Source organism: Roseateles sp. FW301-B2 (assembly GCF_058788955.1).
The window spans coordinates 1-48,117 of sequence record NZ_JBYTBE010000014.1 but is presented as its reverse complement, the minus strand read 5'-3'; the positions used below and the strand labels follow the sequence as shown (position 1 = coordinate 48,117).

43 protein-coding genes and 1 pseudogene are annotated in these 48,117 nt (G+C 70.6%); 19 read left to right on the top strand and 25 right to left on the bottom strand.

The annotated features are described in order from the left end of the window. The 6 genes and pseudogenes from AC3WQY_RS11635 to dgoD form a co-directional block, all read right to left on the bottom strand. Window positions 1–981: pseudogene (locus tag AC3WQY_RS11635) on the bottom strand (ATP-binding cassette domain-containing protein); the annotation flags it as partial. A 5-nt stretch (window positions 982–986) separates the two neighbouring features. Next, entirely contained in the window at window positions 987–1,970 is a 984-nt protein-coding gene (locus tag AC3WQY_RS11630; RefSeq protein ID WP_492708488.1) for an arabinose ABC transporter substrate-binding protein, read from the bottom strand. Further along, window positions 1,967–2,908 carry an SMP-30/gluconolactonase/LRE family protein gene (locus tag AC3WQY_RS11625; RefSeq protein WP_492708486.1) on the bottom strand — a complete coding sequence of 314 codons (942 nt, stop codon included), beginning with the start codon at window positions 2,906–2,908 and terminating at the stop codon, window positions 1,967–1,969. The genes AC3WQY_RS11630 and AC3WQY_RS11625 overlap by 4 nt, the downstream gene beginning before the upstream one ends. Window positions 2,909–2,989: 81 nt before the next feature. Beyond that, entirely contained in the window at window positions 2,990–3,622 is a 633-nt protein-coding gene (locus AC3WQY_RS11620) for a 2-dehydro-3-deoxy-6-phosphogalactonate aldolase (RefSeq protein WP_492708484.1), read from the bottom strand. A 10-nt stretch (window positions 3,623–3,632) separates the two neighbouring features. Next, on the bottom strand, window positions 3,633–4,556 hold the full coding sequence (locus AC3WQY_RS11615) for a 2-dehydro-3-deoxygalactonokinase (RefSeq protein ID WP_492708482.1): 924 nt from the start codon (window positions 4,554–4,556) through the stop codon (window positions 3,633–3,635). 136 nt (window positions 4,557–4,692) lie between these two features. Further along, window positions 4,693–5,841 carry a galactonate dehydratase gene (dgoD, locus tag AC3WQY_RS11610; RefSeq protein WP_492708480.1) on the bottom strand — a complete coding sequence of 383 codons (1,149 nt, stop codon included), beginning with the start codon at window positions 5,839–5,841 and terminating at the stop codon, window positions 4,693–4,695. Between the two features lie 151 nt (window positions 5,842–5,992). On the opposite strand from dgoD, the gene AC3WQY_RS11605 reads away from it, so the two are divergent. Then, window positions 5,993–6,385 carry a hypothetical protein gene (locus AC3WQY_RS11605; protein WP_492708478.1) on the top strand — a complete coding sequence of 131 codons (393 nt, stop codon included), beginning with the start codon at window positions 5,993–5,995 and terminating at the stop codon, window positions 6,383–6,385. Between the two features lie 5 nt (window positions 6,386–6,390). Here the strand turns inward: AC3WQY_RS11605 and AC3WQY_RS11600 are convergent, their stop codons facing one another. After that, on the bottom strand, window positions 6,391–6,825 hold the full coding sequence (locus AC3WQY_RS11600; RefSeq protein WP_492708476.1) for a hypothetical protein: 435 nt from the start codon (window positions 6,823–6,825) through the stop codon (window positions 6,391–6,393). Between the two features lie 143 nt (window positions 6,826–6,968). On the opposite strand from AC3WQY_RS11600, the gene AC3WQY_RS11595 reads away from it, so the two are divergent. The 3 genes from AC3WQY_RS11595 to AC3WQY_RS11585 are packed head-to-tail and all read left to right on the top strand — an operon-like array spanning window position 6,969 to window position 10,588. Then, window positions 6,969–7,775 (top strand): helix-turn-helix transcriptional regulator, encoded by an 807-nt coding sequence (locus AC3WQY_RS11595; protein WP_492708474.1) that lies wholly within the window; start codon window positions 6,969–6,971, stop codon window positions 7,773–7,775. Between the two features lie 10 nt (window positions 7,776–7,785). Next, window positions 7,786–9,828: a S9 family peptidase gene (locus tag AC3WQY_RS11590; RefSeq protein ID WP_492708472.1), complete on the top strand. Its 2,043-nt coding sequence runs from the start codon at window positions 7,786–7,788 to the stop codon at window positions 9,826–9,828. A 52-nt stretch (window positions 9,829–9,880) separates the two neighbouring features. Then, window positions 9,881–10,588 carry a glutathione S-transferase family protein gene (locus tag AC3WQY_RS11585; protein WP_492708470.1) on the top strand — a complete coding sequence of 236 codons (708 nt, stop codon included), beginning with the start codon at window positions 9,881–9,883 and terminating at the stop codon, window positions 10,586–10,588. 26 nt (window positions 10,589–10,614) lie between these two features. On the opposite strand, the gene AC3WQY_RS11580 is transcribed toward AC3WQY_RS11585, so the two are convergent. From AC3WQY_RS11580 to AC3WQY_RS11555, 6 genes are all read right to left on the bottom strand, one after another. Further along, window positions 10,615–11,250 (bottom strand): response regulator, encoded by a 636-nt coding sequence (locus AC3WQY_RS11580; protein ID WP_492708468.1) that lies wholly within the window; start codon window positions 11,248–11,250, stop codon window positions 10,615–10,617. Continuing rightward, a complete protein-coding gene (locus AC3WQY_RS11575; RefSeq protein ID WP_492708466.1) occupies window positions 11,247–12,296 on the bottom strand; it encodes a PAS domain-containing sensor histidine kinase in 1,050 nt (349 codons plus the stop codon). The genes AC3WQY_RS11580 and AC3WQY_RS11575 overlap by 4 nt, the downstream gene beginning before the upstream one ends. Before the next feature lie 2 nt (window positions 12,297–12,298). Continuing rightward, a complete protein-coding gene (locus AC3WQY_RS11570) occupies window positions 12,299–13,333 on the bottom strand; it encodes a PAS domain-containing sensor histidine kinase (RefSeq protein ID WP_492708464.1) in 1,035 nt (344 codons plus the stop codon). 9 nt (window positions 13,334–13,342) lie between these two features. Continuing rightward, the gene (gene glpK / locus AC3WQY_RS11565) at window positions 13,343–14,839 is read right to left on the bottom strand and encodes a glycerol kinase GlpK (protein ID WP_492708462.1); all 1,497 of its coding nucleotides are present in this window, start codon (window positions 14,837–14,839) and stop codon (window positions 13,343–13,345) included. A gap of 10 nt (window positions 14,840–14,849) precedes the next feature. Continuing rightward, window positions 14,850–15,818, bottom strand: coding sequence for a porin (locus AC3WQY_RS11560; protein WP_492708460.1), 969 nt, complete (start codon window positions 15,816–15,818; stop codon window positions 14,850–14,852). A gap of 140 nt (window positions 15,819–15,958) precedes the next feature. Next, window positions 15,959–17,623, bottom strand: a complete 1,665-nt coding sequence (locus tag AC3WQY_RS11555) for a fatty acid--CoA ligase (RefSeq protein ID WP_492708458.1) — start codon at window positions 17,621–17,623, stop codon at window positions 15,959–15,961. Window positions 17,624–17,850: 227 nt separating this feature from the next. Here AC3WQY_RS11555 and AC3WQY_RS11550 point away from each other — a divergent pair, with 227 nt between their 5' ends. The 10 genes from AC3WQY_RS11550 (at window position 17,851) to AC3WQY_RS11505 (ending at window position 29,610) form a co-directional block, all read left to right on the top strand. Continuing rightward, complete coding sequence (locus AC3WQY_RS11550) at window positions 17,851–18,714, top strand: alpha/beta fold hydrolase (RefSeq protein WP_492708456.1); 864 nt, start codon at window positions 17,851–17,853, stop codon at window positions 18,712–18,714. 115 nt (window positions 18,715–18,829) lie between these two features. Continuing rightward, entirely contained in the window at window positions 18,830–19,909 is a 1,080-nt protein-coding gene (locus tag AC3WQY_RS11545) for an ABC transporter substrate-binding protein (protein WP_492708454.1), read from the top strand. A 17-nt stretch (window positions 19,910–19,926) separates the two neighbouring features. After that, a complete protein-coding gene (locus AC3WQY_RS11540) occupies window positions 19,927–21,489 on the top strand; it encodes a sugar ABC transporter ATP-binding protein (protein WP_492708452.1) in 1,563 nt (520 codons plus the stop codon). Window position 21,490: 1 nt separating this feature from the next. After that, window positions 21,491–22,411, top strand: a complete 921-nt coding sequence (locus AC3WQY_RS11535) for an ABC transporter permease (RefSeq protein ID WP_492708450.1) — start codon at window positions 21,491–21,493, stop codon at window positions 22,409–22,411. Between the two features lie 2 nt (window positions 22,412–22,413). After that, window positions 22,414–23,367, top strand: coding sequence for an ABC transporter permease (locus tag AC3WQY_RS11530; protein WP_492708448.1), 954 nt, complete (start codon window positions 22,414–22,416; stop codon window positions 23,365–23,367). 13 nt (window positions 23,368–23,380) lie between these two features. Then, window positions 23,381–24,976, top strand: coding sequence for a glycerol-3-phosphate dehydrogenase (gene glpD / locus AC3WQY_RS11525; RefSeq protein ID WP_492708446.1), 1,596 nt, complete (start codon window positions 23,381–23,383; stop codon window positions 24,974–24,976). Beyond that, window positions 24,973–26,577, top strand: a complete 1,605-nt coding sequence (locus AC3WQY_RS11520; RefSeq protein ID WP_492708444.1) for a methyl-accepting chemotaxis protein — start codon at window positions 24,973–24,975, stop codon at window positions 26,575–26,577. Before glpD ends, AC3WQY_RS11520 begins: the two co-directional genes overlap by 4 nt. After that, window positions 26,574–27,398 (top strand): SDR family oxidoreductase, encoded by an 825-nt coding sequence (locus AC3WQY_RS11515; protein WP_492708442.1) that lies wholly within the window; start codon window positions 26,574–26,576, stop codon window positions 27,396–27,398. Before AC3WQY_RS11520 ends, AC3WQY_RS11515 begins: the two co-directional genes overlap by 4 nt. Before the next feature lie 14 nt (window positions 27,399–27,412). Further along, the gene (locus AC3WQY_RS11510) at window positions 27,413–29,098 is read left to right on the top strand and encodes an acyl-CoA dehydrogenase family protein (RefSeq protein WP_492708440.1); all 1,686 of its coding nucleotides are present in this window, start codon (window positions 27,413–27,415) and stop codon (window positions 29,096–29,098) included. A 209-nt stretch (window positions 29,099–29,307) separates the two neighbouring features. Further along, on the top strand, window positions 29,308–29,610 hold the full coding sequence (locus AC3WQY_RS11505; protein ID WP_492708438.1) for an antibiotic biosynthesis monooxygenase: 303 nt from the start codon (window positions 29,308–29,310) through the stop codon (window positions 29,608–29,610). On the opposite strand, the gene AC3WQY_RS11500 is transcribed toward AC3WQY_RS11505, so the two are convergent. The 3 genes from AC3WQY_RS11500 to AC3WQY_RS11490 all read right to left on the bottom strand — a co-directional run bounded on the left by AC3WQY_RS11500 (window position 29,575) and on the right by AC3WQY_RS11490 (window position 34,850). Further along, window positions 29,575–31,038 (bottom strand): amidase, encoded by a 1,464-nt coding sequence (locus AC3WQY_RS11500; RefSeq protein WP_492708436.1) that lies wholly within the window; start codon window positions 31,036–31,038, stop codon window positions 29,575–29,577. The two genes, AC3WQY_RS11505 and AC3WQY_RS11500, sit on opposite strands and share 36 nt — an antisense overlap. Window positions 31,039–31,051: 13 nt before the next feature. Continuing rightward, the gene (locus tag AC3WQY_RS11495) at window positions 31,052–33,514 is read right to left on the bottom strand and encodes a tetratricopeptide repeat protein (protein ID WP_492708434.1); all 2,463 of its coding nucleotides are present in this window, start codon (window positions 33,512–33,514) and stop codon (window positions 31,052–31,054) included. Between the two features lie 73 nt (window positions 33,515–33,587). Further along, window positions 33,588–34,850, bottom strand: coding sequence for a nitronate monooxygenase (locus AC3WQY_RS11490; protein ID WP_492708617.1), 1,263 nt, complete (start codon window positions 34,848–34,850; stop codon window positions 33,588–33,590). A 316-nt stretch (window positions 34,851–35,166) separates the two neighbouring features. On the opposite strand from AC3WQY_RS11490, the gene AC3WQY_RS11485 reads away from it, so the two are divergent. The 3 genes from AC3WQY_RS11485 (at window position 35,167) to AC3WQY_RS11475 (ending at window position 40,607) form a co-directional block, all read left to right on the top strand. Next, entirely contained in the window at window positions 35,167–37,434 is a 2,268-nt protein-coding gene (locus AC3WQY_RS11485; RefSeq protein WP_492708432.1) for an Ig-like domain-containing protein, read from the top strand. A gap of 112 nt (window positions 37,435–37,546) precedes the next feature. Beyond that, window positions 37,547–39,253, top strand: coding sequence for a type I secretion system permease/ATPase (locus tag AC3WQY_RS11480; protein ID WP_492708430.1), 1,707 nt, complete (start codon window positions 37,547–37,549; stop codon window positions 39,251–39,253). Between the two features lie 19 nt (window positions 39,254–39,272). Then, window positions 39,273–40,607, top strand: a complete 1,335-nt coding sequence (locus AC3WQY_RS11475; protein WP_492708428.1) for an HlyD family type I secretion periplasmic adaptor subunit — start codon at window positions 39,273–39,275, stop codon at window positions 40,605–40,607. 11 nt (window positions 40,608–40,618) lie between these two features. Here the strand turns inward: AC3WQY_RS11475 and AC3WQY_RS11470 are convergent, their stop codons facing one another. Then, a complete protein-coding gene (locus AC3WQY_RS11470) occupies window positions 40,619–40,996 on the bottom strand; it encodes a hypothetical protein (protein ID WP_492708426.1) in 378 nt (125 codons plus the stop codon). Window positions 40,997–41,093: 97 nt separating this feature from the next. On the opposite strand from AC3WQY_RS11470, the gene AC3WQY_RS11465 reads away from it, so the two are divergent. Beyond that, window positions 41,094–41,711 (top strand): ABC transporter ATP-binding protein, encoded by a 618-nt coding sequence (locus AC3WQY_RS11465; RefSeq protein WP_492708424.1) that lies wholly within the window; start codon window positions 41,094–41,096, stop codon window positions 41,709–41,711. Here the strand turns inward: AC3WQY_RS11465 and AC3WQY_RS11460 are convergent, their stop codons facing one another. Genes AC3WQY_RS11460 through AC3WQY_RS11445 form a run of 4 tightly spaced genes read right to left on the bottom strand, consistent with a single transcriptional unit; the run spans window position 41,712 to window position 45,131 of the window. Continuing rightward, window positions 41,712–42,797: an MBL fold metallo-hydrolase gene (locus tag AC3WQY_RS11460; RefSeq protein WP_285235579.1), complete on the bottom strand. Its 1,086-nt coding sequence runs from the start codon at window positions 42,795–42,797 to the stop codon at window positions 41,712–41,714. A gap of 13 nt (window positions 42,798–42,810) precedes the next feature. Then, on the bottom strand, window positions 42,811–43,227 hold the full coding sequence (locus tag AC3WQY_RS11455) for a DUF6691 family protein (RefSeq protein WP_492708422.1): 417 nt from the start codon (window positions 43,225–43,227) through the stop codon (window positions 42,811–42,813). Between the two features lie 10 nt (window positions 43,228–43,237). Next, complete coding sequence (locus tag AC3WQY_RS11450; protein WP_285235400.1) at window positions 43,238–43,681, bottom strand: YeeE/YedE family protein; 444 nt, start codon at window positions 43,679–43,681, stop codon at window positions 43,238–43,240. Window positions 43,682–43,715: 34 nt separating this feature from the next. After that, window positions 43,716–45,131 carry an MFS transporter gene (locus AC3WQY_RS11445; RefSeq protein ID WP_492708419.1) on the bottom strand — a complete coding sequence of 472 codons (1,416 nt, stop codon included), beginning with the start codon at window positions 45,129–45,131 and terminating at the stop codon, window positions 43,716–43,718. A 120-nt stretch (window positions 45,132–45,251) separates the two neighbouring features. Here AC3WQY_RS11445 and AC3WQY_RS11440 point away from each other — a divergent pair, with 120 nt between their 5' ends. Continuing rightward, on the top strand, window positions 45,252–46,160 hold the full coding sequence (locus tag AC3WQY_RS11440) for a LysR family transcriptional regulator (RefSeq protein ID WP_285235402.1): 909 nt from the start codon (window positions 45,252–45,254) through the stop codon (window positions 46,158–46,160). On the opposite strand, the gene AC3WQY_RS11435 is transcribed toward AC3WQY_RS11440, so the two are convergent. From AC3WQY_RS11435 to AC3WQY_RS11420, 4 genes are all read right to left on the bottom strand, one after another. Continuing rightward, entirely contained in the window at window positions 46,157–46,453 is a 297-nt protein-coding gene (locus tag AC3WQY_RS11435) for a hypothetical protein (protein ID WP_285235403.1), read from the bottom strand. The genes AC3WQY_RS11440 and AC3WQY_RS11435 overlap by 4 nt on opposite strands. Next, window positions 46,450–46,860, bottom strand: coding sequence for a hypothetical protein (locus AC3WQY_RS11430; RefSeq protein WP_285235404.1), 411 nt, complete (start codon window positions 46,858–46,860; stop codon window positions 46,450–46,452). The genes AC3WQY_RS11435 and AC3WQY_RS11430 overlap by 4 nt, the downstream gene beginning before the upstream one ends. 80 nt (window positions 46,861–46,940) lie before the next feature. Next, window positions 46,941–47,354, bottom strand: coding sequence for a cupin domain-containing protein (locus AC3WQY_RS11425; protein WP_285235405.1), 414 nt, complete (start codon window positions 47,352–47,354; stop codon window positions 46,941–46,943). A 69-nt stretch (window positions 47,355–47,423) separates the two neighbouring features. After that, on the bottom strand, window positions 47,424–47,930 hold the full coding sequence (locus tag AC3WQY_RS11420) for a 2-thiouracil desulfurase family protein (RefSeq protein WP_285235406.1): 507 nt from the start codon (window positions 47,928–47,930) through the stop codon (window positions 47,424–47,426). Between the last annotated feature and the right edge of the window lie 187 nt (window positions 47,931–48,117).

Genomic DNA, 48,117 nt, shown 5'->3' with positions numbered 1-48,117 from the left:
CCCCCCCCCCCCGGGCCCGGCGGCGCTGACCGGCGCGCCGTCCAGCAAGACCTGACCCCCACGGCGCCGGTCAGCGCCATAGAGCAGGCGCATCAGCTCGCTGCGGCCGGCGCCCACCAGGCCGAAGAAGCCCAGCACCTCGCCGCCGCGCACCTCGAAGGAGAGGCCATGCGGCAGCGCCTGGCTGCGCAGCTCCTGCACCTGCAGGCGCCGTTGCCCGGCCGGGCGCGGGCGGTAGTCGTAGATGTCGCTGAGCTCGCGGCCCACCATGTCGCTGATGAGGCGCTCGCGCCGCACCTCGGCCATCACCGCATGGCTGGCCACCTTGCGGCCGTCGCGGAAGATGGTGCAGCTGTCGCAGAGCGCGTACAGCTCCTCGAGGCGGTGCGAGATATAGATCAGGGTGCGACCCTCGGCGCGCAGCGCGTGCACGAGGCGGAACAGGATCTCGCTCTCGCGGTGCGAGAGGCTGCTGGTCGGCTCGTCGAAGGCGATGACCTGCGCGTCCTGCGCGACGGCCTTGCAGATCTCGACCATCTGGCGCTGGGCGATCGAGAGCTCGCCGAGCCGGGCGGCCGGGTCCAGCTCGATGCCGATGGCGGCCAGCTGCGCGGCCACGCGGCGCTGCGCCTCGGCGTGGTCGACCAGGCCGAAGCGCGTGGGCAGGCGGCCCAGCAGCACGTTCTCGGCCACGCTCAGCTCGGCCACGTACTGCAGCTCCTGGTGGATCACCGCGATGCCGGCGGCGATGGCGTCGCCGGCGCTGTGGAAATCGCAGGGCCGGCCGTTCAGCAGCAGGCGGCCGCCATCGGGGCGGTACTGGCCGCCCAGCATCTTCAGCAGCGTGCTCTTGCCCGCGCCGTTCTCGCCCAGCAGGCCATGCACGCGGCCGGCATGGGCCTCGAAGCTGACCCCGTCGAGCGCCTTGACGCCGGGGAACTGCTTGCTGACGTTCTCGAAGCGCAGCACGGCCGTGGACATGGCGATCACAAGCCCATCTGCCGACGCACGTCGGCCTGGTTCTTGCGCGTCATCAGCGTGCCGCTGGTGAGCGTCAGCGGCGGTGGCGCCTGCTGCTCGGCCACCCATTGCGCCACCAGCGCGGCGGTCTCGTAGCCATGGCGGCGTGGGCTGATCAGCACGGTGCCGAAGAAGGCGGTGGCGGCGGGCTTGGCGAACTCATTGAGCGCGGTCTGGCTGCCGCCGATGCCGATGCCCAGCAGCGCGTCCTGCCTGAGGCCGCGGCCCTCGCCGGCGCGCACGGCGCCCAGCACCGCCTCGTCGTTCATGCCGAACACCACCCAGCGCTTGAAGCCGGGATGCTTGGTGAAGGCGATGTTGGCGGCGTTGAAGGCGTTCTCGGTATCGGTCTTGGCCTGCGGCGCGTCCACCAGATTGGCCGCCGGCAGGCCGGCGGCCTTGAGCGCGTCCAGCGCCCCCTGGGTGCGTTCGCGCGCGGTGGGCAGCTGGTCGAAGGCCACCCGCAGCGCGCCCACCTCGGCCGCGCGCCAGCCGCGCGCCCGCATCTCCTCGGCCAGGCCCTGGCCCACCTGCCTGCCGATCTCGTAGGCCGAGATACCCATGTGCGGGATGCTGGCGATGGGCTTGCCGGCGCCGTCCACCAGCTGGTCGTCCACCGACATCACCTTGAGGCCATGGCGCTTGGCGGCGCGTTCCACCGCCATGCCCAGCTTCACGTCCGGCGCGCAGATCACGAAGCCCCGGGCCTTCTGGGCCGCCAGGTTGTCGATCGCGGCCATCATCTTCTCGCCGTTGGGGATGCCGATCTTCACCAGGCTGAAGCCCTTGTCCTTGGCCGCCTGTTCGGCGAAACGCCATTCGTCCTGGAACCAGGGCTCCTCGGCCTGCTTGACCAAGAAGCCGATCTTGAGCGGCTCGGCGGCGCGGGTTGGGGCGGCCAGCAGCCAGGCGGCGCCCGCCGTCAGGGTCTGGCGTCTTGTCGGGCTCATGTCTTGTCTCCGTGATGCGTGTCGTCAAACAGCGTTTCGGCCACCGCCAGCGGCCGCGCCAGGCTCAGGCCGAACAGGCTGCCCGCGAGCGGCATCGCCTGCAGCGCCTCGCGGGTCAGGCCCTGGCGCGCCGTGCTCGCCAGCAGCTGGTCGCCGGCCGGGCCGCCCAGCGCCGGGCAGCTAGGGTTGGCCACCGGCACGCGATGGCGTTCCAGCAGGCTGCCGTCGGGTGCATAACGGCAAATCTGGCCGGCACCCCATTGCGCGTTCCACAGGCAGCCCTCGGCATCGATCACCGAGCCATCGGGCCAGGCCTCCGCGTCGTCCATGGTGGTGAAGCGGCGCACATTGGCGACCCGGGCCGTCTCGGCCTCGTAGTCGCATTGCATGATGGTCTGCGTCAGCGTGTCGCAGAAGTACATGCGGTGGCCGTCCAGGCTGAAGCAGATGCTGTTGGCGATGGCCACCGCCGGCAGCGCCAGGCGGCGCAGGCCGTGCTGCAGCGAGTACTGATAGAAGCTGCCGATGGTGTCGACGGGGCGGCGCTCGCGCGCCTCGTTCATGGTGCCGAACACGAAGTAGCCGCGGCGGTCGCAGCGGCCGTCGTTGACGCGGGTGCGCGGCTCCAGCGCGTCCACCGCCAGCAGCGGCGTGAGCTGGGCCGGCTGCGGGCCGGCGGCCTGCCGGTCTGCCAGCGTGGCCAGGCACAGGCGCTTGGCCAGGCCCAGCAGCAGGCGGCCCGAGCGCGCATGGGCAAAGCAGCCGAGCCGGTCCGGCAGGCGGCAGCTCAGCAGCGCGCCGCTGGCGGGCGTCCAGGCATGCAGGGCGCTGGCCTCGATGTCGGTCCACCACCAGCGCTGGCTGCCGGCATGCCATTGCAGGCCTTCGCCGAGCATGGCGGTCTGAGCCAGGCTCAGCGCAAGGGGCTTGGATGACAAGCGAATATCTCCGATATATTTATATTTGCAGCCAGCTTAACCAGGCCATGCATATCCGTCCTATAGATATTTCCCCTCTACCTATCTTGAATTCGCATAGCTGCTGACGAAGCCGCGCGCCCGCTCGGCAACCTCGGCGGCTGTCATGCCCGGCGCGTAGAGCGCGCCGCCGAGGCCGAAGCCGGCGGCGCCGGCGGCGCGGTAGGCCGCCATCGCCGCCGGCGTGATGCCGCCCACCGGCAGCAGGCGCAGGCCGGGCGGCAGCACCGCGCGCATCGCCTTCACCACCGCGGGCGTGAGCAGCTCGGCCGGGAACAGCTTCACCGCATCGGCGCCCGCTTCCACGCAGGCCAGCGCCTCGGTGGGCGTGGCGGCGCCAGGCACGCAGCTGAGGCCCTGCGCCTTCACATGGGCGATCACGCGCGTGTCGGCATGCGGCATCACGATCAGCTCGCCGCCGGCCTCGCGCACGCGGTCGGCTGCACCGGGGCTCAGCACCGTGCCGGCACCCAGCAGCGCGTCCGCGGGCAGGCAGCGCGCCAGCCGGGCGATCGAGTCCAGCGCCTGCGGCGAATTGAGCGGCACCTCGATGAGGCGAAAGCCCTGCTCGTACAGGCGCAGCGCGATGGCCTCGACCTCGTCGGGGCGGATGCCGCGCAGGATCGCCACCAGGGGCAGGGCGGCGAAGGCCGCGTCGAATTTGCTGCTCGGCATGCGGGCGTCCTTAGCAAGTTTGGCTCAGCCGCCACAGGCCCAGCGCGGCGGTATTGGGCAGCAGGCGCGGCGCGGCGCGGTCGAACAGCGCCAACGCGCTGGCATAGCGCTGGCACAGCGCCGGCTCGCCCACCAGCACCAGCGGCGCATCGGCATCGCGAGCCGCCAGGCCGGCGCGCAGCTCATGGCCGATCAAGAGGCCGGAAAGATAGTCGGGCAGGGCGCTGCCGGCCAGGTGCCCGCCGAGGCCCAGGGTGCGCACCGCAAACAGCTGATGCGAAAGGCCTTCCTCGCCGCGCTCGCGTGCCGCGCGCACGCCCGCGGCAAATGCGCTTGGATCGCTGCAGTCCTCGCTGGGCATCAGGCGTGCGAGCACCGAATGCTGGCGCAGCAGCGCGTAGAGCTCGCCGGTCAGATGGGTGGCAAAGCCGAGCAGCCGGCCATCGACGACGCGGGCCCATTTGCTGTGCGTGCCGGGCATGACGACGCAGCTGCGCGCGCCCAGCTCGGGCGCCAGCGTCAGCGCGCCCAGCAGCTGGGTCTCCTCGCCGCGCATCAGGTCGGGCACGCCCGCGGCGCTCTCGCAGCGCAGGCCCGGCAGCAGGCGCAGCGCATGGCCGCGCCAAGGCACCGCCAGCGCGCCAGCGGCAAGTGCCTGGGCATCGGCGGGGCAGTCGGCGTACGGCACTTCGCGCCAGCCATGCTGGCTGCCCACCATGCCGCAGGCCAGCATCGGCAGGCCCAGCGGCGACCAGTCGGCGATCAGCTCGTCCAGCGCCGCCGCAAAGGCGGCCGGACCGGCCGGGCCGCCCGCCAGCGTCGAGGCGCCCCGCGCCGACCGCCGCTCGCTCAAGACCTGACCCCGGGCATCGATGAGCATCGCGCGCAGGCTGGTGCTGCCCCAGTCCAGCCCGATCAGTTCCGCCTTGCTCATGACGATGCATCCTGGACGGAGCATGGCTTGCAGGCGAGCGCTCGTGCCCAGCGGAGCGCGCGGATCCGGCTCTGCCGGGCCGCCGGGCTTGCCCCCTTGAGGGGGAGGTGCGAAGCGCCTCGGGGGTGGGCCATCCTCACCATTCGGCCACGCTGCCATCGGCGTGGCGCCACAGCGGGTTGCGCCAATCGGGCGCGCTGCGGCTGGCCGCGATGACGCGCTCCTCGTCCACCTCCACGCCCAGGCCGGGCCCGGGCAGCGGGCGGATATAGCCGCCCTCGATATGGAAGTCGGCGCGGTTCTTCACATAGTCCAGCAGCTCGCCGCCCTGGTTGTAGTGGATGCCCATGCTCTGCTCCTGCAGCACGGCGTTGTGCGAGACGAAGTCCACCGCCAGGCAGGCGGCCAGCGCCACCGGGCCCAGCGGGCAATGCGGCGCGAAGGCGATGTCGTGGGCCTCGGCCATGCCGGCGATCTTCAGGCATTCACTGATGCCGCCGGCATGCGAGAGATCGGGCTGCGCGATGGCCAGGCCGCCGGCGGCGAACACGCGCTTGAACTCGAAGCGCGAGTACATGCGCTCGCCGGCGGCCAGCGGGATGCTGGTGTGCTGGGCCAGGCGCGCATAACTCTCGTCCTGCTCGGCCAGCACCGGCTCCTCGACGAACAGCGGGCGGTAGGGCTCCAGCTCGCGCAGCATCACCTTGGCCATGGGCGCGCCGATGCGGCCGTGGAAATCGATGCCGAACTCGATGGTCTGGCCGAAGGCGGCGCGGATCTCGGCGATGCGGGCCACCGCGGCATCGACCTTGGCGGCGCTGTCGATCAGCCCCATCTCCTCGCTGCCGTTGAGCTTGAAGGTATCGAAGCCGCCTTCGCGCAGGCGCCGGATGCCGGCGATCACATCGGCCGGGCGGTCGCCGCCGACCCAGGAATAGGTCTTCATGCGATCGCGCACCAGGCCGCCCAGCAGTTCGTAGACCGGCACGCCCAGGGCCTTGCCCTTGATGTCCCACAGCGCCTGGTCGATGCCGGCAATGGCGCTCATCAGGATGGCGCCGCCGCGGTAGAAGCCGCCGCGGTACATGGTCTGCCAAAGGTCGTTGATGCGCGCCGGGTCGCGGCCGATCAGATAGGGCTCGAACTCGTGCACGGCGGCCTCCACCGTGCGGGCCTTGCCCTCGATCACGGGCTCGCCCCAACCTGCGACGCCGGCGTCGGTCTCGATCTTCAGGAACAGCCAGCGCGGGGCCAGGCGATAGGTGGTGAGCTTGGTGATCTTCATGGGCATGGTCGATTTGCCCGGCGAGCTTAGGGGTGCGCCCTACATGGGAAATATGCTTTGTTGAGGCCCAGCTATGTCAACTTCGGATAGGCCCGCATGGCAAGATGGACGGCCTCGTTCTTCATCTTGTGCATTCACGCAGGGAGCCCGCATGCGCCAGCGTTACCGCCGCCGCCCCGACCAGGCCGTCACCGCCGTGCGCCTGGCGCTGGATTTCGACGGCTTTCTGGCCTACCGCAAATGGGGCCATGAGCAGCGCGCGCAGGCGGGCGACTGGCTGGTGGACAACGGCGGCGAGGTCTACACCGTGGCGGCCGACTCCTTTGCCCGGAGCTACCGCGAGCTCAGCCCCGGGCGCTGGATCAAGGCGGCGCCGGTGTGGGCCGAGCGCGCTGCCCGCGCCGGCAGCGTGGCCACCAAGGAGGGCCTGACCGCCTACCAGGCCGGCGACTGGCTGGTCTCCAACGGCGCCGATGGCAGCGATGCCTATGCCATCGCTGCGGCGCGCTTCGAGCAGCTCTACGAGCCCGATCCCGAGGCCTGAGCCTCTCAGGCCTGGTGCAGCGTGTGCGCGCCGGCCGGCGCCGCCGCGGCCGGCGCGGAGCCGCGCAGGCCCAGCAGCTGCAGCGTGGCCAGGCCGGTCACGCCCAGCGCATGCATGAGCAGGAAGCCCAGGCCCCAGGCGCTGGGCGCCACCAGGCCGGACAGCGCCAGCGCCAGGCAGCCGAGCGCCCAGCCGAGGTTGCCGAAGGCCACCAGCTTCACCAGCCCGCGCGCCAGCGCCGGGCGGCTCAGCATCCAGGCCAGCAGCAGGCCATAGCCCAGCATGAAGAGGCCGCTTTCCACCAGCAGCGGCTGCGGCAGCGCCAGCAGCGCACCGAGCGGGCGCGCCAGCAGCAGCTGCAGCGCGGCCAGGCCGCCGCTGATGACGATGTCGGCCAGCAGGGCGGCCTTCAGCAGACGCGAGGGACGGATATGGAACATGGCTGACTCCTTCGAGGTGGTTGTGAATCGGTGCCTGCAGTATTTCCAGGCCGGGCGGGCGCGTCGATTACCTGGCAGGTAAGCGGCGCGAGCTTGGCGACAATGGCGGCCGGCCGCAGCATCCGCGGCAGGCGGGAGAAGGCATGCAGACACAGCAGCAGGCACAACAGCTTGTCGAGCCGAGCGCGCTCTTGCGCAGCTGGCGCAGCAAGCGCAGGCTCAGCCAGATGGAGCTGGCGCTCGAGGTGGGCGTCTCGCCCCGCCATCTGAGCTTTGTCGAGACCGGCCGCGCGCGCCCCAGCGCCGAGCTGCTGCTGGCCCTGGCGGCGCGCCTGGACATGCCGCTGCGCGAGCGCAACCACCTGCTGCTGGCCCATGGCCATGCGCCGCGCTACTCGCAGCAGCCGCTGCAGGCGCAGGACATGCAACCGGTGCGCGCCGCCCTGCAACGCCTGCTGGACGCCCACCAGCCCTATCCCGGCCTGGTGCTGGACCGGCACTGGAACGTGGTGCTGGCCAACCGGGCCGCGCTGGATCTCACCGCGCTGCTGCCGCCCGAGTTGCGCGCCGCACCGCCGCAGCCGCTCAACATCATGCGTGCCAGCCTGCATCCGCAGGGCATGGCGCGCTTCACCAGCAATTTCGCCGACTGGGGCGGCTATCTGGTCGAGGCCTTGCACCGCGCCGTGCTGGAAAGCGGCGATGCCGAGCTGCTGGCGCTGGAGCGCGAGGTCAGCGCCTACCCGAATGTGCAGGCGCTGCCCGCGGCCGCGGCGCCCGCCGCACCGGCCCTGCTGGTGCCCTGCCAACTGGAGCTGCCGATCGGCCGGCTCTCGCTCTTCACCACCCTCACCAGCTTCGGCACGCCGCGCGACGTGACGCTGCAGGAGCTGTGCGTGGAACTGTTCTATCCCGCCGATGGCGAGACCGAGCGCCTGCTGCGCGGCTAGGATGCAGCGCATGCAAAGCCAGAAAAAACCCGCCGCCCAGCGCTGCCTCGATGCCGAGGATCTCTGGTCCATGGACCGCATCGGCCAGCTGGCCCTGGCCCCCGACGGCCGGCGCGCCGTGTGCACGCTCACGCGCAGCAGCATGGCCGAGAACCGCTCGCGCTCCAGCCTCTGGCTGCTGCCCACCGAGCGCGCCGCGCCGCTGCAGCTGACCCAGTGCGGCGACAAGGACGGCCAGCCCGCCTGGTCGCCGCAGGGTGATCGCATCGCCTTCCTGGCCAGGCGCGAGCAAGGCGAAGGCGCCCGGGACGAGACGCCCCAGCTCTACCTGATCTCGCCCGATGGCGGCGAGGCGCGGCGCGTGAGCCAGTTTGCGCCCGGCATCGAATCCTTCAAATGGCTGGCCGACGGCAAGCGCATCCTGTTCGCCGCCTGGGTCTGGCCCGGGCTCAAGGGCGCGGCCGCGCAGGCGCGCCAGTACCGCGAGTTCAGCCAGCGCAAGGAAAGCGGCTACGCCACCAGCGAGGCCTATTACCGCTACTGGGACCACAACATCCCGCAGGGCCGCGTGCTGCATCTGCTGCTGCTGGAGCTGGCCACCGGCCGGGTGCGCGATCTGTTCGAGGGCACGGCCTACGAGCTGCCGCGCGACGCCGCCGGCAACGAGGTCTACGACCCGAGCCCGGATGGCCGCCGCGTGGCCTTCCAGCATGACCCGGCACGCCCGCCCCTGCCCGGCAACCGTCTGGCGCTGGCCGAGATCGATCTCGGCACGCGCCGCATCAAGCCGCTGGCCGACGACGCGCAATGGGATTTCGGCGCACCGCGCTACCGGCCCGATGGCAAGGCCCTGGCCTGCACCGCCGCCCAGGTCGGCCATCGCCACACCGCCCTCAACCAGCTCGCCCTGGTGGGCCCGGGCCGCGGCTGGCGCCTGTTGGCCGAGCATGCCGACCTGCATGTGCAGGCGCCGCTGCGCTGGGCCGCCGATGCCTCGGCCCTCTTCTTCACAGCCGAGCAGCGCGGCCGCTGCCATCTGTGGCGGCATGGCCTGGCCGCGCAGGACCTCGCCATCGCGCATCAGGGCGGCTGGGTGCAGGGCTTCGACATCGCGGGCGAGGTGCTCGTCACCGCCAGCGACAGCGCCCTGCATCCGGTGCGCGTGCAGGCAAGGCGCGCCGGCATGGATGAACCCATGCGCCTGGAAAGCTTCAACGACGGCCTGCTGGCGCAGCGCCAGCTCGGCGAGCTACGCGAGGTAAGCGTCACCGGCGCCCTCGGCGAGCCGGTGCAGCTGTGGCTGACCTTGCCGCCCGGCTTCGACGCCAAGGCCAAGGCCAGCAAGAAGTATCCGGTGATGCAGGTCATCCACGGCGGCCCCTTTGCCGCCGCCGGCGACACCTTCAGCTACCGCTGGAACCCCCATGTGCTGGCCGGCCGCGGCCATGTGATCGCGCAAGTGAACTACCACGGCTCCAGCGGTTTCGGGTTCGCCTTCCGCGACAGCATCATGGGTCGTCAGGGCCAGCTCGAGCTGGAGGACATCGAGGCCGCGAGCGACTGGCTGCGCAAGCAGCCCTGGGCCGACAAGCAGCGCCTCAGCGCCACCGGCGGCAGCTATGGCGGCTTCCTGGTCGCCTGGATGAACGGCCACGTCAAGCCCGGCCGCTACCGCAGCTATGTCTGCCACGCCGGCGTGTTCGACCGCGTCGCCACCTTCAGCGCCGACTCCTATATGGACCGGCCGCGCGACCTGGGCGCGCGCTACTGGGACGACGGCCCGAAGGTGCTGGCCCAGAGCCCGCACAGCGCCGCCGCGCAGATGCACACGCCCACCCTGGTGATCCATGGCGCGCTGGACTACCGCGTGCCCGACTGCAACGGCCTGGCCTACTACAACACCCTCAAGGCCCGCGGCGTCGATGCCCGCCTGCTCTGGTTCCCCGACGAGAACCACTGGGTGCTGAAGCCGCAGAACTCGCGGCTCTGGTACCGGGAGTTCCTGGACTGGATCGTGGCGCACGATGCGCCGGCAGGTGCAAGACGGGCTTGATCTGGTCAAATTCGGCGGCTGCGTCTTGTATCAACCCTGAGCACCATCGGCCATGCAAGCACTGAAACTCCGACTCTTCGATTGGGGCCCGTCGCCCTTCTGCATGAAGCTGCGCTCGGTGCTGAGCTACAAGGGGCTGCCGTACGAGCGCGTGCCCGTGCTGGGCCCGTCGCTGATGGAGCTGCTGCGGCGCAGCGAGGTGCGCAAGGTGCCCGCGCTGGACATCGACGGGCGGCTGCTGATCGACTCGACCGATATCGCGCACGAGCTCGAACGCCTGTTCCCGATGCCGCCGATCCTGCCTGCGGATCCGCGCCTGCAGGGTCTCTCGCATGCGCTCGAGGACTGGGCCGACGAGGCGCTGTATTTCCTGGGCCTGTACTTCCAGTGGCTGGAGCCGCGCGGCAAGCCGATGGTGCGCAAGGCCTTCGGCGCCACGCCGCTGGGCATCGGCGCGCGCCTGTTCTATCAGCGCCGCATCGCGGCGCAGCTGCGCGGGCAGGGCACGGGCCGCAAGTCGGCCGGCCACATTGCCAGCGACCTGCGGCGCGAGCTCGCGGCCCTGACGGGCATGCTGGCCGGCCAGCCCTTTCTGCTGGGCGCGCAGCCCTATCTGTGCGACTTTGCCGTCAATGCCCAGCTGGTCTACATGTCCCGCCCGCCCGGCAGTGCCGAGATCCTGGGCGAGTACCCCGTGCTGGCGGCCTATATGGAGCGCATGAAGTCCCTGCGCGCAACGCCTGGGCAGGCGGGCGGCTGAGCGCCGGAGCGCGGGCCGGCCCGCGCTCAGCAGGGCACAACCTTGTGCCGCACCGCATACATCACCAGCTCGGCATTGCTTTCCACGCCCAGCTTGCGCAGGATGCGGGTGCGGTAGGTGCTCACCGTCTTGACGCTGATGAACATCTTGGCGCCGATGTCGGTGAGCGAGATGCCCTGCACGATCATTAGCATGATCTGGTGCTCGCGGCTGGAGAGCTTCAGGTGTGGCGCCTCGTCGCCGCCACCTCCGGGCTGCAGCAGCAGGCGCTGGGTGGCGGCGCTGGTGAGGTAGCGGTTGCCGCGCACCACCTCGTGGATGGCGCGCACCAGCTCCTCGGATTCCACGTCCTTGGTCAGGTAGCCATTCGCGCCGGCGCGCAGCGCCACCAGGGCGTATTGCTCGGCCGGGTACATGGAGAGCAGCAGCACCGGCAGGCGCGGGAACTCGGCGCGTATCGACTGCATCGCTTCCAGGCCGCTGCGGCCCGCCATGTTCACGTCCAGCAGCACCACGTCGAAGGCGCCGCCGCGCAGCTTGCCGAACATCTCGGCCACGTCCTTGGCCTCGTCGGTGACGCGGATGTCGGCCTCATCGGAGAGCAGGCGGCGCAGTCCGGTGCGGAAGATGGTGTGGTCGTCGACCAGCAGGGCTCGGATCATGGCGCGCTCGGTATCAAGAGGTGCAGGCGGGTGCCGCCCGCGGGCAGGGCCAGCAGCTCGAGGCTGCCGCCCAGTTCACGGGCGCGCTCCCGCATGCCCAGGATGCCACGCGCGTCCAGGCGCGGCACGTTGCCGGCCAGGCCCATGCCATCGTCGCGCAGCTCGAGGCTGAAGCTACCGCCGGCCTCGGCCAGGCGCAGCGCCACATGGCGTGCCTGGGCATGCTTGGCGATGTTGTTGAGCCCCTCCTGCACGATGCGGTAGACGCTGGTGGCGCGGTCGGCGCGCAAGGCCGGCAGGGCCTCGGTGCAGGCGAACTCGCATTCGATCTCGTAGCGCGTACCGAAGCGCAGCAGCTCGCGGCGCAGGGTTTCCTGCAAACCCAGGTGGTCCAGGCCGCTGGGGCGCAGTTCCTCGGACATGTCGCGCACCGTCTGGATTGCTTCCTGCGTCACCTCCAGCAGGCCGGCGATGATGGTCTTGAGTTCGGCGTCGGCCACACGCCGGTCGATGCGCCGCACGTCCATCTTGATTGAGGCCAGCAGGCCACCCAGCACATCGTGCAGCTCGCGTGCGAACTGGCCGCGCTGGGCCTCGCGGTCGCGGTTGATCTGGGCCGCCAACTCCTGCAGGTCGCGGCGCGCCTGGCGCAGCTCTTCGTCGCGCCGCACGTTCTCGGTGACGTCGATGCCCACCCCTACCACCGCGGGCCGGCCGCGGTAGTCCAGCCGCGAGGCATGCACCTCCACGTAGACGCGCCGGCCGTCCTTGTGCAGGCCCGGTGAGACATAGCGCGTGCCGCCCAGCTCGCCGCTGATGCGGCGCCGGAAGATGCTCAGCGACTCCTCGAGGAAGTCGGGCGGGATCAGCTCGTGCAAGGTGAGCCCGGTCATCTCGGCGCGCGTGTAGCCCAGAAAACCGGCCCAGGTTTCGTTGCAATAGACGAAGCGCTGGTCCTGGATCACGTAGACGCCGGCAATCGACTGCTCGACGATGGACTGGAAGGAGGGATCCTCCAGCGCCAGCTTATGGTCTGTGGTGCTCATGGTCATGCCGATACCGGTACCTGCAGGCGCAGGCAGCTGCCGCCCTCCGCCAGGGCCTGGGCCTCCAGTGCGCCGCCGAGTTCGCGCGCGCGCTCCTTCATGCCCAGCAGATCGCGCGCCGCGCCGGCCAGGCCGGGCCCGTCGCTGCGCAGCTCCAGCAGCAGTTCGCTGTCGTGCTGCTGCAGGCGCACGGCGAGGCGGCGCGCGGGTGCGCCGCGCAGCAGCAAGAGCTGCAGGCCCTCCTGCAGCACACGGTAGATGCTGGTGGCGCGCTCGCTGGCCAGCGCAAAGCTCAGTTCGGCGCAGTCCAGGCTGCAGTCGATGGCATGGCGCGCGCCAAAGCGTGCCAGCTCGCGTTCCATGGTGGGGCGCAGGCCCAGATGGTCCAGGCCGCTGGGGCGCAGCTCCTCGGACATCTCGCGCACCGTCTGGATCGCCTCCTGCGTCACCGCGGTGAGGCCGGCCACCATCCGCAGCAGCTCGGGGTCCTGCACGCGGCGGTTGATGCGCTTGATGTCCATCTTGATGGAAGCCAGCAGGCCGCCCAGCACGTCGTGGATCTCGCGCGCGAAGCGGGCGCGCTGGGCCTCGCGGTCGCGGTTGATGTGGGCGGTGAGCTCCTGCAGGTCGTGGCGCGCGCGGCGCAGCTCTTCGTCGCGCGCCACGCGTTCGCTCACGTCGATGCCCACGCCCACCACCGCGGGCCGGCCGTGATAGGCCAGGCGCGTGCCATGCACCTCCAGGTGCACGCGGTGGCCGGCCTTGTGCAGGGCCGGGGTCACATAGCGCACGCTGGGAATCTCGCCCGAGATGCGGCGCCGGTAGATGCTCAGCGACTGGTCGATGAAATCCGCCGGCACCACGTCGCGCAACGTAAGGCCGATCATCTCTTGCCGCGTCATGCCCATGAAGCCGGCCCAGGTGTCGTTGCAATAGACGAAGCGCTCGTCCTGCAGCACATAAACGCCCGCGATCGACTGCTCGATGATGGCCTGGAAGGAGGGATCCTCCATGGTGCTGGCGTTGCTAGTGCTCATGGTCGCAGTCTAGTGCGCCATCGCCTGCCGCACCGCCGCTTCCCAGCGCGCCATCAGCTCGCCGGCGCGCTGACGCGACAGCGTCGGGTGGAAATAGCGCTCGGGCCGCCAACGCTGCTCCAACTCGCCGAGCCCGGCATAGACGCCGGTGGCCAGGCCGGCCAGATAGGCCGCGCCCAGGGCGGTGGTCTCCACCACCCGGGGGCGCACGACCGGGATGCCCAGCAGATCGGCCTGGAACTGCATCAGCAGATTGTTGACGCTGGCGCCGCCGTCCACGCGCAGCTCATTGATCGAGGCGCCGCCGCCGGCTTGGGCATCGCGGTCCATGGCCTGCAGCAGCGCCGCGCTCTGGAAAGCGATGCTCTCCAGCGCGGCGCGCGCGATATGGGCCACGGTGCTGCCGCGTGTCAGCCCGACGATGGCGCCGCGCGCCTCGGCACTCCAGTAGGGTGCACCCAGGCCGGTGAAGGCGGGCACGAACATCACGCCGCCGGCATCGGGCACGCTCTCGGCCAGGGCCTGCACCTCGCTGCTGCCCTGGATCGCGCGCAAGCCGTCGCGCAGCCATTGCACCACCGCGCCGCCCACGAACACGCTGCCTTCCAGCGCGTATTGGGCCGCGCCGCCCGGCTGGGCCGCGCGCGTGCTCACCAGGCCGTTGGCCGAACTGCGCGCCTCGGTGCCGGTGTGCATCAGCATGAAGCAGCCGGTGCCATAGGTGCTCTTGGCCAGACCGGGCCGGAAGCAGGCCTGACCGAACAGGGCGGCCTGCTGGTCGCCGGCGATGGCGCAGATCGGGATGGGCCCGCCCAGCAACTCGGCCGCGCTCTCGCCGAAGCAGTGGCTGGAGGGATGCACCGCCGGCAGCAGCGCCGCGGGCACGCGCAGCTGCTGCAGCAGGGCCTCGTCCCAGGCCCCGCGGTGGATGTTGAAGAGCAGGGTGCGCGAGGCATTGCTGACGTCGGTGGCATGCACGCGGCCGCCGGTGAGCTGCCACAGCAGCCAGCTGTCCACCGTGCCGAAGGCCAGCTCGCCCTGCTCGGCGCGCGCGCGTGCGTCCGGCAGCTGGTCCAGCAGCCAGGCGATCTTGGTGGCCGAGAAATAGGGGTCCAGCTGCAGGCCGGTGCTGGCGCGCACCTGCTGGGCAAGACCCGGCACCGCGGCCAGCGCTGCGCAATCAGCCTCGGTGCGGCGGTCCTGCCAGACGATGGCGTGGTGCAGGGGCTGGCCCGTGCGGCGGTCCCACAGCAGGGTGGTCTCGCGCTGGTTGGTGATGCCGATGGCGGCGATGTCGCGCGCCGCCAGGCCGGCGCGGGCCAGGGCCTCGCGCGCGGTGGCCAACTGTGCCTCCCAGATCTCGGCCGGGTCGTGCTCGACCCAGCCGGGCCGGGGGTAACGCTGGCGCAGTTCGCGCTGCGCCAGCGCCAGCACCTGCCCGTCCTGATCGAACACGATGCTGCGCGAGCTGGAAGTGCCCTGATCAAGCGCGAGAAGGTACTTCATGGCGGCTGCCTCAGAACAGGTGCTGCAGGCCGAACTCGTAGCCCGACTTCTCGCTCAGCGCCTTGCGCTCGTTGGCGAAGTTGGTATAGACCGCGGTGCGCTTGGAGAGCGAGTAGTAGTAGCCCAGCGAGAGTTTTTGCGAGCCCACCGTGCCGGCGTTCTTGTACTCGCCATAGCTGGCGCGTATCTGGCCGGCGCCCAGCGGCACCACCGTGGAAACCGCCCAGGTCTTGACCTTGTTGCCGCCGATGTCGGTGCCGTCGCCCAGCATGGCGTTGAGCGTGAGCGCGTCGAAGGCATAGGCGCCGAACAGGCTCAGCAGCTTGGAGCGGCCGTCGGCCGGCTTCTCGTAGCCCAGACGCAGCTGCCAGGGGCCGGGGGCATAGCCCAGGGCGAAGGAGTAGGGGCTCTTGTTGGCCACGCCGCTCCAGCCTGGATTGCCCTCCTTGGCGGCCACCTGGGCCGAAAGCGAGAAGGCGCCGGCGCTGTAGTCATAGGTGACCGCGTTGTTGTACCAGAGGTTGCCGATATAGCCGGTATCGGCGATGAAGCCGTTGGTGGCGTTGTCCCAGAACCAGGGATCGACGAGGATCTGCGGCAGCAGCGCCGCCGTCATTTGCCGGCCCAGCGTGAGTGAACCCCACTTGCCGCTCAGGCCCACGTAGGAGGCCTGTGACCAGAAGGTGCCGATCGGGTTGTTGAGGAAGGCGCCGGGGTTGTTGGTCGTGCCATCGTCGGCGTTGAGGCGGTGGTCCAGCATGAAGAAGGCCTTCATGCCATCGCCCAGCTCCTCGCTGCCGCTGAAGGCCAGATGGCTCATGGCGCCGGTGCCCATGCGCTTGACCGAGGAGCCGATGTCCTTGCCCACGTTCAGGTCGATGCGGCCCGAGACGCTGACGCTGGATTGCGCGCTGGCACTGGCGGCCAGGGCGAGCAGGGTGGCCGCCAGGGCGGCGGGCTTGAGGATGTGCTTGCTCATATCTCTTGTCTCCTACGGCGGGGCGCTGAGAGCCCCTGGTTGTGGGTTTGGTGTGCCTGCTGCTTGCCATGCGGGCATGGCGCTGCCGCGACGACGGCGCAGGCGACCGTCGACGGGTTGGGGATTGGGGGTGCGAGGGCTCAGCCGCCGGGGCTGCCATACTTGCGGCGCAGCGCCTTCTTGTCGAACTTGCCGACGCTGGTCTTGTCGATGCCGGGCACGAACAGCACCTGGTCGGGTACGGCGTAACGCGGCACCACGCCCTGTTCGGCCAGCTGGGCCACCAACTGCTTGAGCTCCTCCTCGGTGAGGGTGTCGGCAAAGGCCGGCTTGGGCGTGACGATGGCCAGGGGCCGCTCGCCCCATTTCGCGCTCGCCACGCCGATCACCGCCACCTCGGCCACGCCGGGATGGCTGGCGATCAGATGTTCGAGATCCAGCGAGGAGATCCACTCGCCGCCGGTCTTGATGACGTCCTTGAGGCGGTCCACCAGGCGCAGGCAGCCGCTCGCGTCGATGCGGCCGATGTCGTTGGTGTGCAGATAGCCGCCCTGCCACAGCACCTCGGAGGCGGCCGGGTTGCTCAGATAGCCCTGGGTCAGCCAGGGCGCGCGCACCACCACCTCGCCCAGCGCCTCGTCGTCATGCGGCACCTCGCGCAGCTGGTCGTCGACGATGCGCAGGTCCACCAGCGGGATGGCCCAGCCGGCGCGCATGCGGAAGTCGGCATCGCTGCTGCTGGCGTCCGCCGCGGCAGGGCGCTGTGCTAGCGTCAGGATGGGGCAGGACTCCGACATGCCATAGCCGGTGAAGATGTCGATGCCATGCGCCAGCGCCTGCTGGCACAGGCCCGGTGGCAGCACCGAGCCGCCGGCCACGATCTTCCAGCCCTCGAAGCGCTGGCCCTGGGCCGCGTTGATGACCATCTGCAGCACCGTGGGCACGCCGTGCGAGAAGCTCACGCGCTCGCGCCGCACCAGCTCGACGATGCGCTCGGGCACGTAGCGGCCGGGATAGACCTGCTTCACCCCCAGCAGGGTGGCCACGAAGGGCAGGCCCCAGGCATGCACGTGGAACATCGGCGTTAGCGGCATGTAGACGTCGCCGCGGTGAAAGCGCTGCTGCTCCGGGCTGGCCGCCAGGCCCGCGGCGGTGGCCAGGGTGTGCAGCACGATCTGGCGATGGCTGAAGTACACCGCCTTGGGCAGGCCGGTGGTGCCGGTGGTGTAGAAGGTGGTGGCGCGCGTGTCCTCGTCCAGCTCGGGGAAGGCGTAGTCGCTGCTGGCCGCGCCCATCAAGGCCTCGTACTCGCCGTCCACGCCTTCGCTGTCGGCGCTGCCGCCGGCCTCGTCGCGCAGCGCGATCACGCGCTTGAGCTCGGGCAGGCGCGGTCGCAGTGCCGCGATGGTGGCCAGAAAATCCTCGTTCACCAGCAGGGTGCTGGCACCGCAGTGGTCCAGGGTGTAGGCGATCTGCTCGTTGGACAGGCGCACATTCACCATCATCAGCACCGCACCCATCATCGGGATGGCGAAGTAGGCCTCCAGATAGCGGTGGCTGTCCCAGTCCATCACCGCCACCGTGTCGCCGGGGCGGACGCCCTGGGCGCGCAAGGTATTGGCCAGCCGCGCCACGCGCTTCGCAAACTCGCGGTAGCTGTAGCGCGATTGATCGCGGTAGACGATTTCCTGCTCGGCGGCATTCGCCAACGGGGTGTGCAGCAGCTGCTTGATCAGCAGCGGGTAGGCATAGGCCGATGCGGTGCGCACGATGGTCTCGGGCTGGGGCTCGGGCTGGGTGGCCATGCGGGTCTCCTGAGGGTTCTTGATCTGTGCGGCAAGCGTAGGCAGACGCGCCGTGCCTGGCCGTCAGAAATTTCTGCCACGGGGCTAGGAAGGTTCTGAAACGCGGCTCGTCAGAACATTCCTACGCAGGGTGTGGAAGCTTCCGACGGACAGGCGCCGAGGCGCTGCCTAGGATTGCTTCAAACAGGGGCGAGACCCCATCCCCGGACCAGCAGGAGACAAGCCAGATGAACGAACAGCACTTCGCCATTCGCGCCGACGATGGCCACGAGATCGAGACCTTTGCCTGGAGTGGCGATGCCAAGCCGCGTGCCGTGGTGCAGATCGTGCACGGCATGGCCGAGCATGTGCGCCGCTATCGCCATGTGGCCCAGGCCCTGGTGGATGCCGGCTACACGGTCTATGGCAGCGAGCACCGCGGCCACGGCGAATGGGCCCAGGCCCAGGGCAGCCTGGGCGATTTCGGCCCGCGCGGCTTTGCCGCCGCCATCGCCGACATGGCCAGCGTCTCGCGCGAGCTGCGCGCCCGCCATCCGGGCCAGCCGCTGGTGATGCTGGCCCACAGCATGGGTTCGTTCGCGGCCCAGATCTACCTGCTCGAGCACAGCGCCCTGGTGGACGCAGTGGCGCTCTCCGGCACCGCGGCGCTGGACCTGCTGGACCCGCGCATCTCGGGCTGGACCGTGGAGGGCGCCAACGCCGCCGTACCGCAGCCGCAGACGCCGGCCGATTGGCTCAGCCGCGACCCCGCCGTGCCCGCCGCCTACATCGCCGATCCGCTGTGCGGCTTCGCGCTCACCGAGGCCTCGCTGTTCTCGGTCTTCGATCTTGGCAACAAAGCTACCGCCGACGTGGCGCAGCTGCGCCGCATCCGCGCCGAGCTGCCGCTGTATCTGTTCACCGGCGACCAGGACCCGGTGAACGGCTACCTGGCCTGGTACGAGCCGCTGCTGGCGCGCCTGCGCGAGGCCGGCATGCGCGACCTCAGCAGCCATGTCTATGGCGGCGCGCGCCATGAGGTGCTCAACGAGACCAACCGCGCCGAGGTGATTGCCCAGCTACGTGCCTGGCTGGATCGCGTCACCGCCTGAACCTCACCGCTATCCCTCAGCCGCCACAAGCCCCGCATCGGCCGGGGCGGGGGATGGCTTTGCCCTCGGAGCGTGGGGAACACGCTCGCCACTACGAAAAACGGAGACAAGCAAGATGAACCGCAACGCAATCAAGCATGGCCTGCGCGCCACCGCCCTGGCCGCCACCCTGGCCCTCGGGCTGGGCGCGGCGCAGGCCGCCGAGGTGGAGCTGCTGCCCGGCGGCCAGCTCTCGCCCACCAGCAGCGAGAAGACCAAGCCTGGCCAGTTCAAGAAGGCCGCGCCCTGGCGCATCGGCGTCAGCTGGGCCGGCATGGGCAACAGCTGGATCGTGCAGATGATCTCCGAGATGCGCCACACCGCGGGCCTGGACAAGAACATCGGTGGCTTCATCGTCACCGAGGCGAACTGGAACCCTGCCAAGCAGGTGGCCGATGTGGAAGACCTGCTGGCCAAGAAGGTCGACGTGCTCATCATCGGCCCGATCTCGCAGGCGGTCGGCGCGCCGCTGATCGAGAAGGCTGCCAAGCTGGGCATCCCGGTGGTGACCTTCGGCGCCTACGGCCCGGCCACCATGAGCACGGTGGAGGTGATGGCCGGCGGCAAGGTGTTCGGCCAGCAGGGCGGCGAGTTCCTGCGCAGGGAGCTCAAGGGCAAGGGCAATCTCTGGGTGTTCCGCGGCGTGGCCGGGGTGGACGAGGAGCAGCTGCGCTATGACGGCTTCCGCATGGCCATCGAGGGCTCGGAGCTGAAGATCACGCAGGAGGTGTTCGGCGACTGGAACTACGCCAAGGGCAAGCAGCTGTGCGAGAACCTGGTGCTCTCGGGCCAGCAGGTCGATGGCATCTGGTTCTCGGGCTCGGAGATGACGCGCGCCTGCCTGGACGTCTTCAAGGAAGCCGGCAAGGCCCTGGTGCCGATGACGGGCGAGGCCAACAACGGCTTCCTGCGCATCTGGAAGGAGAGCGGCCTGAAGAGCGTGGCGCCGCTGATGACCCCCGGCCTGGGTGCCGCGGTGGTGCGCGCCGCCACCGGCCTGCTGGAGGGCAAGCCGCTCTACCGCAGCTACTTCTCCACCATGGCGCCGATCGCGCGCGAGCAGCTCGACAAGTTCTACCGCCCCGACCTGAACGACGCCTTCTGGCTGCCCAGCGGCCTGCCCGAGGACAAGCTGCACCAGCAGTTCCGCCGCTGAAGCCGAGGGCTCACACCATGGACCATCCCCAGGCAGGGCAGGCAGCGCCACGCGTGCTGCTGCGCCAGGTGTCCAAGCGCTTCGGCTCCACCGCGGCGCTGCAGCAGGTCTCGTTGGCGGGCGCGGCCGGTTCCATCCACGCCGTCACCGGCGAGAACGGCGCCGGCAAGTCCACGCTGATGAAGCTGCTCGCCGGCGTGCATGCGCCGGACGAGGGCGAGATCTTCATCGACGGCGTCGCCGTGCGCCTGGCCAGCCCGGCCGCAGCACGCCGCCTGGGGGTGTCCACGGTGTTCCAGGAGCTCACCGTGCTGCCCAATCTCAGCGTGGCCGAGAACCTCTGCCTGGGGCGCGAGCCACTCAGCGCCCGCATGCTGGACCGCGGTGCGATGCGGCGTCAGGCCGAGGCGGTGCTGGCGCGCGCCGGCATCAGCCTGGCCCCGCACCGTGCCTGCCGCGAGCTCAGCATCGGCGAGCAGCAGATGCTGGAGATCGCCAAGGGCCTGGCCGCCGAGGCGCGCATCTTCATCTTCGACGAACCCACCGCACCGCTGAACCGCGCCGAGGTGGACCGCCTCGAGCGCCTGCTGCTGGCGCTCAAGGCCCAGGGCAAGCTGATCTTCTACATTAGCCACCGGCTGGAGGAAATCTTCCGCTTCTGCGACACCGTCTCGGTGTTGAAGGACGGCCAGCATGTCTGCACCCAGGCGAGCGCGGCGCTGAACCCCGACCGCCTCGTCAGCCTGATGGTGGGGCGCGAGCTGCAGCAGCTGTTCCCGCCGCGCGCCGCCGAGCGCCCCGGCGCCACCCTGCTGCACGCCCGCGGCCTGCAGGTGGGCGAGGCGCGTGCCGGGCAAGACCTGACCCTGCGTGCCGGCGAGATCGTCGGCATGGCCGGCCTGGAGGGCCAGGGCCAGCGCGAGCTGTTGCGTGCGCTGGCGGGGCTGGCGCGGCCGCGTGCCGGCAGCATCGAGCTGATCGACGAGCTGGGCCGTGCGCATGCCGTGCAGCACCGCCACGGCGCAGCGCAGGCGGTACGCCAGGGCGTGGCGCTGATGCCTGAAGACCGCAAGGCCGAGGGCCTCTACCTTGACCTGCCGATCCAGGACAACATCTGGCTGGGCCGCCTGCGCGGCACACGGCTGTGGCAGCGCGCCCGCCGCGACCCGGCCCTCATCACCCGCCTGGCCGAGCGCATGCAGATGCGCAGCGCCCCCGCGCTGGCGGTGGGCGCGCTGTCCGGCGGCAACCAGCAGAAGGTGATGCTGGGGCGCTGGCTGGCCTCGGGCGTGCGCGTGCTGCTGGTCGAGCAACCCACGCGCGGCGTGGACGTGGGCGCCAAGGCCGAGATCTACGGCCTGCTGCGCCAGTTCGTCGCCGAGGGCGGCACGGTGCTGGCGGTGTCGGGCGATCTGCCCGAACTGATCGGCCTGTGCGACCGCATCCTGGTGCTGCGCCAGGGCGCCATCGTCGGCACCATGGCGGGTGCTGCGGCCAGCGAGGAGGGCCTGCTGGCCCTGGCCCTGCAGGAAAGCCCCGCCCAGGCCGGCATCCCGTCAAGCCAGGTGCAGGAGGCCTGAGATGAGCACCACCATCCGTTCCGGCCTGAGCCGCTACACCCTGGGCCTGCCCCTGCTGCTGGTGCTGGGCCTGCTGGCCAGCAATGCGGACTTCCGCCAGCCCCAGAATCTGCTGAACTTCGGCGGCCAGATCGCCGCCCTGCTGATCGCGGCGCTGGGCCAGCTCTTCGTCACCCTGCTGGGCGGCATCGACCTCTCGGTAGGGGCGGTGATGAGCCTCAGCAGCTGCCTGCTGGCGGTGCAGCCAGACCCGCTATGGGGCGTGCTGTTCGCGCTGGGCCTGGGCCTGGCGGTAGGCCTGCTCAATGGCGTGGGCGTGGCGCTGGCGGGCGTGCATCCGCTCGTGATGACGCTCAGCACCGCCACCTTTCTGCAGGGCCTGGCCCATGTGGTGCTGCCCATTCCCGGCGGCCGCATCGCGCCGGCGCTCACCCATGCGGCCTCCGGTACTTGGCTGGGACTGCCGCACTCGCTGCTGTGGTGCGGCGCGGCGGTGGCGGGCGTGGCCTGGCTGCTGAACCGCAGCCGCCTGGGCCTGCATTTCTATGCGGTGGGTGGCCAGGCGCGCAGCGCCTACCTGAACGGCGTGAATGCGCGCGCCCTGGTGGTGCTGGCCTATATGGCCTGCAGCCTGCTGGCGGCCGTGGCGGGCATCTACCTGACCGGCCGCGTCGCCGCCGGTGATCCGGCACTGGGCTCGGCGTTTGCGCTCGAGTCGGTGGCGGCAGTGGCGCTCGGCGGGGTGCAGCTCACCGGCGGCGCCGGCAGCGTCACCGGCGTGGTGGCGGGGGCCCTGAGCCTGGGTCTGCTCACCAATGGCCTGAACCTGTTTGGCGTCTCGCCCTTCATGCGGGCGGTGCTCACCGGTTGCCTGCTGCTGGCGGCGGTGAGTGTGCAGCGCCGTCGAATCGTGGGAATGTAGTGATGAGCAAGCTGTCTTCTTTTCTCATCCGCGCGCTGGCCCTGCCGCCGGCCTATACCGGCACGGCCTTGCTGCTGCTGGCCGCGGCCTGGTTGCGCCCCAATCTGCTCTCGCCGATGTTGCTGCTGCTGATCTTGCGCCAGGCTGCACCGCTGGGCATCGCGGCGATGGGTCAGTCGCTGGTGATGCGCGGGCGTTCGCTGGATCTCTCGGCCGGCGGGGTGATCGCGGCGGTGGCCTATCTGCTCACCAGCGGCGCGCTGCCGCTGAGCGAGCCGCTGGCCCTGCTGGTGTGCCTGCTGCTGGGTGCGGCGGTGGGCGCCTTCAACGGCCTGCTGGTGGTGGGCGTGCGCGCCTCCGCGGTGATCGTGACGCTGTCGGTCTCGATGATTCTCTCGGGCATCGTGATCGCGCTGAGCCAGTTCCATGCGCCCGGCGATGCGCCGCAGTTGCTGCGCGAACTGGCGCGCACGCGCTGGCTGGGCCTGCCGCTGCCGGTGCTGGGCTGGGCCGCGCTGCTGCTGCCGGCGGCCTGGCTGATGCGACGCAGCGTCTACGGCCGCGCGATGGACGCGATCGGCGCCAACCCGCGTGCGGCCGAACTCTCCGGCCTGCCGCATCTGCGCGTGGTCTTCATCGCCCATCTGGCCTCGGGCCTGCTGTCGGCACTGAGCGGCTTTGTGCTGCTGGGCTTTGTGGGCGTGGGCAGCGTCAATCTGGGCGCCGAGCTGGCGCTCAACTCGCTGGCCGCGGCCATCCTGGGCGGCGTCAACTTCGGCAGCGGGCGCGGCGGCATGCTGGGCCCGGCGGTGGCCGCCTTCATGCTGGCCCTGCTCTTCAATTTCCTCACCAGCCTGGGCCTGGGCGAGGCCAGCCGGCTCATGCTGCAGGGTGCCATTATCGGTGCCGCGGCCTGGGCCTATGCCTGGCGCCATCGCGGCTCGGGCCAGCACTGATGCAGCCATGCCCATGAACCACTCCGCATTCCCCGCCGCGAGCGATTTCGACTGCGACGTGCTGATCGTCGGCGGCGGCATCAACGGCGCCGGCATCGCGCGCGACCTGGCCGGGCGCGGCTGGCGCGTCGTGCTGGCCGAGCGCGACGACCTCGCGGCGCACACCTCCTCGGCCTCCACCAAGCTGATCCATGGCGGCCTGCGCTATCTGGAGCATTACGAGTTCGGCCTGGTGCGCAAGGCCTTGCAGGAGCGCGAGCTGCTGCTGAAGAGTGCCCCCCACATCATGCGGCCGCTGCGCTTCGTGATGCCGCACGACCCGGCAATGCGCCCGGCCTGGCTGATCCGCCTGGGACTGTTCCTCTACGACCACCTGGCACGCCGCGAGGTGCTGCCCGGCTCTAGTGCGGTGCCGCTGCGCGGCAGCGAGCTGGGCGCGCCCCTACACGCGCGCTTCAGCAAGGGCTTTGTCTACTCGGATGGCTGGGTGGACGATGCGCGCCTGGTGGTGCTGGCGGCGATGGACGCCGCCGCGCGCGGCGCCGCGGTGCTGACGCGCACCGCCGTGGTCAGCGCCCGGCGCGGTGCCAGCCATTGGCAGGCCACGCTGCGCCAGGCCTCGGGGCGCGAGCAGACGGTGCGGGCGCGCGCGCTGGTCAACGCCGCCGGCCCCTGGGCCGAGCAATTCCTGCGCGAGGCGGCGCTGCCGCACCAGGGCGAGCGGCTGGCGGGGCGGAGCCTGCGTCTCATCAAGGGCAGCCACATCGTGGTGCCGCGCTGCTTCGAGCACGAGCATGCCTACATCTTCCAGAACGACGACGGCCGCATCATCTTTGCCATCCCCTACGAGCAGCACTACACGCTGATCGGCACCACCGATGTGGAGCTGTCCGCGCTGCCGCGCCAGGCGGCCATCGCCGCCGAGGAGGTGGCCTATCTGTGCGAGCAGGCGAGCCGTTACTTCCGCCGCCCCATCACGCCGGTGCAGGTGTGCTGGAGCTATGCCGGCGTGCGCCCCCTGCTCGACGATGCCGAGGGCAAGGCGTCGGCGGTGACGCGCGACTACCTGCTGGAGGCCGAGGCCCGCGCCGGCGCGCCGCTGCTGAGCGTGTGGGGCGGCAAGATAACCACCTTCCGCAAGCTGGCCGAGGAAGCGGCCGACCAACTGGGCGCGATGCTGGGCGAGGCCCGCCCCGCCTGGACCCACGACGCCAGCCTGCCCGGCGGCGATCTCTCGGCCTGGGTAGGTGCGCCCAGCCGACCCGATGCCGACTTCGCCGCCTTCGCCGGCGCGCTCGCGCTGGCGCATCGCTGGCTGCCGGAGGCGTTGGTGAAGCGTTATGCGCGCGCCTATGGCAGCCGCGTGCAACGCCTGCTGGGCGATGCGCGCGGCCTGGCCGATCTGGGTGCGGAGATTGCGCCGGGGCTTTACGAGGCCGAGCTGCGCTATCTGCAGCGCGAGGAATGGGCACGCGACGCCAGCGACGTGCTGTGGCGCCGCTCCAAGCTGGGCCTGGGCTACAGCCTGGCGCAGCAAGAGGCGGTGGCGCGCTGGTTCGCGCCATCGGTGGCGCAAGCCGAGCTTGATCCGATGGAGAAGCAATCATGAGCCAAAGATCCGTATCGCGCCTGCAGCTCACGCTGGCGCAAAAGCTCGCCGCCGGCTTTGCCGGCATGCTGCTGCTGCTCTTGAGCATCAGCCTGGTGAATGCGCTGGAGCTGCGCGCGATGGGCACGCAGCTGCGCAGCATCGTGGACGAGAACAACCCCAAGAGCGCGCTGGCGCAGCGCATGCTCAGCAGCATTCTGGAGATGTCGATCCAGGCGCGCTCGATTGCCCTGCTTACCGATGCCGAGGCGATCCAGGCCGAGGCGCATCGGCTCAAGGCCGCGCAGGCGGCTTATGCGGAGGCCGAGGCCCAGCTGGCGCGGCTGAGCCAGCAGGCCGGCACCGCTGCCGCTGACGTGACCGAGGAAGCGGCCCTGGTGCAGGCCATCGTGGCCCAGGGCCAGCGCACCCTGCCGCTGATACTCAAGGCCGCTCAGGAGGGGCAGGATGGCGCCAATATCCAGGCCACCGAGACCCTCACTGCCACGGTGCGGCCGCTGGAGATGGACTGGCAGGCGCGGGTGGGTGAGCTGATCGCGCTGGAGGCGCAGCACAACCAGCAGGCCGACGCGGCCGCCCGTGCCGGCCTGGGCCGCGCGCTGATGCTGGGCGCCGCCATGCTGGCGCTGGCGGTGGCGCTGGGCGGCCTGCTGGCCTGGCGCATCATCCGCAGCGTGCGCCGGCCCATCGAGGGCGCGATCGCGGTGGCGGAGCGGATTGCGCGCGGGGATCTCTCGGGCCAGGTGCGGGTCGAGTCGAGCGACGAGGTGGGCCGGCTGCTGCAGGCGGTGGCCCTGATGCAGCAGCGCCTGCGCGAGCTGGTGGCCGAGATCAGGCTCTCGGCCGAGAGCGTGCAGATTGCCAGCGCCGAGGTCTCGGCCGGCAGCCTGGATCTGCAGGGTCGCACCGAGGCCGCGGCCTCCAATCTACGTGACACCGCCGACTCGATGGAACAGCTCAGCGGCGCGGTGCGCCTCACCGCCGAGTCGGCCGGCACCGCCAACAAGCTGGCCACGGCAGCCGCCAGCGTGGCGCATCTGGGTGGCAAGGCGGTGGCCGAGGTGGTGGCCAAGATGGCCGACATCAGCGCCAGCTCGAAGCGCATCTCCGACATCATCGGGGTGATCGACGCGATTGCCTTCCAGACCAATGTGCTGGCGCTCAATGCCGCGGTGGAGGCGGCGCGCGCTGGCGAGTCGGGGCGCGGCTTTGCGGTGGTGGCGGCGGAGGTGCGCGGCCTGGCGCGCCGCTCGGCCGAGGCGGCCAAGGAGATCAAGGGCCTGATCGAGACCAGCGTGTCCAGCATCCAGTCGGGCGCGCGCTTGGTCAATGGCGCCGGCGGCACCATGGACGAGCTGCTGGCCAGCGTGCGCAGCGTCACCGACATCATTGCCGAGATCTCCAGTGCCTCGGCCCAGCAGAGCCAGGGGATTGCGCGCGTCAGCGGCGCGGTCACGGCGCTGGACGAGATGACCCAGCACAACTCGGCCCTGGTCGAGCAGTCCACCGCCGCGGCCGAGATGCTGCGCGAGCAAGCCCTGCGCCTGATGGAGCTGGTGCTGTCCTTCCGCATCCAAGTCGAACCTCAGGAGAGCGCATGAGCCTCAACGTCTTCCAGCCCGATCTGCTCAAGGGCCAGCACGCCGTCATCACGGGCGCCGGCAGCGGCATCAACAAGCGCATTGCCGAGCGCTTCGCGGCCCAGGGCGCGCGCATTTCCATCATCGGCCGGAATGCCGAGCGCTGCGCCGCCGCCGCGGCCGAGATTCGCGCCCAGGGTGGCGAGGCCGAGGGCTTTGCCGCCGACGTGCGCCAGTTCGAGGCGCTGGCTGCGGCCTTCGAGGCGGCCGCGCAGCGCTTCGGCCCGGTGGACATCGGCATTGCCGGTGCCGCCGGCAATTTCGTGGCCGAGGCGGCCGGCATGTCGGCGAACGGCTTCCGCACCGTCATCGACATCGACCTGATCGGCAGCTTCAACACATTTCGCGCGCTGCTGCCGCTGCTGCGCCCGCAGGGCGCGAACCTGCTGGCGATCTCGGCGGTGCAGTCCATGCTGCCGATGGCCACGCAGGTGCATGTGTGCGCGGCCAAGGCCGGCATCGACATGCTGGTGCGCAGCCTCTCGATCGAATGGAGCGCGCGCGGCATCCGCTGCAACGCGATTGCGCCCGGGCCGGTGGCCGATACCGAGGGCATGAATCGCCTGGCCCCCGGCGGCGAGGCCAGCTGGCAGCGCCTGCTGGCCGGCATTCCGATGGGGCGCGCCGCCGCGCGCGACGAGATCGCCGACCTGGCCCTGTTCCTGTGCAGCGGCGCGGCGCGCTACATCAACGGTACGGTGCTGGTGATCGACGGCGGCCAGAGCAATCTGGGTTCGCTGCCCTTCGGCGAAATGCTGCGCGACTCGTTGCGGGCAGCCTGAGGCGGGAGCCTGCCATGGCCTATGCCGTTCCCGTGCAAGCGCTGAGCTTCTGGCTGCGGCTGCAGGCCCCCGCCGCGGATCAGGTGGCGGGCGAGCTGGGCGTGCTGCAGCGCTTGGCGGCCTTTGCCGATGCGGTGTTCGTGCCCCTGCAGGCGCAGGCGGTGCAGGCCGGTGCCAGCCTGCAGGCCGACGGCAGCGTGAGCCTGCCGCCGGGCTTCGAACCCGCCTTCCAGGCCTTTGCAGCGGCCGGCTGGCAGCGCCTGCGCCATGCCCAGGCCCTGGGTGGCATGGCGTTGTCGCGCGCCGCCGCAGCAGCCGGCAGCGAGATGCTGGCCGGCGCCTGCATGGCGCTGGCCGCGGCCCCGCAGCTGAGCGACCATGTGATCGAGCTGCTGGCCGAGACCGGCAGCGCAGCCCAGCGCCAGCGCTGGCTGCCGGCGCTGCTGCGTGGCGACTGCTGCGGCACCCTGAGCCTGCTGCCATCGGCCGTGCATTGCCGCGCCGAGCCGCTGGCCGAGGGTGGCTACAGCCTCAGCGGCACCAGCGACTTCATCTGTTATGGCGAGCATGAGATGAGCGCCAACATCCTGCACCTGGTGCTGGCCCGCCTGCCCGGGACGGCCGAGCCCTCGCTGTTTGCCGTGCCCAAATGGTGCGAGGCCGGTGGCGCGCGGCGGCGGAATGCCGTGCATGCTGATTCGCTGGACCACAAGCTCGGCGCCCATGGCAGCCCCACCATGTCGGTGCGCTTCGGCGGCGCAGCAGGGCTGGCGCACGGGGAACTGCTGGGCGCGGCGGGGCAGGGCGCCGCCCTCATCGCGGCCCAGCTGGACCAGGCCCGCTTCGAGGTGGGCGTGCAGGCGGTGGCGCTGGGCGAACGCGCCCTGCAGATGGCCGACGCGCATGTCCTGAGCCGCCCGCCGCAGGCCGGCACGGCCTCGCTGCATGAGCGCATCGACCAGCAGCGCATGCTGCTCACCATGCGCGCGCTCACCGCCGCCGGGCGCAGCTTCTATCTCCATCTGGCGCGCCTGCAGGACCTGGCCGGGCAGGCTGAGGCGCCGGACGCGGCCCTGCACCGCCATCTGCTGATCCCGGTGCTGAAGGTTTGGACCACCGAGCAGGTGCAGAAATGCTCGGGCCTGGCGGTGCAGATCTTCGGCGGGCGCGGCCGGGTGGAGAGCAATGGCGTGGCCCAGCTGTTCCGCGATGCGCGCATGCTGGGCCTGGCCGCCGGCCCGAATACCGGCCAGGCGCGCGAACTACTGTGCCAGGGCCTGCTGCGCGACCGCGGTGCGCTGTTCCGCCGCCTGCTGGCGCAGATCTGGGATACCGAGGCGGATCTGCAGCACATCGCCACGCCGGACCTGCTGACGATACGGCGCTTCCTGGTGCTGGCCAGCGAGGCGCTGGAGCGCGCCGTCGACCATGTGGTGATGTGCGGCGGCGAGGACTCGCTCTCGGTGGCCGGCGTGGCCAGCGAGCTGCTGATGCTGCTGGGCGACGTGGTGGCCGGCTGGCGCCTGGCCGAGGATGCGCTCGGCGCCCTGGAGCTGGCACAGGAACATCCCCAGGCCGGCGACGCTGCTTGCATGGCGCAGCGCCAGGCACGCTTCTATGCCGAGCACATCCTCTCCAAATGCCCGGGCCGCGAGGCCGTGATCGTGATGACCACGCCCTTGCTGGACATGGTCATGTAGGGCGGATAGGGCTTCTCGGTGGCAAGGCGAGCCGGCCAATGCAAGCAGCGCGACAGGCTTAGCGCGCCCGGCGGGGGCGCTGCCCCGGATTGGAACTCGGCCGCATCGCGGCCTATGCTGACTCTGCTGATCTCGCGCTGCCCCGCCATCCTGCGGCGGCCGCGAAGAGTTCAGACCGGGGTGTTCGCATCCCTCAGCAAGGAGGTCCTATGACCGCATACAACGTCGTTCGCTTCAAGGTGAAGCCGGGGTTCGAGGACGCGTTCGTGAACGAGCATCGGCAAGTCAGGGCCGAGCTGCCGGGCATGCGCAAATTCTCCCTGCTCAAGACCGGCGAGCGCGCCTACTGCGTGATCGGCGAGTGGGACAGCATGGAGAGCATCGTCAGCGCGCGCCCCGGCATGATTGCGCTGCTGGACCGCCTGCGCGGCATGCTGGAGGACCTCGGCAACGGGCTCGGTGTCACCGACCCGGTGTCAGGCGAGGCCATCGTCGAGTTGCGCGGCGATTGATGGCGGCCGCCGTTGCAGCACGTCCTGCGCCGCATCCTCATAGACCTGGCTGAGCTGCAGCAACGCCAGATCGGCTTGCGGCCGGCCGATGATCTGCAGCCCGCAGGGCAGCCCGGTCGGGCCGAAGCCGGCGGGCAGGCTGATGGCGGGCAGGCCGGCGAAGCTGGCGTAGATGGTGACCTCCATCCAGCGGTGGTAGGTATCCATCGCGCGGCCGTTGATCTGCTGGGGCCAGCGCTGGCTCGCCTCGAAGGGCCAGACCTGGGTGGCGGGCAGGGCGATGAAGTCGCAATGCGCGTCGAACAGCGCCAGCATCTGCTGGTAGAAGGCGCTGCGCTGGGTGCTGGCGGCCAGGGTCTGTGCGCCGCTGAGGCCGGCCGCCTGGTCGGCCTCCCACAGCGCCTCGGGCTTGATGAGGGCGCGGTTGCTGGGCTTGAAGAGATAGGGCGCGAGCCGCCCCGCCACCAGCCAGCGCCGCCACACCAGCCAGGCCTGCCAGACCGCCTCGGGCGAAAAGAAGCCGGGCTGCCGGGGCTCGACCACGCAGCCCAGGCCCTGCAGGCGCTGCAGGCCCTGCTCGCAGACCTCGAGGATGCCGGGCTCCATCGCCAGATAGCCGCCCAGATCGCCCAGCCAGGCGATGCGCTGGCCGCGCGGCTGGAAATCGCGCAGCCGCTGCGCATAGCGCTCGCCGCCGGGCAGGGAGAGCGGCACGCGCGGGTCGTGGCCGGCCTGGGTCTCGAGCAGCAGGGCCAGGTCTTGCGTGTGGCGCGCCATCGGGCCCTCGGTGCCCAGCTGCGTGACCCAGACATCGCTGGCCGGCCACAGCGGCACGCGGCCCTGGCTGGGGCGCAGGCCGAACACGTTGTTCCAGGCCGCGGGGTTGCGCAGGCTGCCCATGAAGTCGCTGCCATCGGCCACCGCGAGCATACGCGTGGCCAGCGCCACCGCCGCGCCACCGCTGCTGCCGCCGGCCGACTTGGCCGGGTCGTAGGCATTGCCGGTGCAGCCGAACAGCTCGTTGAAGCTGTGCGAGCCGAGGCCGAACTCGGGCGTGTTGGTCTTGCCGATGACGATGGCGCCGGCCGCCTTCATGCGCGCCACCATCAGGCCGTCTTCCTTGGGGATGAAGTCCTTCATCAGCGGCGAGCCCAGCGTGGTGCGCAAGCCGGCGGTGAGGGCCAGGTCCTTGATCGCCTGCGGCAGGCCATGCATCCAGCCCATGGTCTCGCCGCGCTGCAACTGGGCGTCGCGCGCATCCGCCTCGCGCAGCAGCTCGGCCTCGTCGCGCAGGCTGACGATGGCCTTGTGCACCGGGTTCAGCGCGGCGATGCGGGCCAGCGTGGCACGCATCAGCTCGCGGCAGGAAAGCTGCCGCGCATGGATGGCGGCGCTGAGGGCGTGGGCGGGCAGCTCGGTGGGGTCCATGGCGCGGCCCGGCTCAGGGCGTCGGCGGCAGCAGGCGCTGCTCCACCGCCGGCAGCTCATGCACCGAAACCCATTCCGACTTGTCGGCACGGAAGAGGTAGGCCGGGCCGTCGCGTCTGATGGCGGCCAGCGTGGCCCTGGCCTCGTCGTGGCGGCCCAGCTCCTGCTGGGCCTTGGCCTTGACGATCAGGGCCAGATCGCACCAGGGGAACTGGGTGAGCGCGGCCTGGGTCTTGCGCAGCGCGGCGTCCGCGTCCTTGCCCTGCAGCGAGATCCAGGCATCCAGCGCCCGCAGGTTGGGGTCGGTGGCATCCAGCAGCAGGGCTTCCTTGAGCTGGCTGGCGGCGGCCTCGGTGCGGCCGGCGCGCAGCAGATCGCGCACATAGTCGGCGCGCAGCGGCACGAGGCCGGTGCGCAGGCGCAGCACCTTCTCGTACTGCGCAAAGGCTTCGTCCCAGCGCTGCGCCAGCGCCAGCGTGGCGGCGCGGCCCCAGAGGCCCTCGGGGCTGTCGGCCTGGTAGGTCAGCACTTTTGCATAACTGGCCAGGGCCGCGTCCACATCGCCCTGCTTGCGCTGGTAGTCGGCCAGCGCCAGGTCGACGCGGAACTGGTCCTCGCCCTTGAGCTCGTCGCGCCGCGCGCTTAAGCCGGCGATCACCTCGGCCAGCGGCTGGCCGGTGTGCCAGAGCGCCTCGGCGGCGGCGGTCTTGATGCCGCCGCTCAAGGGGTGGCGCTGCAGGGCGCGCGTTGCCAGCGCGTCGACCGACGCGCGCTCGCCCTTCAGCGAGATGCCGTAGAGCGCGGCGCCCAGCACCACCTCGTCGTCCGGCGCCACCTGCAGCGCGCGTTCGAAGCGCGTCAGGGCCGGCGCCAGCTCGCCGTCTTCCAGCTGCTGGCGCGCGCCGTTCACCAGCGCGATCGGCAGGCTGGCCTGCACGTCCTGCTTGGCCATCAGCCGGCGCTCCAGCGCCTGCAGTTCGGGGTCGATGCTGGCGAGGCGCTCGCGCACGATCTCGCGCGGGTCGTAGGCATCGCGGCGCGGCGAGTCGAGCGCGTTGGCACCCTCGGCGAAGTACTCCCATACCGAGCCGCCGGCGTAGCGCGAGAGGAAGCCGTTGCCGGTGGCGGCGTCGCGCTCCTTGGCGCGGCGATACAGCTCCTGGATCTCGCGCCACTGGTCGGCGGTGAGCACGCCGTGCACCTGATGGCTGAGCTCATGCAGCACGGTGTTGTAGCGCTCGAAGATGGAGCGCTCCACATCCTCGATGCCGGTGACGGTGTGGTGGCCGCCCATGCCGCGCACATCGTCCCAGAGGCGCGAGTCGTACTCGATGCGCGCGTCCTTCAGCGCCTTGGCGCCCGGGGTGTCCGAGAGCTTCATGTAGAGCGGCTTGATGTAGTGGGTGGCACCGCCCTCCACCAGCAGGGGGATGAAGGCCTGCCAGGGCGCGACCGACAGCGCTACGCGCTTCTGGTGGCGCGGCGAGAGCTCGGCCCAGTTCAGCACATAGCGCTCGATCGCCGGCACCGTGGGCATGGGGGTGGCGGCAAAGCGGCGCTCGTCGGCGGCGCGGTGCACGCTCTGCAGCATGCGCTGCGACTCCAGCGCCTTGGCCAGCACCGCGTGCGCCCGGCCCAGGCCGGGCAGGCGGCGCAGCGCGGCAAAAGCATGGTCGCGCGCGGCCTCGAAGCGGCCGGCGGCAAAGGCGTCGGAGGCCTGGCGCACCAGGGCCGTCGCGACCTGGAAGGCGCTGGCGTCGGCGGCGGCGAGCTGGCTGTAGTTCTGGCGCGCGTAGCCATTGCCCAGCAGGTAATGCGCGGCCTCGTGATAAGGGTTGAGCTTGACGGCCTGCTCGGCGGCGGCGATGGCATCGTCGGTGCGGCCCAGGCGTATCAAGGTGTCGGCCAGGGCCTGGTAGCCGTCGGCCGTGGGCGCGGCCGCGAGGCTGGCGCGCAGCTGCTGGTGCGAGGCGTCGAAGTCGCGCTGCTGGTAGGCCAGCTGGCCCAGGCCCTTGAGCGCGGCAGCCTTGTCTTCCGCGGTTCCCTTGGCAATTCCTTCGGCCGCACTGGCGCGCTGCAGCGCGCCGTCAAAGCATTGCCTGGCGCGCTCGAAGTCGCGCGTCTCCAACGCCAGCCGGCCGGCGTATTGCAGGTCCATCGGCGCGCTGTTGGCGGCCAGGCGCGTGCGGCGGTCCAGCTCGGCCATGTCCTCGCGCATCCACAGCCATTGGTAGATCAGCGCGCGCTCGGCCGGGCTCGGCGCGGCCTTGGCCAGCAGGGGCTTGAGCCGCGGCGCGGCGGCGCGGAAGTCCTGCCGCTGCAGCAGCGCGGCAAGGCGGGACGGCGCCGATGTCGTTGCGGTGGCGGCCGTGGTGCTGGCGGCGGCAGCGGCTACGCCGGGCATGGCCAGACCTTGCAGGGCGGCCAGCAGCAGCAGCAAGCTGCCGAGGTGTTTGTGGTGTGGCGCTGCGCGCATCGGGCTTGTCTCCTTCTTGGAAGCCGCGATGCTAGCGCCTCGAGGGCGCCGTGCCTGTCGGCACTGACCCCGCTCAGGCCACCGTCAGCGTCGGCTCCGGCAGCGCCACCTGGTCGTCCACGCTGAACTGGTAGTCGCGGAACACATGCTCGGCGGTGAGCAGCTGGTAGCTGCCGTCGGGCAGGCGGTGGGTGGTGTCCTTCAGGCGCCAGGCGGTCTGGCCGCAGGTCCAGATCTCGAAGTTGCGCATGTGCGTGCACAAGCAGGTCTTGTCCATCACATGGATGCGGCGCTCGCCCGGGTGCGCGGCCACCTCGCGGTTGTAGGCCGTGACGTAGGCGCATTTGCCGTTGGCGTCGAGCAGATAGCCGTAGGCCTCGCAGTTCGGGCGGATGCCGTCGCCGATGCCGGGGCTGGCCTTGATCATGCGCATCGGGTAGCCGGTGGGCGAGATCTGGTTGACCTCGATGTCGTCCTCGCCGGCCTTGAAGTACTCCTGCTTCACGTCATCGGGCAGGCCGCATTCCTTGGTGACGGTGAAGCGCGTGGCCACCTGCACGCCGGCCGCGCCCAGCTGCAGCATGCGCACCGCATCGCTGCCGGTGAAGATGCCGCCGGCCGCGATCACCGGGATCTCCAGCTTCTCGTCCTGCAGGTACTGGACGATTTCCTTCACGATGGTGGCCAGGTCGTACTCGGCCCAGTCCATGCCGAAGCCCAGGTGGCCGCCGGCCAGCGGGCCTTCCACCACCACGTAGTCGGGCAGGCGGTTCAGGCGGCTGTTCTTCTTCAGGAACAGCTGCAGCGCGCGCAGCGAGGAGACGATGATGCCCAGCTTGGCCTCGCGGAAGCGCGGGTGCTGCTCGATCAGCGCAAACGAGCCCAGGTGCAGGCCGGCCGCCAGGGTGATGCCGTCGATGCCCGCGTCCAGCGCGGCGTTCATGCGCACCGCCAGGGTCTCCTTGGGCGCATTCATCGTCAGCTTTTCCATGCAGTTGATGAAGATGAGGCCCTTGCCCTGCTTGCGGGCCATAGTGCCCTCCACATGCAGGCGGGTGGCCTCGGCCAACTGCTCCAGGCTGAACTTGACCGGAGACTTGTCCTCCGAGTCCATGTTGTATTTGTAGAGGGCCTGCTTGGCCTTGACGAACTTGGTCTGGTAGCGGCGGTCGGTCACCGTCGGCACCATGGCGTCGGAGATATGGCCCACGCCACCGAGGCGGGCCGCTTCCAGTGCCAGATCGGCAGAGGAAATGTCCACCCCCATACCGCCGATCACGATGGGCACCAGTTCGTGGCGGCCCATCTTGAGGCGGAAATCGTCCAGGCGTTGCATCATCGGCTTTCTTCAATCAGGAAGGGGCGTGAGCGCCCCGGAGCCGGTCGGCTCCATGAAATTGGGTTGCCGAGTCTAATTCATCGGCACCCAGGATCCCTGAAAACCCACCCCGACGCTATTGAGCTTGGTCAAGCGCGCGGCACTTGGCCGGCGCGCGCCAGCGTGGCCGCCACGGCCGCCGGGCAACAAATGAAACCGCCGCCGCCGCGCATCGAAACCGGGCTGATACCTGCGCTTCGCACCATCTCGACATCGCCAACCAGCGAGTCAAGCCCTCTTTCCCTTATCCAACTCAACCGTTCAGGAGTCCACCATGACATGCGCACGCAGCATCAGCTTCACCATCCCCGGCTCGGCCCAGGCGCCGGGCGTGCTCGTCACCGCCACCGAGCATGACGGCAAGATCGACTTTGCGCTGGCCCTGAGCGGCCCGGCCGGCACCACCGCCGACATGCGCGGCCTGTTCTTCGACCTGGCCGACGACAGCAAGCTGGCCGGCCTCAAGACCAGCGGCAGCCCGCTGATCACCGATTTCGACACCGTGGACGTGATCGACCTGGGCAACGGCGCCAATATGAGCGGCGCGGCCTCGCCCTATGACGTGGGCCTGGAGTTCGGCACCCAGGGCATCGCCAAGGACGACATCAAGTCCATCAGCTTCACCCTCTCCAATACCGCCAACAACCTGACGCTGGACGACATCGCCCATATGGACTTCGGCGCCCGGCTGGCGAATGTGGGCGTCACCGGCGGCGCGCGCAACGACCTGGCCAAGCTGACCACCGTCGCGCCCGCCGCCCCCGACGCCCATGACGACAACGTCAGCGGCTTCGAGGACGGCCAGGCCGGCCTCGCCAGCCCCAGCCACCAGCCCGCCGGCCTGCTGCTGCAGGTGCTGGCCAATGACAGCGACGCCGATGGCCAGACCCTCACCATCACCCATGTGGAAGGCGCCCAGCACGGCACGCTGCAGATCGTCGACGGTGCCGACGCCGACAACCTGGCCGGCGATGCCATCCTCTACACCCCCGATGCCGACTTCGCCGGCACCGAGACCCTGGGCTACTGCATCAGCGACGGCCATGGCGGCGTGGACGGCGCCCACATCAACCTCAGCCTGGCCGCGGTGGCCGACCGCCCGCAGCTGGACGTGCAGATGCTGGAGGGCGACAGCGTCAACCAGATCAAGTTCATCGTCACCGCCACCCAGACCGACGCCGATGGCTCCGAGTACATCGACCGCATCGAGGCCCTGGGCCTGCCGGCCGGCGCCACGCTGACGCCCACGGGCGTCAACCCTGGCACGCAGCCGGGCCAGCTGGTGCAGGAATTCGTGCTCACCCTGCCCGAGGGCCAGGACAGCAAGTTCGACCTCAGCTTCCAGGCCATCGCCAAGGAAAAGAGCAATGGCGACGAGCAAGCCGCCAGCCAGAGCTTCAAGATCGAGATCGACCATACCCACCAGCAGGCCGAGCAGCGCTTCGACACGCTGGACCAGAGCATGTGGGGCAGCGGCGCCGCCACCGACATCCACACCGACGACTTCTACGGCCTGGACGAGCATGGCGCCGCCAAGAGCGAGCCGGGCGACACCCTGGTGTACGACTTCTCGGCCGGCTACACGCTGGGCTTTCGCCAGCAGATCGACATCGAGGGCGGCGACATCGACGCCTCGCTGACCTATGACGTGACGCTGGACGCCACCCACAACAAGACGCTGGACACCTTGCTGATCAAGACCGACGCCGAGCTGGTCGGTGGCAGCTTCGACACCTCCGGCCCGCAGGCCGCCTACCAGCTCGACTTCAAGGCCCTGCTCTCGCTCTATGCCTATGCGGGCGTCAACATCGGCGATGTGCTGGAGATCCCGCTGACCGTGCCGCCGGTGGACATCAAGCTGGACGGCAGCACCAACATCATCGATTTCGACACCCACGACCTCGACTTCGACATCGACAGCATGGGCCTGCAAGCGCATATGTCCTGGCCCGATCTGCTCGCCGATGGCAGCGTCAAGTCGCTCGCCGACGGCCAGTTCGCCGGCACCGCCGAGGCGCAGTTCCTGAACATGAATTTCGACGTCGACCAGTTCCTGCTGGGCGGCAACGATGCGATGAAGCTGGTGCTGGACCTGGGCCTGGTGTGGGGTTCGCTGGACCTGATCGACTTCGACATCTTTGGCGGCGCCAGCATCCAGCAGAAGTTCCTGATGGACGAGCAGAAGCTCACCGGCGTGCTGCACTTCGAGGACGGCTCGACCCAGACCTTCCAGATGGGCGAGGACATCAAGATCGCGAACGCCTCGCAGATCGACCTGCACGGCGACGCCGACGGCACGGTGGAATACCAGCTGGAGCTGGTGCCCACGGTCAACCTGAGCAACCGCACCGATCTGCTGGTGGACCTGGACTTCAGCTACGACCTCCTCAAGCTGGCCGGCGGCTACGACGTGGGCTTCTCCTCGGGCAGCCTGAACGAGACCGCCTACCACCTCGGTGGCGCGCTGGTGAACACCGCCATCAATCTGCACGACGAGACGTCGCTGCTGCACTTCGACAGCGAGATGGTGACCTTCGCCTGATGCTGACTTGGGGCGCCCTGAAACAAACGAAACGCGCGGGCGCCCACCGCTGAAGCGGGCCTGAAACCCAGGCTTCGGACACTTCTTTCATCGACCCGCCCGGAGCCTCTTCATGTCCGCCAAGCCCAGCACCGAACTTTCTCCTCCCCTGGCCCTGGTGGCGCGCGCGCTGCGCCGCTATGCCGGCGCGCTGGGCGGCTTCAGCGTGGCGATCGCCCTGCTGCTGCTGGTGCCCACGGTCTACATGCTGCAGGTCTACGACCGCGTGCTGAGCAGCCGCAACGAGGTCACCCTCGCGCTGCTGACACTGGGGGCGCTGGGCCTGTTCGCGCTGCTGGCGGCGCTCGAGTCGGTGCGCAGCGCGATCTGCGTGCGGCTGGCGGCGGGCGTCAACCGCAGCCTGGCGCCGGAGGTGTTCCGCGCCGCCTTCAGCGCGCCTGCCGGCAGCGCCCAGCAGCTGATGGCCGGCGACCTGGCGACGCTGCGCCAGTTCGTCGCCGGCCCGGTGCCGGCGCTGTGCTTCGACACCCCGCTGGGCCTGCTGTTCCTGGCCATGGCCTTCGCGGTGGATCTCTGGCTGGGCCTGTTCGTGGCCGGCAGCCTGGCCCTGCTGGTGGGCGTGGCGGTCTGGCATGAGCGGCGTGCCCGCGCGCCGGCGCTGCAGGCCAACCGCGCCGCGGCCGAGGCGGCGCAGGCGCTGGCCGAGACCATCAACCATGGCGAGGCGGCGCGTGCCCTGGGCATGCGCGGCGCGCTGGCGCGGCGCTGGCTGGGCCTGAACGAGCAGGCCGCCGGCCTGCAGGCCGAGCTCAGCGTGGAAGCGGCGCATGCCGCCGCGGTGACGCGGCTGCTGCGCCTGGCCACCCAGTCGCTGGCGCTGGGCCTGGGCGCCCTCTTGGTGCTGGAGCAGCGCATCAGCCCCGGCATGATGATGGCCACGACCCTGCTGCTGGGGCGCGCGCTCAGCCCCATCGAGGGCCTGGTGGGGCAGAGCCGCCAGATCCTGTCGGCGCGCGAGGCCTGGCAGCGCCTCAACGGCCTGCTGAGCCAGGCCGCGCCGGCCGAGCCGCTGGCCCTGCCGGCGCCCAGCGGCCGGCTGAGCGTGGAAGGCCTGGGCTGGCAGGCGGGTGCCGGCCAGGCGCCGCTGCTGCAGGGCATCCGTTTTGAACTGGCGCCCGGCCGCGGCCTGGCCGTGGTGGGCCCCAGCGGTGCCGGCAAGTCCACGCTGGCGCGCCTGCTGGCCGGCGGCCTGGCGCCGACGCTTGGCGCGGTGCGACTGGACGGCGCCGAGCTGGCGCAATGGCCGGAGGCGCAGCGCGCCGGCGCGATCGGCTACCTGCCGCAGGACGTCGAGCTGTTCGAGGGCACGGTGGCCGAGAACATCGCCCGCATGGGCGAGGTGGATGCGGCCGCGGTGGTGCAGGCCGCCCAGCAGGCCGGTATCCACGAGCTGCTGCTGCGCCTGCCCGAGGGTTACCAGACCCGGCTGGGCCGCGGCGGCCTGCAGCTCTCGGGCGGCCAGCGCCAGCGCCTGGGCCTGGCCCGCGCGCTGTTCGGCAAGCCGGTGCTGCTGGTGCTGGACGAGCCCAACGCCCATCTGGACGAGCAGGGCGAGCAGGCCCTGCGCCAGGCCCTGCAGGCCCACAAGGCCGCCGGCGGCGCCTTTGTGGTGGTGTCGCACCGCCTGCCGCTGTTGCAGGTGGTGGACGACATGCTGGTGCTGCAGGCCGGCCGCCAGGCCGCCTTCGGCCCGCGCGACGAGGTGCTGCACAACACGCTGCGCGCCGTGCCCCAGGCACATCAGGCACGCCAGGCCTGATGCTCAAGGAGAGATGAACATGATGATGACCGCTGCTGTTGCTGCCAACGAGGCCTGTACGGCCGACGACGAGATCCGCCCCCTGCTGCGGCGCGGCCTGGCCCTGCTGGGCCTGGGCCTGGGCGGGCTGCTGCTGTGGGCCGCGCTGGCGCCGCTGGGCCAGGCCCTGCCGGGCCAGGGCACCGTGGTGGTGGCCGGCCAGCGCCAGGCGGTCCAGCATGCCGAGGGCGGCAGCGTCGCCGCGCTGGCGGTGGGCGAGGGCGATGCGGTGCACAAGGGTCAGGTCTTGCTGCGCCTGGAGATGGCGCCGCAGCGCGCCGAGCTGGCCAATCTGCAGCGCCAGGAAGTGGCGCTGGGGGCCACCCGGGCGCGCCTGCAGGCGCTGCTGGCGGGTGCCGCCAGCCTGCAGTTCGATGCCGCGCTGCAGGCGCGGGCGCGCGAGCTGGACGGCGGCGACAGTGCGCTGGCCCTGCAGCAGGCGCTCTTCAACAGCCAGCGCCATGGCACGGCGCAGGAGCGCCAGCAGCTGGAGGCGCGGCTGGCCCAGCTGCGCACCGAGATCGGCGGGCGCCAGGCCCAGATCGAGCGCCAGCGCGAGCAGCGCGGCCTGGTCGACGCCCAGCTGGCCACGCTGGAGCAACTGGCGCGCGACGGCTACTACCCCAAGCTCAAGCTGATCGATGCGCAGCGCCAGGCGGTGAGCGCGGCGCAGGAGGAGGTGCAGGGCGTGTCCGAGCTGCAGCGCGTGCGCGAGGCCCTGCAGGAGGCCGGCTCGGCCCAGGGCAAGCGCCTTGGCGAGACGCGCCGCGACTGGGAGCTGGAGCTGCTCGACGTGGATCGCCAGCTTTCCGGCGCACAGTCGCGCGCCGCGGCGCTGCGCCACCAGATCGCGCGCGCCGAGGTGCTGGCGCCGGTCTCGGGCAAGGTGGTGGGCCTCACCGCGCACACGGTGGGCGGGGTGGTGAAGGCGGGCGAGACGCTGATGGAAGTGGTGCCCGAGGATGGCGCGCTGATCGTCGAATCGCGCTTTGCGCTGAGCGCGGCCGAAAGGCTCGCCGCCGGCCTGCCCGCCGATCTGCACTTCACCAGCATGGACCAGACGCGCACGCCGGTGATCCATGGCGAGGTGCTGACGGTCTCGGCCGACCGCCTGCAGGATGCGCGCAGCGGCGAGCCCTATCTGCTGGTGCGCCTGACCGTGCCCGCCGCGGAACGCGCGCGCCTGGCCGCCAGCGGCGCGCAGCTGCGCCCGGGCCTGCCGGTGCAGGTGTTCGTGGCCCTGGGCGAGCGCAGCGCGCTGGCGATGCTCACCAAGCCGCTCACCGACCGGCTGGCGCGCGCCTTCATCGACTGAACTGCCCTGCGCTAGCAGCCCTCGATCTGGTGGCCGACGATGCGCTCGGTCTGCGCCTCGATCTGGTAGCGCACCACGCAGCTGAAGAGGCTGGGGCCGTTGGGGCCCTTGATCTTGGCGGACTTGGCGTAGACCAGCACCTGGCTGCCATCGGCGGCGCGGGTGTTGCTGCTGGGCTTGCCCAGCTTGCTCACGAGTTCTTGCAATTTGGCGCCATGCCAGCGCGCCTGGCTGCGATCGAACTCGGCCTGGCGCTGGGCATCGATGCTGGGCTGGGCCGGCGTGGCGGGCGCTGCGGCCGGCGCGGCCGGGGGCGGCACGCTGGCGCAGGCGCCCAGCAAGGCCAGGCCGAGCAGCAGGGCGCGTGTGAACAGGGTGTGGATGTGCATGGGCGTCCCGTGTTGAAGATGCGCTGTGCGCAGCCTAGTGCCTGCCGGCGGCGCCGGTGCTCGAGCTTGTATCCAAATGCGCGGCGAGAATGGGACCATGTCCACCCCTGCCAGCCTCTTGATCCAAGCCGAACAACTGGGCTTCGATGTCGGCGCGCGCGCGCTGCTGGAAGGCCTGTGCTTTGCGCTGCAGCCCGGCCTGACGCTGGTGCGCGGCGGCGACGGGCGCGGCAAGACCACGCTGCTACGCCTGCTGGCGGACCAGCTGGCGCCCACGCATGGCCGGCTGCAGCGCCGGGCCGAGCTGAGCTGTTTCTTTTTCGACGAGGCGACGGCCGCCCGGCATGACGCGGTGATGGCGCGCGCCTGGCTGGCCGCGCAGCGCGAGGGCTTTGCCGCCAGCTGGCAGGCCGGCACCGAGGCCGCCCTGGTGGCGGCGTTTCAGCTCGCCGAACACCTCGACAAGCCGCTCTACATGCTGTCCACCGGCAGCCGGCGCAAGCTACATCTGCTGGCCGCGGCGGCCAGCGGTGCGGCGCTGACCCTGCTGGAAACGCCTTATGCGGCGCTGGACGGCCGCTCGATACGGGTGCTCAACGAGCTCTTGAGCGAGGCGGCGGCGGAGCGCAGCCGCGCCTGGGTGCTGGCGGACTATGCGCTGCCGGCGGGCCTGGCCGGGGTGGCGCTGGCAGGGCAGATCGACTTGGGCGATTGACTAAACCGCGCCGCCTTCCACCGGCAGCGCCTCGGCGCGCCAGCGCAGCATGCCGCCGGCCAAGTTGGCGACCTGCTTGAGCCCCTGCTTCTGCAGCAGCACGGTGGCCTGGGCCGAGCGCGCGCCGGAGCGGCAGACGGCGACGATGGGCCGATCGGTGGCCAGCTCGGCGGCCTGCTGCGCCAGCTGCGACAGCGGCATCAGGCGCGCGCCCTGGATATGGCCCAGCGCATCGTTGAACTCGTCGGGCTCGCGCACGTCGACGATCTGGATCGCGCTGCCCGCGCCGCCGGCGACGCAGTCGTAAAGGGCATTGGGCTGGATCTCCCAGATGCCGCTGAAGGTGCAGGTGAGCGGCGCCCAGTCGGGCTCGCCGGCGCCGGCGCCGGGGTCTTCGGGCTCGCCGCAGCGCAGATTGGCGGGCACGGCGATGTCCATCAGCCTGGGATGGGGCAGCCCCAGGTTCTTCATATAGCCGCTGAAGTCGCCCTCGTTGACGTCGCCGCCCAGGCGCGGGTTGTAGCGCCGCTCCTCGGCCACGCTGGTGACGGTGAGGCCGCGGTAGTCATGGCCGGGGTAGAGCAGGCAGGCCTCGGGCAGGCTGAGGATCTGCTCGCGCACCGAGTGGTAGAGCCGGCTCGGGCTGCCCTGCTGGAAATCGGTGCGGCCGCAGCCGCGTATCAGCAGCGCGTCGCCGGTGAAGGCCATGCGCTGGTCGTCCAGCACATAGCTGACGCAGCCATTGGTATGGCCCGGGGTGGCGCGCACCTCCAGGTGGCGGCTGCCGAAGGCGACGCGGTCGCCATGCTGCAGCGCGCGGTCGGCGCCCGCGGCGCCGGCGGCGGCGGCGAGCATGATCCGGCTGCCGCAGCGCTGCTTGAGCAGCCAGGCCGCCGTCACATGATCGGCATGCACATGGGTGTCCAGCGTCGCCACCAGCTGCAGGCCCAGCTCGCGCAGCAGGGCCAGATCGCGGCGCTCGTGCTCGAACACCGGGTCGATCAGGAGGGCCTCGCCGGAGGCCGAGTCGCCCAGCAGATAGGTGTAGGTGGACGACGTGGGGTCGAAGAGTTGGCGGAATACCAGCATCGCGGCCTCCTCAGCGTGGTTGGGTGAACTGGTCGTGCAGCAGCATGCCGGCCAGCATGGCGGGCACGAAGATCAGCGCGGCGTCCATGCCGCTGCCCAGCGCCACCAGGGCCGGGCCGGGGCAGAAGCCGGCAATGCCCCAGCCGATGCCGAACAGCAGGCCGCCGACGATCAGGCGCGCGTCGATCACGCGGATATTGGGGATCTCCATGCGCTCGCCGCTCCAGGCGCGTTCGCGCCGCTTGCCCGCGGCGAAGGCGAACACGCCCACCGCGATGGCGCCTCCCATCACCAGGGCCAGGCTGGGGTCCCAGGCGCCGGCGAGGTCGAGAAAGCCCTTCACCTTGGCCGGATTGCTCATGCCGCTGGCGATCAGGCCGAGGCCGAAGACGAGGCCGCTGAGGCCTGCAATGAGGAGTCGCAACATGTTTTTTCGTTCAGCCCAGGTGACGCAGCAGGTAGACGGTGGCGAAGCCGGCGCCCATGAAGGCCAGCACGTTCACCAGCGAGCGCGGCGAGAAGCGGCTCAGGCCGCACACGCCATGGCCGCTGGTGCAGCCATTGGCCATGCGCGTGCCCACCCCCACCAGCAGGCCGGCGCCCAGCAGGGCCAGCGGGCCCACATCCACCGCAGCCGCCGGCAGCGGCGCGAACAGGCGCCACAGCCAGGGCGCCAGCAGCAGGCCGGCGATGAAGACCAGGCGCGGGACTTCGGGCGCCAGGCTGCTGCGGCTCAGCAGGGCGCGCAGCGGGCTGGCGACGATGCCGGTGATGCCCGCCACGCGGCCGTTGCCCAGCAGATAGAGGGCCGTGGCCAGGCCGATCAGCAAGCCGCCGAGCAGGGCGCTCCAGGGGGTGAAGAGATTCCAGGCAATGGTCATGGGGGGAGCTGGGCAGGCTGTGAGGGAGCCAAGTCTAATTCGCCTGCCGCCGGCGCGGGGCCAGCAGCAGCGCCAGCAGCAGCAGCGCCGCCGCCGCGACAAAGGTGATGCGCATGCCGGCCACCGCGAACAGCGCGCCCAGCGCCGATGCGCCGGTGATGAGGCCGAGGTTGCGCGCCAGGTTCAGCAGACCGGAGATGACGCCGCGCTGCTGCGGGGCCAGCTCGCTCATCAGCGCGCTGTTGTTGGCGGCCTGGAACAGCGCGTAGCCGGCGGTGATGACGACGATGGGGCCCAGGTAGCCGGCCAGCGCCAGCGCCAGCGGTGCGGCCGCCGCCACCATGCTCAGCGCCAGGCAGCCGGCCAGCATGGCGGCCAGGCCATAGATGCTCATGCGCGCGGCGCCCAGGCGATCGACCCAGCGCCCCGCGGGCACGCCGCTGAATGCCGCCACCACCGGCCCGACCGCCATGACCATGCCGGTGCGGGCCATGTCCAGCCCCAGGGTCTGCGCGAGGTAGAAGGGCCCGGCCACCAGGGTCGCCATCATCACGGTCGAGACCAGGGCCGTCATCGCGAGGCCGGCACGCAGCCGCGGCGCTCGCAGGCTCGCCCAGGGGATCAGCGGCGTGGCGCTGTGGGCCTCCAGCAGCAGGAACAGGGTCAGCACCAGCGCCGCCGCGCCCAGCAGGGCCAGGTTGAGCGCACCGAAGCTGCCACGCCCCAGCGTCATAGCGAGCGCATAGGCGGCCAGGCCCAGCGCCAGCAGCAGGGCGGCCAGCAGCAGCGTGGCCAGCGTGCTGAAGCGCGGGCGCGCCGAGTCCTGCACCGCGCGCTCAGCGGGCAGATAGCGCCAGGCCAGGCCCAAGGCCAGCAGACCCAGCGGCACGTTGACGAGAAAGATCGACCGCCAGCCCAGCGCGGCGATCAGCAGACCGCCTAGCGCCGGGCCCAGTGCGGTGCCCAGCGCCGACATGCTGCCCAGCAGCCCCATGGCACGCCCGGCGCGCGCCTTGGGCACCGCCGCGCTCACCAGGCTGGTGGCCAGCGCCAGCATGGCGGCCGCGCCCAGGCCCTGGGCCGCACGCGCGGCGACCAGGGGCCACAGCCCCGCGCCCAGGCCGCACAGCGCCGAGGCGGCGGTGAACAGCAGCACGCCGGCCAGCAGCAGGCGCCGGTGGCCGAGCATGTCGGCCAGCCGCCCGACGCCGACCATCAGGCCGGTGCTGGCCAGCAGATAGGCCAGCACCACCCACTGCACCTGCTGCATGGGCGCGCCCAGGGCCTCGACCAGGGCGGGCAGGGCGATATTGGCGCTGCTGGTGCCCAGCGCGGGCAGCAGCACGCACAGGGCCAGGCTGGCCAGCAGCCCCGTCAGCGTGGGCCTTGCGGGCGGCGCCTGCGCCTTGTCGTTCGCCAGGTTTGTGGCCGTGTTTGTGGCTGTATCCATCGCATGCTCTCCGGTTGCCTGGCAACGATAGGTGCCTGGCTGGCATGGCGGAAGGCGCAGCATTTGCACTTCATCCGTGCGCCTGACGCCATATCATGGGCGCTAGCCTGTGCCGCCACCATGTCCAGACCCGATCTCAACCTCTTGGTCACGCTCGACGTACTGCTTGCCGAGGGCAGCGTGGCGCGCGCCGCGCGCCGCCTGCACCTCAGCCCCTCGGCGATGAGCCGGGCCCTGGCGCGGCTGCGCGAGAGCACCGGCGACCCGCTGCTGGTGCGTGCCGGGCGGGGCCTGGTGCCCTCACCGCGCGCGCTGGAGCTGCGCGAGCGCGTCGGCCAGCTGGTGCACGAGGCCGAGGCCGCGCTGCGGCCCGCCAGCCGGCTCAAGCTGGGCCAGCTGAAGCGCAGCTTCACCCTGCGCAGCAGCGAGGGCTTTGTGGAGAACTTCGGCGCCGCCCTGCTGGCCCGCATCGAAGCCGAGGCGCCGGCCGTGCGCCTGCGCTTCCAGCCCAAGCTCGACAAGGACAGCGCCCCGCTGCGCGAGGGCAGCGTGGACCTGGAGACCGGCGTGGTGGGTCGCAGCGCCGGGCCGGAGCTGCGCGCGCAGGCGCTGTTCCGCGACCGCTTTGTCGGCGTGGTGCGGCCGGGCCATGCGCTGGCGCAGGGCGGCGAGCCCAGCGCCGAGCGCTACGCCGCCGCCCGCCATGTGCTGGTGTCGCGCCGCGGCAGTAGCGACGGCAAGGGCCCGATCGACACGGCCCTCGCGGCCCTGGGGCTGGCGCGCGAGATCGTCACCACGGTGGGGGGTTATTCGGCCGCGCTGGCGCTGGCGCGCGACAGCGAGCTGGTGGCCAGCGTGCCCGAACGCCACACCGGCCATCTGCGCGCCGGCCTGCACAGCTTTGCCCTGCCGCCGGCCCTGGCGCCGCAGTTCACCGTCTCGCTGCTCTGGCACCCGCGCATGGACGGCGACCCGGCGCACCGCTGGCTGCGCGGCTGCGTGCGCGCGGTCTGCGGCGCAGACTCCTAGGCTTCGGTGAGCCGGTGCGCCGCCTCGGCGCCCAGCTCCAGCCCATAGATGCGCTTCAGGTCGGCGATGCGTTCCAGGCTCTGCGCGCCGAACGCCGACTTGCCCTCGAAGGCGTGCAGCACGATGCCCTCGACCAGATCTCCCAGGGCCAGGTCGTGGTACTCGGCCAAGGCCTTCAGCACCTTGAGCATGCGCTTCTCCATGCGGAAGCCGGTCTGCACGCGCTCGACCACGAAGGTCTCGGTGGCGGCGGCGGCGGGGGATTTCGTTTTTTTGCTCTTGCTGGTGCTCATGTGGATGCTGCCTCTTTTCCTTCTTGCGCGGCGCGTGGGTTGAGCAGCAGGACATGGCGCGCGGCCGCGTCCTGCAGACGTTCGGGGCTGTAGTAGCGCGACAGCAGATCGCGCTCGCACAACTCGGGCTCAAGCCGCAGCAGGGTCTGCCAGTCGGCCCCGGGATGGCGCGCCATCTGCTCGGCCACCAGGCTCATGAAGGCGAGCGTGATGGTCTCGTGATACAGCCCGGCTTTACCGATGCTGGCGGCAAAGCGCTGCAGGCTGTCGCGCATCGCGATGCAGGCCTCCAGAAACGGGCGCCCCGAAAGGTAAAGCCAGGCCGCGCGCAAATGCGCGCGATGGCCAAACTCGGCGGGGCTCAGCCGCGCGCTCTCCAGCGCGGCGAGGAACTCGGCGTCGGTCATGGTGTGGATATTCGTTGCTGCAAAGTGATAATGTTACCATGGTAACTTTGTCGCAGCTTGCCCCGGCATAGGGTCAGGCGTCAGCCATCGGCGCGACCGTTCGTGGCGTCCGGGTTGTCAGGGTCGGCGACATAGTGTCCGGACTGGTCGAGACCGCGCGTACCGACGATGAGATACGAGCAAGGGGCATCCGACCTGTTGGACACGGTGTGCCCGTTGGCGATGCCGGCCGGCCAGCAGGCGGCGTCACCAGGGACCAGCGTGTGATGCCCGTCGTTCTCGGTTACGGTCACTTCTCCGCTGACCACGAACAGGAACTCGTCGACATGCTCGTGCCAATGCCTGATCGAGGCTTTCGCGCCAGGCGAGAGAACCTGGAGCGAGGCGCCGAACTGGGTGAGCGCGCCGGCGTCCGACAGTCGGAACGTATCAACGCGGCCCCAGCCGGGCTTGGCGTTGACGTGCGGGGGGACTTGGGCTTGTCTGATGATCATTTGCGGGTGTCTGGTGTGAGCGATACGAAGGGGCCAAGATTGGTCGCCCGCGCCATCGAGGTTAAGGGCTTAGGCTGCATCGCGTGCCTCAAGCTCGAGCAAGAACTCATGAGCCTCGACGAACTGCTCCTCGCTGAAGACCCTGACTCCCGTGCGCTCCAGCAGCGCCGACGTGACGCCCCGCTCGGGAACCTTGGTACCCGTGAACGTTCCGTCGTAGATGTAGCCCGAACCGCAGGACGGGCTGCCTTCCTGGAGCACGGCGACCCGAATGCGCCTGGACTGCGCCAGCTGCAAGGCGTGATGGGCGCCCGTGACGAATGCGGCCGAGATGTCGTTGGCGCTCGGATCCACGACCTTGGCGAGGCCGGCAAGAACCTTGGCTCCCCCAGCGCCTGCAAGCACCTCCGCAGGCGGGCGAGGCACTGGCAGACCGCCGGCAAGCTCCGGGCACACCGGCACGACTCGCCCCTCGTTCAACCACCGCTGCAGAACCTTGCTGCCCGAGCGCCGGTGCGCTCCGTCGTAGCGGACGGGACTTCCGAGCAGACAGGCACTGACGAGGACGAAGTGCATCCTTGCGGCCTAACGACGCTGTCCAGCAACGCATCCCCGGAGCGTGCGGTCGGTCTTCGAGGCGAACTGGGAACGGTGCAGCGGAATTTTCATGGCAGGTGACGTGGTTGTGACCTGCCCGGATTCTTCGAGACACTGATTCCAAGAGAAGATGGCTCCATCCCCCGAGGAGCCCATGAGAAAGAGT

Bases quoted from the DNA above. Each gene is read 5' to 3' on its own strand.
- AC3WQY_RS11505 (WP_492708438.1), top strand. From the start codon at position 29,308: ATGACCGCATACAACGTCGTTCGCTTCAAGGTGAAGCCGGGGTTCGAG.
- AC3WQY_RS11455 (WP_492708422.1), bottom strand. From the start codon at position 43,227: ATGTTGCGACTCCTCATTGCAGGCCTCAGCGGCCTCGTCTTCGGCCTC.
- AC3WQY_RS11440 (WP_285235402.1), top strand. From the start codon at position 45,252: ATGTCCAGACCCGATCTCAACCTCTTGGTCACGCTCGACGTACTGCTT.
- AC3WQY_RS11435 (WP_285235403.1), bottom strand. From the start codon at position 46,453: ATGAGCACCAGCAAGAGCAAAAAAACGAAATCCCCCGCCGCCGCCGCC.
- AC3WQY_RS11600 (WP_492708476.1), bottom strand. From the start codon at position 6,825: ATGTTCCATATCCGTCCCTCGCGTCTGCTGAAGGCCGCCCTGCTGGCC.
- AC3WQY_RS11615 (WP_492708482.1), bottom strand. From the start codon at position 4,556: ATGAGCAAGGCGGAACTGATCGGGCTGGACTGGGGCAGCACCAGCCTG.
- AC3WQY_RS11495 (WP_492708434.1), bottom strand. From the start codon at position 33,514: ATGCGCGCAGCGCCACACCACAAACACCTCGGCAGCTTGCTGCTGCTG.
- AC3WQY_RS11535 (WP_492708450.1), top strand. From the start codon at position 21,491: ATGAGCACCACCATCCGTTCCGGCCTGAGCCGCTACACCCTGGGCCTG.
- AC3WQY_RS11540 (WP_492708452.1), top strand. From the start codon at position 19,927: ATGGACCATCCCCAGGCAGGGCAGGCAGCGCCACGCGTGCTGCTGCGC.
- glpK (WP_492708462.1), bottom strand. From the start codon at position 14,839: ATGAAGTACCTTCTCGCGCTTGATCAGGGCACTTCCAGCTCGCGCAGC.
- AC3WQY_RS11500 (WP_492708436.1), bottom strand. From the start codon at position 31,038: ATGGACCCCACCGAGCTGCCCGCCCACGCCCTCAGCGCCGCCATCCAT.
- dgoD (WP_492708480.1), bottom strand. From the start codon at position 5,841: ATGAAGATCACCAAGCTCACCACCTATCGCCTGGCCCCGCGCTGGCTG.
- AC3WQY_RS11630 (WP_492708488.1), bottom strand. From the start codon at position 1,970: ATGAGCCCGACAAGACGCCAGACCCTGACGGCGGGCGCCGCCTGGCTG.
- AC3WQY_RS11595 (WP_492708474.1), top strand. From the start codon at position 6,969: ATGCAGACACAGCAGCAGGCACAACAGCTTGTCGAGCCGAGCGCGCTC.
- AC3WQY_RS11420 (WP_285235406.1), bottom strand. From the start codon at position 47,930: ATGCACTTCGTCCTCGTCAGTGCCTGTCTGCTCGGAAGTCCCGTCCGC.
- AC3WQY_RS11475 (WP_492708428.1), top strand. From the start codon at position 39,273: ATGATGATGACCGCTGCTGTTGCTGCCAACGAGGCCTGTACGGCCGAC.
- AC3WQY_RS11530 (WP_492708448.1), top strand. From the start codon at position 22,414: ATGAGCAAGCTGTCTTCTTTTCTCATCCGCGCGCTGGCCCTGCCGCCG.
- AC3WQY_RS11585 (WP_492708470.1), top strand. From the start codon at position 9,881: ATGCAAGCACTGAAACTCCGACTCTTCGATTGGGGCCCGTCGCCCTTC.
- AC3WQY_RS11450 (WP_285235400.1), bottom strand. From the start codon at position 43,681: ATGACCATTGCCTGGAATCTCTTCACCCCCTGGAGCGCCCTGCTCGGC.
- AC3WQY_RS11545 (WP_492708454.1), top strand. From the start codon at position 18,830: ATGAACCGCAACGCAATCAAGCATGGCCTGCGCGCCACCGCCCTGGCC.
- AC3WQY_RS11560 (WP_492708460.1), bottom strand. From the start codon at position 15,818: ATGAGCAAGCACATCCTCAAGCCCGCCGCCCTGGCGGCCACCCTGCTC.
- AC3WQY_RS11425 (WP_285235405.1), bottom strand. From the start codon at position 47,354: ATGATCATCAGACAAGCCCAAGTCCCCCCGCACGTCAACGCCAAGCCC.
- AC3WQY_RS11480 (WP_492708430.1), top strand. From the start codon at position 37,547: ATGTCCGCCAAGCCCAGCACCGAACTTTCTCCTCCCCTGGCCCTGGTG.
- AC3WQY_RS11570 (WP_492708464.1), bottom strand. From the start codon at position 13,333: ATGAGCACTAGCAACGCCAGCACCATGGAGGATCCCTCCTTCCAGGCC.
- AC3WQY_RS11550 (WP_492708456.1), top strand. From the start codon at position 17,851: ATGAACGAACAGCACTTCGCCATTCGCGCCGACGATGGCCACGAGATC.
- AC3WQY_RS11510 (WP_492708440.1), top strand. From the start codon at position 27,413: ATGGCCTATGCCGTTCCCGTGCAAGCGCTGAGCTTCTGGCTGCGGCTG.
- AC3WQY_RS11575 (WP_492708466.1), bottom strand. From the start codon at position 12,296: ATGAGCACCACAGACCATAAGCTGGCGCTGGAGGATCCCTCCTTCCAG.
- AC3WQY_RS11515 (WP_492708442.1), top strand. From the start codon at position 26,574: ATGAGCCTCAACGTCTTCCAGCCCGATCTGCTCAAGGGCCAGCACGCC.
- AC3WQY_RS11580 (WP_492708468.1), bottom strand. From the start codon at position 11,250: ATGATCCGAGCCCTGCTGGTCGACGACCACACCATCTTCCGCACCGGA.
- AC3WQY_RS11590 (WP_492708472.1), top strand. From the start codon at position 7,786: ATGCAAAGCCAGAAAAAACCCGCCGCCCAGCGCTGCCTCGATGCCGAG.
- AC3WQY_RS11430 (WP_285235404.1), bottom strand. From the start codon at position 46,860: ATGACCGACGCCGAGTTCCTCGCCGCGCTGGAGAGCGCGCGGCTGAGC.
- AC3WQY_RS11445 (WP_492708419.1), bottom strand. From the start codon at position 45,131: ATGGATACAGCCACAAACACGGCCACAAACCTGGCGAACGACAAGGCG.
- glpD (WP_492708446.1), top strand. From the start codon at position 23,381: ATGAACCACTCCGCATTCCCCGCCGCGAGCGATTTCGACTGCGACGTG.
- AC3WQY_RS11605 (WP_492708478.1), top strand. From the start codon at position 5,993: ATGCGCCAGCGTTACCGCCGCCGCCCCGACCAGGCCGTCACCGCCGTG.
- AC3WQY_RS11470 (WP_492708426.1), bottom strand. From the start codon at position 40,996: ATGCACATCCACACCCTGTTCACACGCGCCCTGCTGCTCGGCCTGGCC.
- AC3WQY_RS11490 (WP_492708617.1), bottom strand. From the start codon at position 34,850: ATGCAACGCCTGGACGATTTCCGCCTCAAGATGGGCCGCCACGAACTG.
- AC3WQY_RS11620 (WP_492708484.1), bottom strand. From the start codon at position 3,622: ATGCCGAGCAGCAAATTCGACGCGGCCTTCGCCGCCCTGCCCCTGGTG.
- AC3WQY_RS11485 (WP_492708432.1), top strand. From the start codon at position 35,167: ATGACATGCGCACGCAGCATCAGCTTCACCATCCCCGGCTCGGCCCAG.
- AC3WQY_RS11520 (WP_492708444.1), top strand. From the start codon at position 24,973: ATGAGCCAAAGATCCGTATCGCGCCTGCAGCTCACGCTGGCGCAAAAG.
- AC3WQY_RS11555 (WP_492708458.1), bottom strand. From the start codon at position 17,623: ATGGCCACCCAGCCCGAGCCCCAGCCCGAGACCATCGTGCGCACCGCA.
- AC3WQY_RS11465 (WP_492708424.1), top strand. From the start codon at position 41,094: ATGTCCACCCCTGCCAGCCTCTTGATCCAAGCCGAACAACTGGGCTTC.